The sequence below is a fragment of the Trinickia sp. genome (assembly GCF_051953955.1).
Taxonomy (GTDB): domain Bacteria; phylum Pseudomonadota; class Gammaproteobacteria; order Burkholderiales; family Burkholderiaceae; genus Trinickia.
Genome location: NZ_JBQCIF010000124.1, coordinates 1 through 57,077 on the forward strand (window position 1 = coordinate 1; position 57,077 = coordinate 57,077).

The window sequence follows — 57,077 nt, forward strand, 5'->3', positions numbered from 1 at the left end:
GACGAACACGACGATGGAGGTGCGATGGCCGTTTTCCTTGGACACCGATTCGTGATTGGTGTCCATCAGCAAGTGACGGATGCCGGCGCAAAAGTGAAACAGGAAGGCCCACGCCAGCACGAGCGTGATGAGCTTGACGAGCAGGTTCGAGAGGAAGAACTTGAACGACTCGAAGCTCAGCTCGGAAGTCAGGCTTTGGTCGAAGAGGTAAAGCAGGAACGGCAGAAAAACGAACAGAAGCGCACCGCTGACTCGATGCAGGATCGATACGCGCCCCGCTAGCGGTAGGCGGTACGCCAATAAAATCTGCCCCAGACCGATGTTCCGGAATTCCGGCCTCGGTTTCTTCGTGGCTTCTGCCATGCTAGACCCCTACTATGTAGTCACACTAATCCGCGATTTTAGCGCTTTTTCATACTGCAGCGCAGCGAAAACCAGACAACACCGTTGCACGCGATGCAACGATCGAGCCCGCGGTTCCGGCGCCGCTCAGCTCAAGTCGTTCTGATAGTAGTACCCGGTGGTGACATACCAACCGCGGCGTACTTCGACCGGCCGATCTCCGTATGTATAGGACACGCGCTCGACCGACAGCAGAGGAAATCCGGCGGACACTGCGAGCAGCTCCGCCACCCCGGGCTCGGCGGCCACGGCACGGATCTTCTCCGACGCGCGAATCATGCGCGTGCCGAACTCCGCCTCGAACATCGCGTAGAGCGGGCCCTTGTACTCGCTCAGCCGCTCGAGCGTCAGGCCGCGGAATACGGCGCCTGGCAGCCAGATCTCGTCGAGCACCGTCGTCACGCCGTCGAATCGCAGCAAGCGCTTGATCAAGACGACCGGCTCGGCAGGCTTGAGCTCGAGCTGACGCGCGATCTCCGCCGGCGCGCGAAGGCGGCGGCATTCGAGCAGTTTGCTGACATGCGGATGCTCGGCGCCGTCGTCAGCCAGCAGCCGCAAGAACCGGAACTGGGCCCGATCCTCGTTGTGGGTCGCAACGAACGTACCTTTGCCCTGGCGGCGCACGACCAGGTTCTCGGCGGCCAATTCGTCGATCGCCTTGCGCACGGTACCTTGGCTGACCTTGTAGCGCGCCGCGAGTTCGACCTCGCTCGGGATGATCTCCCCGGGCTTCCATTCGCCGGACTCGAGGCTCTGCGTGATGAGCCCCTTGATCTGCTGATACAGCGGGCTGAACGTAGGCGAAGGGGCGCCCACGGCCGTGCCGTCGCCGGACTGGTCGTTGGAATTGCCCGCGCTTGCCTGGTTCGCATTCATCCGCGCATTTCAACACAAAGGGCCCGCGCCCGTCCAGTTTTCATGCCCAATTCATATGTCTTATATAAGACATAAGATACGGTTGACTTTGGAAAGTCACGCTCCTACACTCCGTCGCGGGCGAGAGTTTAGGCCACGACATCTACACGCTGCGCGTAACGCGCATAAAATGGCGTTTTTCCTCGCGTAGACGCATCAAACGCACCATCGCATCCTTGGAGAGTTTTCAATGGCTAAGTCCGCAAAGCGCGTTGCCGTCACCGGCGCCGCAGGTCAAATCGGTTACTCGCTGCTGTTTCGCATCGCCAATGGCGATCTGCTCGGCAAGGACCAGCCCGTCATCCTGCAACTGCTCGACCTCCCGCAAGCGCAAGCCGCCGTTAAGGGCGTCGTCATGGAGTTGGAAGACTGCGCATTCCCGCTGCTCGCGGGCGTGGTCGTGACGGACGATCCCAAGGTGGCGTTCAAGGACGCCGACGTCGCATTGCTCGTGGGCGCCCGCCCGCGCTCGAAGGGCATGGAGCGCAAGGATCTGTTGTCGGCCAACGCTGAGATCTTCACGGTTCAAGGCCGTGCGCTGAACGAAGTCGCAAGCCGCGACGTCAAGGTGCTCGTCGTCGGCAATCCGGCGAACACGAATGCCTACATCGCCATGAAGTCGGCGCCCGACCTGCCGAAGAAGAACTTCACGGCCATGCTGCGCCTCGACCACAACCGCGCGCTGTCGCAACTCGCAGCGAAGTCGGGCAAGCCCGTCGCATCGATCGAGAAGCTCGCCGTGTGGGGCAACCATTCGCCGACGATGTACCCCGATTTCCGCTTCGCGACGGCCGAAGGCCAATCGCTGACGAAGCTCATCAACGACGACGAATGGAACCGCAACACGTTCATTCCGACCGTCGGCAAGCGTGGCGCGGCAATCATCGAAGCGCGCGGCCTATCGTCGGCGGCATCGGCTGCCAACGCGGCGATCGATCACGTACGTGACTGGGTGCTCGGCACGAACGGCAAGTGGGTCACGATGGGCATTCCGTCGGATGGCTCGTACGGCATTCCCGAAGACATCGTCTACGGCGTGCCCGTCACCTGCGAAAACGGCGAGTACAAGCGCGTGGAAGGTCTCGAGATCGATGCTTTCTCGCGCGAAAAAATGGACTTCACGCTGAACGAGCTGCTCGAAGAGCGCGACGGCGTGCAACACCTGCTCGGCTAAGCGCCGCGGCACCGGCGCGCCCGCACCAGCAGGCGCGCCGGCTCGAAGCTTTTTACACGCCGAAGATGCGCGCCCTCACTCCCGCGGAAGTGTTGTTCGACGGCGAAACGCCGCCCGCGCTGCTGCCCGTATGCGATCACTACGCGGGCAGCGAAAAGCTGATGCTGAAATCGCTCGCGCTTCAGGCCGAGCTCGGACCCGTTTTCGATGTGACGCTCGATTGCGAGGACGGCGCAGCGGTCGGCCATGAGGCCGAGCATGCGGAACTCGTCGCCTCGCTCATCGGCAGCGAGCACGATCGCTTCGGACGTATCGGCGTACGCATTCACGACTTCGCCCATCCGCACTGGCGCGACGACGTTCGCCTCATTCTGCGAGCGGCGAAGCGCGCGCCCGCCTATGTTACGGTGCCGAAGGTGCGCAGCGTGGCCGACGCCGCGGAGATGTGCGCCTTCATCGAAGCCACGCGGCGCGAATTCGGAATCAACGCCCCCCTTCCCACACAGTTGCTGATCGAAACGCACGGTGCACTAGCGGACGTCTTTCGCCTCGCATCGCTGCCGACCGTCGAGGCCCTCTCATTCGGCCTGATGGATTTCGTCTCGGCACACGACGGCGCGATCCCCGATTCGGCGATGCGCTCGCCCGGTCAATTCGACCACCCGCTCGTCCGGCGCGCCAAGCTCGAGATCGCCGCGGCCTGCCATGCACACGGACGCGTCGCTTCCCATAACGTGAGCACCGAAGTGCGCGACATGACGATCGTCGCGGCCGACGCAGCCCGCGCCCGCGACGAATTCGGCTACACGCGCATGTGGAGCATCCATCCGGCGCAAGTGCCCGTCATCGTCGCAGCCTTCGCGCCGCGCGACGAGGCGATCGCCACCGCCGCCGAAATCTTGCTCGCGGCGCAGGCCGCGAAGTGGGGCCCCACGCGCCACGGCGATACCCTGCACGATCGGGCGAGCTATCGCTACTACTGGTCCGTGCTGCGCCGGGCGCGCGCGACCGGGCGGCCGCTGCCGCCCGAAACGGCGCCGCTGTTCGCCACCCCCGCCCCCACGGAGAAGACATCGTGAAAGGGATTCGAAAATCTGAAGTTTGTCTCGCCAAATAGGAGAAAATAGCGACCGCCGCGCGCTGCCATGCGCGCTGGATAGCCGGCGGGCCACCCGCCGCGCGCTTCGTGTCCTATTTGTCTCACTGTCATTCAAAGGTCTTGATTCCCATGAAGAAACTGCTGATCGCCGCCGTCGCCGCCTCGCTCTCGCTCACGACGCTCGTCGGTGCGAACAACGCATTTGCGCAAGATGGCGGCAGCACGGCCACCAAGAAAAAAGCGAAAGCGCCCGCTCCGAAGCATCGGCTGGTGAAGCGCAAGGCCACGAAATCCGTCGCAAAGGCCGATCCGGTGCCGGAAGGCTCGGTGCTGTGGTCCTGCGAGGACGGCCTGTCGTTCGATCTGAAGGGTGACATGCAGCGCGACCAGATCGTCACCGTTCACTGGGCGAACAAAAACTACAATCTGCCGCGCGAAAGCACGACGACGGGCGCCGACCGCTTCCACGACTCCGCCACGGGTCTCGACCTCGTCGTGATTCCGACGAAGGCGATGCTGTTCTCGGACCACGACGGCGCCCGCCTGGCCGATGAATGCAAGACGGCCGCGATGATGCAGGGCGCACCGGCCCCGACGCGGTCGAACGCGCTCCAAAAGTCGGGCAGCTGACGTTCCAAAGCAACGGAGCCTCGACCCCATGTCCGCACCGACCTCCAACGTCCGGCCCGCGCCGGACCAGGTGCTCGTCGATATCGTCGATTACGTCCTGGATGTCCGGATCGACAGCGCGCCTGCCCTCGAGACGGCGCGCTATTGCTTGATCGACACGCTCGGCTGCGGACTCGAAGCGCTCTCCTATCCCGCCTGCACCAAGCTGCTGGGCCCCATCGTACCGGGCACCCTCGTCCCGAACGGGGCCAAGGTGCCCGGCACGCAATTTCAGCTCGACCCGGTGCAGGCGGCCTTCGACATCGGCGCGATGATCCGGTGGCTCGATTTCAACGACACCTGGCTCGCGGCGGAATGGGGGCATCCGTCCGACAATCTCGGCGCGATCCTTGCGACGGCCGATTGGCTGTCCCGCAACGCCGTGGCAGCAGGCAGAACACCGCTCGCCATGAAGGACGTCCTCGTTGCGATGGTCAAGGCGCACGAGATTCAAGGCATCATTGCGCTAGAGAATTCGTTCAACGAGGTCGGGCTCGACCACGTGCTGCTCGTCAAGGTTGCCTCGACGGCCGTTGCCGGGCAGATGCTCGGGCTGTCCCGTGACGACCTGATCAATGCCGTTTCGCTCGCGTTCGTCGACGGCCATCCGTTGCGCACGTATCGGCATGCGCCGAACACGGGCTCGCGCAAATCGTGGGCGGCCGGCGATGCCACCTCGCGCGCGGTACGCCTCGCGCTGATCGCCAAGACGGGCGAGATGGGCTATCCGTCCGTGCTGACGGCCAAGACGTGGGGCTTCTACGACGTCTTGCTCAAAGGCAACGCGCTGAAGTTCCAGCGTCCCTACGGCTCGTATGTGATGGAAAACGTGCTCTTCAAGATCTCGTTCCCCGCCGAGTTTCACGCCCAGACGGCAGCCGAAGCGGCCTTGACGCTGCATGACCGCCTGCGCGCGCAAGGCAAGCGCATAGAAGACATTTCGAAGATCACGATCCGCACGCATGAAGCCGCGATTCGGATCATCGATAAACAAGGTCCGCTCGCCAATCCGGCCGACCGCGACCACTGCATGCAGTACATGGTTGCGGTCCCGCTGATTTTCGGGCGCCTGACGGCCGCCGACTATGAGGATGCCGTCGCGGCCGATCCACGCATCGATGCGTTGCGTGCGAAGATCGTGTGCATCGAAGACCCGCGGTTCACGGCGGACTATCACGATCCGGACAAACGCTCGATCGCCAATGCGCTGACCGTCGAGTTCCGCGACGGAACGAAGCTCGACGAAGTGGCCGTCGAATACCCGATCGGACACAAGCGGCGCCGGGCCGAGGGACTCCCGCTGCTCGTCACGAAGTTCGAGACGAATCTCGCGCGCCGCTTCCCCGAGAAGCAGCGTCGGGCGATTCTCGACGTCTCGCTCGATCAAGCGAAGCTCGAGACGATGCCTGTCAACGAGTACGTCGATTTGTACGTCATATAGGTCACATAGGTCACGTAGGTCATAGCAACCCGAATTCATGCAGGCCCGAACGCTGGTTCAAGGTTCAAGAAAACGTAGCAACGTCATTTCCTCGCTCTAAACCTAGGAAAAACCATGGCCCACAATCTGCACAACACGCTCAAGGAATTCGACAGCGGTACCGGCAAAGGAAAGTTCTACTCGCTTCCGGAGCTGGGCAAGGCTCTGAACGTCAAGATCGAGCGGCTGCCCGTATCGATTCGCATCGTGCTCGAATCGGTGCTGCGCAACTTCGACGAGAAGAAGGTCTCGGAAGAGCACATCAAGCAGCTCGTCAACTGGAAACCGACGGCTGCCCGCGTGGACGAAATTCCGTTCGTGGTCGCACGGGTCGTGCTGCAAGATTTCACGGGCGTGCCGCTGCTGGCCGATATCGCCGCGATGCGCGGCGTCGCGCAGCGCGCGGGCAAGAACCCGAAGGCGATCGAGCCGCTCGTGCCGGTCGATCTCGTCGTCGATCATTCGGTGCAGATCGATTATTTCCGTCAGAGCGACGCGCTCGATCTGAACATGAAGCTCGAGTTCCAGCGCAACAACGAACGCTATCAGTTCATGAAGTGGGGCATGCAGGCGTTCGACACGTTCAAGGTCGTGCCGCCCGGCGTCGGCATCGTGCACCAAGTGAACCTCGAGTATCTCGCCCGCGGCGTGCACAAGAAGACCGAGAACGGCGAGACGGTCTACTATCCGGACACGCTCGTCGGCACGGACAGCCACACGACGATGATCAACGGCATCGGCGTCGTGGGCTGGGGCGTGGGCGGCATCGAAGCGGAAGCCGGCATGCTCGGTCAGCCGGTTTACTTCCTGACGCCGGACGTCGTGGGCGTCGAATTGAAGGGCAAGCTGCGCGAAGGCGTGACGGCAACCGACCTCGTGCTCACGATCACCGAAATGCTGCGCAAGGAGAAGGTCGTCGGCAAGTTCGTCGAGTTCTTCGGCGACGGCACGGCCTCGCTCGCACTACCGGATCGCGCGACGATCGGCAACATGGCGCCCGAGTACGGCGCGACGATGGGCTTCTTCCCTGTCGACGAAAAGACGATCGACTACTTCAAGGGCACGGGCCGCACCGATGCCGAAATCGCAGCCTTCGAAAACTACTTCAAGGCACAGCAGCTTTTCGGCATTCCGAAGGCCGGTCAAATCGACTACACGAAGGTCGTCACACTCGACCTCGCCACGGTGGCACCGTCGCTGGCCGGTCCGAAGCGTCCGCAAGACCGCATCGAAATCACGCACGTCAAGTCGACGTTCTCGGATCTGTTCAGCAAGCCCGTCAATGAAAACGGCTTTGCGAAGAAGCCGGCCGATCTGGACGCCGAGTACACGACGACGAACGGCGTGAAGCTGAAGAACGGCGACATCCTGATCGCGGCCATCACGTCGTGCACGAACACGTCGAACCCGAGCGTGCTGCTGGCCGCGGGCCTGCTCGCGAAGAAGGCCGTCGAGGCCGGGCTGACGGTGGCGCCGCACATCAAGACGTCGCTGGCGCCGGGATCGCGCATCGTCACCGAATATCTGACGAAGACGGGCCTGCTGCCGTACCTGTCGAAGCTCGGTTTCGAACTGGCTGCTTATGGCTGCACGACCTGCATCGGCAATGCCGGCGATCTGACGCCGGAGCTGAACGAAGCCATCACGAAGAACGACGTCGTGGCGGCTGCCGTGCTGTCGGGCAACCGCAACTTCGAAGCGCGGATCCATCCGAACATCCGCGCCAACTTCCTGGCCTCGCCCCCGCTCGTCGTCGCCTATGCGATCGCCGGCACGATCACGCGTGATCTGATGACCGAGCCTGTTGGCAAGGGCGCGGGCGGCAAGGACATCTACCTCGGCGACATTTGGCCGTCGAGCGAAGAAGTGAACGCGCTGCTCAAGTTCGCGCTGGATGCCGATGCGTTCCGCAGCAACTACTCGCAGCTCACGAAGAGCGGCGATCTGTGGAGCAAGATCGAGGGAGAGGAAGGCCAGGTGTACGATTGGCCCAAGTCGACGTATATCGCCGAGCCGCCGTTCTTTGGCAACGATTTCTCGATGACGCCGTCCGACGAAGTTCCGGAGATCCAAGGGGCGCGCGCGCTCGGCGTTTTCGGCGACTCGGTGACGACCGACCACATCAGCCCGGCCGGCTCGATCAAGGAAGATTCGCCCGCCGGCAAATGGCTGAAGGCGAACGGCGTGCAAAAGGCCGACTTCAACAGCTACGGCTCGCGCCGCGGCAACCATGACGTGATGATGCGCGGGACGTTCGCGAACGTGCGCATCAAGAACCTCATGATTCCGCCGAAGGCGGACGGCACGCGCGTCGAAGGCGGCCTGACGATCCACCAGCCGAGCGGCGAACAACTGTCGATCTACGACGCCGCGATGAAGTACATCGACGAAGGCACGCCGACGATGATCTTCGCCGGCGAAGAGTACGGCACGGGTTCGTCGCGCGATTGGGCGGCCAAGGGCACGCAGTTGCTCGGCGTGAAGGCCGTCGTGGCGCGCAGCTTCGAGCGGATCCACCGTTCGAACCTCGTGGGCATGGGCGTGCTGCCGCTGCAATTCAAGGGCACGGACAGCGTCCAATCGCTCGGTATCACGGGCGAGGAAACGTACGACATCGAAGGCCTCGGCGAGGACATCAAGCCGCAACAAGAATTGACGCTCGTGATTCACGGCAAGGACGGCAACACGCAACGCGTGCCCGTGCTGCTGCGGATCGATACGCCGATCGAGGTGGACTACTACAAGCACGGCGGGATCCTGCCGTTCGTGCTGCGCTCGCTGTTGGCGGCGTAACCTCCCCTGCGGTTTTGCAGGTGCCGCGCTTCATACGAAGCGCGGTGCATTCGATGCCCGGCTTTGGCCGGGCTTTTTTTACAGCATCTTTTTCATCGATGGGGCGGGGTGCCGCACATAATCCCGGCGTTCGTAGAACGAAACGGCTGTTGGTTTGGCATCGAGAAACACCGTGCTCATTTCGCGGCTACGAGCATCGGCTTCCGCGTAGTCCATCATTGCGTCCCCTATCCCGCTACCCCGCGCTCGCTCCGCGACGATCAAGTCGTCAACGTGTAAAAAGGCGCCGCGCGCGAGCGTGTGGACCGGCCGCATGCCCAACACGCCTACGAGCTCGCCTTCAACGAACGCACCGACGAGTTCATAACCGGAATACGATTGCCTCGTTGCACGCCGGAGAAACTCTGCTTCGTCGAGCGAACGCAACTGAGCGATAACCGGAAAAGCGTTGGGCCATTCGGCGGGAGATAAACGCCGGACATCGATCGCAAAACGGTTGGTAGCGGTCATGGGCTGACTCTCCTTCGAGTGACTATGGATTATCGGATTATCGCGCGGGCGGCATCAGCAGTGTGGCTGGAGCGCCTCCGCCGACGTCCCCTTTCCGACTCGCTTCAAAATCCACGATAATGACGCCCGCAATACCAAACGAGCAGATGCCGGCCGTCGAAATCGACGGCCATTGAAGGTATCGCTTTCACAACGACCAACTACACGAGGGGTCCTCCAATCCAATGAAACGCCTTCTTTTGCTGGCCCTGTGCCTGACTTCTTCCGCCGTCCTTGCGGGCGAGCGCAGGCACGTTCTACTCGAAACGCCCGTCACTTACGCTGCAGGTGCCAACGTCGTCGAACAAGTCAAAGACGAATGCCATATCGACGATATGTTGACCCATCACGTTGGGGATGCCCTTCGCCGGCTCAATCGGAGCGACAGCGGGACGATCGATGCGAACAGCGCCCCCGGCGACGCCGAGGTCCTGAAACTACAGATCACCTATGTCATGGGCGTAGGCGGCGGCGCATGGACGGGACCCAAAGCCATCTCCCTGTCGGCTGATCTGATCGACAACGGCAAGGTCGTGCGCCATACGAAGTTCAAGCGGTGGTCCGTCGGAGGCATGTGGGGTGCATTCAAAGGCACCTGCTCGATTCTCGATCGCACCAGTTTGATCATCAGCAAGGATTTGAGCCGCTGGGTGCACAACCCGCGCTATGAAATCAAGGATGAGGATGTGCCGCCACCGGCTTCCGCGACGAATGCGGCAAATGCCGCAACCGCGGCGCCTGCGGCAGCTTCCTCCGACACGACGGCCGAAGATGGCGGAAAGAAAGAGGATTGAACGTCTTCCCGTCGTCAAGCAGTATTCGCCCCTCCCCATCGGGCGCGCGCGATGAAGGCTAAAACGTTACGCGACGTTAGGGTCAAGCGGTAGAGCGTGGGAGGCGGTTTCCACGACGTTGCGCCACCATCGCTCTCCGCGATGCGGCACGGCCAAGTTGAGCCGCTCCCCCATGCGAGGTGTCGAGATCGCGACGTTGTGCGCAGCGCACAGCGAAGCCACGCGCTCGAACGGATCCTGCCAGCGATGCATCGCCAAATCGAACGTCCCGTTGTGAATCGGCATCAGCCAACGGCCACGCAGATCGATATGCGCTTGCACAGTGTGCTCGGGCTGCATGTGAACGTAGGGCCATTGAGCATCGTATGCGCCCGTTTCGAGCAGCGTGACGTCGAACGGACCTAAGCGTTCGCCGATGGTTTTGAAGCCATCGAAGTAGCCGGTATCGCCGCTGAAAAATACGCGAAGATCGGCGTCGACGATCACCCACGACGCCCACAAGGTACTGTTGCCGTCGAACAAACTTCGGCCGGAGAAATGCTGAGCCGGCGCGGCCGTGAATTCGAGGCCGTCGACCACCGTACCTTGCCACCAGTCGAACTGGCGAACCTTTGCCGCATCGATGCCCCATTCGATCAGACGGTCGCCCACGCCCAGGGGCGTGAGGAACACGTTCGTCACCTCGGCCAATGCGAGCACCGTCTCTTTGTCGAGATGATCGTAGTGATCGTGCGACAAGATGACCCCGCGCAACGGCGGGAGATCGGCAAGTGCGATCGGCGGCGCATGAAAACGCTTCGGACCGAAGCGGCGAAACGGCGACGCACGCTCGGCGAACACCGGGTCGGTCAACCAAAACTGGCCGCGCAGCTTCAGCAGCATCGTCGAATGTCCGAGACGGTACAGGCTACGATCGGGCGCGGCATCGAGCGCTTCACGCGTCAACGAATCGACCGGCAACGCGCCCGCCGGGACCGTGCCGCCCGGCTTGTTGAAGAGCAAATTCCATGCGATGCGCAACGTCTTGCCGAACCGCTCAACGGGGCGAGGCTTCACGTTGTTGAAACGCTTGCCGTCGTGTTGTGGGGATGTGCTCGATAATTCACGGCCGCGCTTCGCCGCCGTAAGGCCGAGCGTTGCGCTGACAGAATCGATGATCGACGGCATGCGAAGTGGCCCGAGATTGAAAGTACACCGAACAGTGTAGTTTATTGTCGAGAAAAGTAAACTGATTGGTGTAATATTTTGTGAATGAACGCGAGTCCTCTCCCTCAACGTCTGACCGATCGGAAGCGCGCCGCCATCATCGACGCGGCCATCGAGGAATTTCGCGCCGCCGGGTTCGAAGCCACCAGCATGGATCGGATCGCGGCGCGGGCCGATGTTTCGAAGCGGACGGTTTATAACCACTTTCCGAGCAAGGAAGCGCTATTCGCGGCCATATTGCGGCAACTCTGGGATGAAAGCGAGGCGGGCAATGCGCCGGGGTATCGGGCCGATGAGCCGCTGCGGCCGCAGTTGCTGGACTTGCTCATGCGCAAGCTGCGATTGCTCAATGACGAGGCGTTTTTGTCGCTGGCTAGGGTGGCCATTGCCGCGGGCATTCATTCGCCCGAGCGCGCGCGAGATATGGTGGCGCGGATGGGCGAACGGGAGGAGGATCTCACGGTTTGGATTCGGGCTGCGGCGGCGGATGGAAGGCTGAAGACGCGCGATCCGTTATTCGCCGCGCAGCAATTGCAAGGGCTCGTGAAGGCGTTCGCGTTGTGGCCGCAGGTCACGATGGGACAGGCTCCGCTTACGAAGAGCGAGCAGAAGAAGGTTGCGGAGTCGTCCGCGGATATGTTTCTCGCGCAATATGGGCAGGCAGCGCGAAGTGCTAGCTTGGACAGAGGAAAACTCGAATAGGACCGCCCACGCATGAAAAAGATCCAGACCTTGAGCACCACCCCCGCTTGGTTCGAATATGAGGGTTCGCTTACGACAGGCTTTAGCTTCGTTATCGGAGAAACTCGGACCCGCGACTCCGTATCCGCCGAGTTGCTACAGCGACTGATCGCTCATTTCAGTCGCCAACCAGAACCCGTGCAAATTGGCGCGTCACATGACAAACCGCCCGCTGGCTCGATCGGTGCATGGCTCATCGACGAACGTGGCGGCAGGCAGTTGGCATCCTATGTGGCGGCCGTTCTCGTTGCGGAGGGCCATGCGGAGCTGTCGGGCACACGGCTAATCGTCGCCGGCATGGCTCTTTAAAGCACGATGGCGGGCCATGTGCTACCGGAGACTATGTCGATGTCGATCAACGTAAGCGGCACCGAAGGTTACGCCGAGAATGCACCGGCCCTCATCGAGCAATGGAAGAGCATTGCCTTCGCCGAACATCATGCCCCCGTTCTGCACTTGATCCCGGCCGGCCCTTCCGATGTTCTCGACATTGGAGCCGGAATTGGGACCGATGCCGCTGCTTTCGCGGCGATGGGGCATCGCGTGGTCGCCGTGGAGCCAGTGGATCGATTGCGGGCCGCTGCACTCGCACTTCATTCATCGCCTAGCATCGAATGGGTCGATGACGGCCTTCCGGAGTTGGACGTGCTTCGCTCAAGGCAACGAACGTTTGATCTCGTCATGCTGACGGCCGTTTGGATGCACCTCGATGAAGATCAACGACAACGAGCAATGCCGAACGTGACTTCGCTCCTCCGCGATGAGGGCTTGATGATCGTGTCGTTGCGACATGGCCCCATTCCTTCCGGCCGTCGAATGTTCGACGTTTCCGCGGAAGAGACCATCGAACTGGCGAAGCGTCAGGGTTTCCGGAGGCTGCTGAATATCCAGACCCAATCCATCCAGGCAGCGAACCTGCACCTGGGCGTGACATGGAGTCGGCTCGCGTTTATCAAGGAACGTCAGGCACATGCGACAGTGGGCGCTTCCTTGGCGTTTGCCTAGTCGCGCACGCGGCGGTTCGTCCGCGCCCTAACCTCTTAGGAAATGCAGCGCCGAGGTAGAGCGGGAGATCGCCGCATGTCGAGTGCGATATGGCGAGTGCGCCGCGAATCTCTCCATGCTTCTTTAACTTCACTCCCGGCGGCCTATACTTTCATTTCGCCTGCCGCAAGGAGGGTCCCGCGTGGTCCACGTCCATCGCGCGGCATCGCGCGCGTTCGTCCACGCGAAGTCCCTGATTACTTTCATGTGAGGAAACGATCATGGCGCGCAAATACATCGATTGCCGGGAATTTCCCAGCGAAATGAACTGCTCGGTCGCGCTGTCCGCCGATTCGGAAAACGAACTGCTGGAGGCAGCCGTGCAGCATGCGGTAACGGTCCATAAGCATGCCGACTCAAAGGAACTGCGTTCACAGTTGAAGACGCTGTTTCACGACGGCACGCCACCCGTGGAGTCGCCGCGTCGCGCGTGAAGACAGCGCCGATGATCGAAGCGCAGCTATGTCGCGGCGCCCTGCCACGCGGGTAGTGCATCGCACATCGGCTTCTACCACGATGGCGCATTGCGATCGCGATACGAAGTCTTGCCATTGAGTTAGGGCGCAGATCCGTCGATTGCAGCGAACGTTGCCTGCACTCGTCGTCGGTATGTCAGGAGGTATCTCATGGTCACGTTATCCGGAGATGCAATCGAAGGACTCAAAGCCGCGACGAGAGGGCAAGTGCTGCTGCCTGCCGATCCCGGCTTCGACGACGCACGCTGCGTATGGAACGCCATGATCGACCGCCGCCCGGCGCTGATCGTGCGCTGCGCGGGCGTAGCCGATGTCCGTCACGCGGTGAACTTCGCGCGCGAGCACGACCTGCTGCTGGCCGTGCGCGGCGGTGCGCACAATATCGCCGGCAGTGCCGTGTGCGACGAAGGGTTGATGATCGACTTGTCGCCGATGAAATCCGTGCGGATCGATCCCGCCGCGCGGCGCGCCTACGTCGAACCTGGCTGCACGCTGCGCGACTTCGACCACGAGGCACAGGCGTTCGGCCTCGCAACGCCGCTCGGCATCAATTCCACGACAGGCGTCGCGGGCCTTACGCTTGGCGGCGGATTCGGCTGGTTGAGCCGTAGGTTCGGCATGTCCGTCGATAACCTAATATCGGCAGATATCGTCACTGCTGACGGCGAACTCGTGCATTGCAGCCCCGATTCCCACGGCGATTTGTTCTGGGCCATCCGCGGTGGCGGCGGCAATTTCGGCGTCGTCACGATGTTCGAATTTCAGTTGCATCGAGTCGGCCCGGAGATCTATGGCGGTCTCGTCGTCTTCCCGATCGAGCAGGCTCGCGATGCGCTCGTCAAGTACCGCACTGCCCTCGACTCTTGGCCTGACGAACTGACCGTATGGTCCGTCGCGCGCTTCGCGCCACCGCTGCCATTCCTTCCGTCGGACGTCCACGGCAAGCCCATCATCGCGTTCGCGATCTGCTACACAGGGCCGATCGAAAACGGACCCGATGTGGTCGAGGAGATACGAAAGTTCGGTACGCCCTACGGCGAACATCTTGGACCGATGCCGTACACCGCATGGCAGCAAGCGTTCGATCCGCTGCTTACGCCGGGAGCGCGCAACTACTGGAAGTCGCACAATCTCGCCACGCTGGAAGACGGTTTGATCGACGCGTTCATCGACGCGATCGGCACGCTGCCATCGCCCCAATGCGAGATTTTTTTCGGTGCCATCGGCGCGCAAACGACGCGCGTCGCGCCCGACGCCATGGCTTATTCGAATCGCGACGCGAAGTACGTGATGAACGTCCACGGCCGTTGGACGGAAGCCGCCGACGATGAACGCTGCGTTGACTGGGCTCGAGCGTTCTTCGACGCATCGGCTCCGTTTGCACTCGGCAGCGTGTACGTGAATTTCTTGACCGGAGACGAAGCTGGGCGCATCGGCGCGGCGTACGGCGTCAACTATGAAAGGCTCGTCGCGGTGAAAGACCGTTACGATCCCCACAATCTCTTTCGCCATAACCAGAACATCAAGCCTTCTGCGCAGGTATAAGCGGGCCGCGTGTGGCGGTGGGGGAGCGCATGCGGGGGAGCGGCGTCCCCGCATGCTTTGCTTGGCCGTCGTCAACGCACCGTCAGCTCGCAGCCGCGAGCCACCGAGCGTCGCGCAATCCCACCTTCAGCGTAAAGATTTAAGCGAAAACGAAGTACTTGCGCACCGTTTCCACGACTTCCCACGTTCCCTTCATACCGGGTTCGATCACGAACACATCCCCGGCCTTCAGATGCACCGGCTGTTCGCCTTCCGGCGTGATGATGCAGTAGCCATCGAGGAAGTGGCAGTACTCCCACTTCTCGTAATTCACCTCGAACTTGCCCGGCGTACAGATCCACGTGCCCATGATCTTGCTGCCGTCCTTCGAGAGGTAGGCATTGAGGTTCACGGTGTGCGGATCGCCGCCGATGCGCTTCCACTTGGTGGCATCGACGACCGGAGTCGGGCAGGTTTCGCGTAGAACGGTGATGAAATCGGACATGTCGGCCCCAAACTATCTGATTGACTAAGGTGGGTCACGTTAACACGCACGACATGTCGAGTCGCGTCTGGATCCGACAAGGAGTTTGTCTGGATCCGACATGCGGAAACCGCGCAGCGGCGACCCAGCGAGCAGCGCGGCTATATTTCGCGCTGATCAGCGGAGGACGGGTCACGCTTCCTTATGCTTGCCGAAATCCACGCTCATATCGGTCTCTCCTTCGCATCCGAAAAATCGCGCGCCGGGAGAAAGCGAGCCCATGACCCTAACTGAGGAGCCGTGACGCCGTCTGAACGATCTCGTCGACGAACACTTTGACCATGGGATGGTTGCGCTCGCCGCGGCGATAAGCCACGTAGATTTTGCGGCGCAGCTCGGGCCTCAGCTTGACCCATGCCACGCCGGGCGGCGAACGTAGCATTCTGAGGCCCGGCGCGACCGACACCGAGCAGCCGGACGCCACCATCGCTTCGACCATCTCCGAGCCACGGCATTTGGCGTTGGTGCGAGGCTCGAACCCGGCGCGGCGGCATAGATCGGCGACAAGGCTGCCGTAGGGCCCCGCTCTCGATTCCATCGCCCAAGTTTCATCCTTCAGATCGGCAAGGCTGAGCGACGGTTTTTTGCTCAACGGATGATTCGTCGAAAGCGTTGCGTACCACACGTCTTCGGCCAGCGGCACCACCGTGACGTGTTCCCGGTTGTCGCCCGCCACGATCGACAGGTCGTCGATCAAGGCGATGTCCGTTCTCCAAGACCGCAGCGCCGCGACGCCGTCAATCGCCTCCAACTCCTCGATGACGATTTCGAGGCGCGGAAACGCACGCCGCAACGCGTTGACGGTCTCGGGAAGCACGACCGACGCAATCGACGGAAATGCAGCGACGCGCAACTCACCCGCGATCTCGCGCCGAAGCTCGGCCATTTCCGAGCGCGCCTCGTCCATCACGACCATGAGCCGCTCGGCGTGCGCAACCAATGCATGACCCGCTGGCGTCAGCCTCACGCCACGGCCGATACGCTCCGTCAGCTTTACGCCGGCCTCCTCTTCCAGTTGTGCAATCTGCTGTGACACCGCCGAAGGCGTCAGGAAGAGCGCCTCGGCGGCGGCAGCCATCGTGCCGGATCGCGCCAGCTCCAAGAGCGCCCGCAGGCGACCGATTTCCAAGGTGCGTGCCTCTCGACGACAGGTTGATTCAACAATTCTACTAATGTATTGCCTAAGAAACGATAAGTATACGTGAGCGTAGTTAGAACCTACGATTGAATCGTCCGACAACGTTAGCGGCCAGCCGAGCGACGCACGAATGGCGCCGGGTTCCGCGAACTGCGTCACTGGTCAGCAACTTCTTGGGAGATCATCATGATTGCCTTCCTTCTCGCACGGATCTGCCGCTGGTTCGACCGTGCCGAACAACGCCGCAACGATGCGTACCTTGCTGGAGCACGGGATGTTGCGGAGCTCGAACGGCGCATGCGCTCGCTGGAAAGCTGCTGGTGACCGGGTGCAGTTGCTGCTATTTCGCGCTGACGAGCAACCGGTGGTGACGAGCTTCGGTTTCGTCGTCGGCGGGAAACATGCACTCCAAGCGAAACTCCTGCGCCATCACGTTCCGAGGCGCGCCAAGCGTCGTGATCATCGAGAAATAACGAAGTACGACGCCTTCGTGGATAAACCCTATCGGAATGAACGGCATAGCGGGTGCAGCAGACGGTCCGCTATGCGTCTTCCAGTCGCTTGGCACGTCGGGATAGGCGAGCAATTCGTCCAGCAGGCGCTTGGTGCCCGGGTCCACGACGTGACCGACCGATTCCCGGTGCACGCGTTGTAGCAAGCTGCGCGAGACGTCGTCCCAATCGGCCACGAACGGACGCATTCCCTGTGGATCGAAAATCAGATGCAGCATATTGCGCGGACCTGTGCGCGACGCCATGTCGATGAAGCGATCGAAGAAGCGCGGTGCGGCGCTGTTGGTCATCAGAACGTTCCAGTGGCGGTCCATCACGATCGCCGGAAATGGCTCGTGCTGACGAACGACGCGTTCGAGCGCGCGGATGACGGCATGCATTTCCTGTGCATTCCACGGCGCCTCTGAATACATAGGCGCATAGCCCGCGGCGAGCAGCAAAGCATTGCGCTCGCGCAGCGGCACGTCGAGCGTCTGGGCGAGCGCCAGCAGCGTGTCCCGACCGGGCACGCTGCGCCCGCTTTCGATGAAGCTGATCTGGCGCTGCGAGATGCCGGCCTCGAGCGAGAGATCGAGCTGGCTGATACCTCGCACGTCGCGCCAATAGCGCAGCAAATCACCCAATTCGCTCTGCGACGTTTTTGGATTAGTACGGGCAGCGGTCACCATATTTCTCTCGCAAGGCGGGCCAACCAAAAGGACTCAATGTGCGGGGGCATGCCAGGCAAATGCCTCGAACTGTGCTTCGAGCCGGGGCCGGGTCACGCTGCTCGTGTAGTTCGTGATCGTCGATGCGGCAACCACCGCGATGACCTCGAGCGTCTGCTCTATGCTAAACCCTGCTTCAAGGAAGCGGCTCTGATCCGATGAGATCAGGCGGCCGCGCTTTTCTATCAGCGTGCGCGCCAATGCCGACAGCGCCGCCAGTCCAGCATCATCGGGCAACGCGCCGCGGCGGATTGCGTCGACATCGGCGGGAGCTACACCTTCCTTTAGCGCGAGTGCCGTGTGAAACGCGACCGGCCATTCGCTGGCATTCACGACCGCATTGGTCAGCAACAGCGTTTGTATTTGCGGCTCAGTCAAACTGCTGGCATGGACGCGCTCGAACAGGCCGATGAAACCGGCGATCAACGTGGGCGACGTCGCCATCTTGGCCGCGATGTTGGGGATTTGGCCGAAGAGGTTTTCCAGTTGCTCGAGCACGGGTTTGGCTTGCGCGGGAGCCGATTCGATCGTGTGAACGGGATAGTCGGACATGGTAGCTCCTTGGGATGAGCGCCACCGGGACGGCGGCGCGACAACCGGAGAGTAGAGGCGCCCCTGCCTTGCGCCAATTACATCCCATGTAATAGCCAATGTGCGATGTCGATTTCGACGAGGTAGTCGTCGTTCGCACGGACGTAACGTGCGCCGTACCGTCGCCGTCGGTCTGGGATGGGCCGGTGTCGTTCGCTCGACAAAGACGCAGCGATCGAACAGTAGGACAGTGGCCGCGCGTTGCCCTACGAAGGGTGACGGACTCGCTCGCTAACCCGACGTTTGCAGTCCCCGGAGCCATCGTGCATACTCGCGCGCGGAGACCAAAATAATGAAACCTTCTAGAAACGTTTCAGAAGTTCATCGCGTGCGCGTGCGATCGAGGGAAATCGAGCGCTGGTTCGGGGTCGATTTTTCGGGCACCGCTATCCGGCGTTCTGCGCTGCCGTCTCGCTTGGGCATGTGGGGCTTGGCGGCCGGGCGAAATGTGCTACTCGCGCACGATGCGCCTTCCGTCGCGACGCGCGAGGGCCTGCGGCTTCTGGCGCACGAACTCGCGCACACTCTCCAGCACCGAACCCTTGCCGCGCCACCTGAGCGGGATGTCCTGCTCGAAGATCCCGAACTGGAAGCCGAGGCCGATCGTTTTGCGGACGCGGTCGTCGCAACGCTTTGCGATGGCCTCGCCCCCGATCTTTCCGCCGTGCCGTCGGCACCCGGACCGGCCCCGTCGTCGAAGGGCTCGTTTCTGCAGGCCGCTTTCCGACACAAGTTCGAGTTCATCCCGGCGACGCACGTGCCGCCCAAGTGGGCGTTTCTAGTCGCGAAGATTGCCAGCTTCTTTGACGCATACGAGCGCGAGAAGCACGCGCAAGCCGCTCGCGACTACGACGCGATGCAGAACCAACTGACCGCGGGCGGGGACGCGCATCCCATTCTTCACGCGTACGAAAAGGCCCACCTCACGCACGGCAAGGACTGGCACGACCTCGCCGACAAACTACTCAAGCGGTGCGCAGGACAAATCCAATTCAGCAAAGATCCTTGGTCCGTCGATTTGATGCGTGACGATTCCATCCAGATCTTCGCGCGCCACTCTACGGAACGCGGCGTCCAAAACACGCTCGTCGTGCTCGGCTCAGTCGCATTCGGAAATTTCCGGTTCCGGTCGATTACCGCTCAACCTGCCGGCGCCCGGTCGGTCGTCGTCGAGCGCATCGCCAAACCGGGAAAGCACTATATCTACGTTCCGAACACGGACACCTACGTTAGGCGCTTTGTCGCTCGCGGCCTCAACCAGTCGGACGCCCTCAACCTCGACCTTGGCCAAGACCTTCAGGCGCCCCATGCAGGCGACGCCCAGAAGCGGGAAATTTACTCGTCCGCCCAGCGATCGCGCCATGACGTGCATGAAGGAGCCGCCCTACTCGCGTCGCAGCAACTTCTGAGTCATACGCGCGGTTGGCAAAAGCGCTACATTTCCACGGGCGTGTCGAACCGGCCGGCGTTGTCGACCCGAGGGCTTCCATTTTCCAGTGTGTTCGGCGCCGTCACCATCGATCTTGCGAAGGTCGACCCGCGAACGATCTTCCCACTGAATTCCCATCTCGCTGCGGAACGACTGTTGGGCGGCAGCGTGACGGCGCTCAATGTCGTCAACTCGCCTGTGGCGCAGCCTATTGGCGATCGAACGTTGCTGGACGAAGAGTTCCTGGCGATGCGGGACGTTCTGCGCACGCGGGAGCTCGTCATCCACGGCACCGTCCCGCATGCTGCGATTTGCGCCCAGCGCCAACCGGGTGTAGTGCTGGGAATCGCGGGCAGAGGGGGCCCTACGGGCGGGCATCCGGCGGATTACGTTCCCGCCCACCTATGGTCGCTGAGCACCGAACGGCTCGCCTATCCGTGGGATGGCCCCGGCGGCCGGGGTGCCAGGTGGTGGTGGTTCGCCGCCTACGCCAACCGTGGCCTCGCCAATGCAGCGGCCAGGAGCCTTCGTCGCGGCACCGAATTGCATATCTTCGGTACGTACGCGCCTGTTTGTCCGCCGGGGACTAATTGATGTATGGCTGTAAGGGAGGTGTCCCTGACAGGCGGTACAAGGGAACACGGTCAAAATCGGACTGCGCATTGTCAAGCCAAATGACTACTTCTTAGCAGGCAGCGTGACTTCGCTCTGCGCTTACCACCGGTCGTAAGCGGCCATCTGCGGACGTTCGCCGACATTTCGATGCTGACGCTCGAACGACTGCTGCTCCTTGGCATGGGACGCTCAAATCTCGATGGCGCGCGTTCGGACGTCAAGCTGGACCACACGCGGCGACGAGTCGAATCAGACGCAGGCACAACGCCTGCGGACCCGCTTGACCCGAGTGCAATCAATCGCACGAACGTCCTGTTATGATCGACAGCATGACCGACATCAGCGGGGCCGCGCATGAGCGACAGCGATAGCCGCAGCATCAGCGATAGCGACGAGAAACGAGCCTTTGAAGTTGGCCAGTTTAAGGACAGCGTGGCAGGGTCGCCGGTCAAGCTGATAACCGTGACGGCAGCTAACGGCGAAGACATGACGGCCATGGTAGAGGGGTTTGCCCGCTTCATCGGGCTTGAGCAGGCCGCACCGGGGCGATACAGCATGCTACTGGTACTGGCATTGTTCGGTGGCGCTCAATCGGGCATGCTGAACCCCGCAAAGGTCGTGCATGAGATATGCGCGCTGGAAGGCATCGGCCCGCCAAGCAAGCTGAAGTCACCCGTACAAAATAAGCATCCGCCGCTGAAAGGGCTATGGCATAAGCACTACCTGGAAGACGGGCCGCGAGCGATGGCGCTTAATATCTTAAAAGGGCTGAAAAAGTACAGCATTCCGGTGTTTCAGCAACGTATCGAAGAGGCGAAAGCGGCAGGTGAGGAGCGCTATGTCTCAGTGGAGGATATTGAAGCAATTGCTACCGATGCGGTGCACGGCAACTGGATGCGCTTGGCGGCGGCGGAAGCGCTAACTGGCGAGTGGATCGTATACGCCCGCCACGAAGGCCAGAATTACTACCTAGCACTCGCGACGCACGACAGGAGTACCCATAACCAAGTGCGCCAGCAGATCGACGCGCTCTGCTGTCAGGAATTTCCTTTCCTCACCGGTCTTCTTGCAGACACATAGTCAGTGCCCCGCATTGGACGTCCGAAGGCGCAACGCCTGCTATTCCAAATCGGCCTTCATTAACCTAACGCAGATTCCGCGTCGCCCAGTTTCCATACTGACTGTGACCGACGTACAAACAATCCAGCGACAGAAAGAGTCTTCATGCGCTCAATCGATTTTCTTGATATTCCCGCTGAACAATCCACGCATTCGTTGACCATGGTCGAAGAATCATTTGGATTGGACTGGTTAGCGGCGTCGAATGGCACGCACAAATTGCAACGCGTTTGGCAGCGATCGGACTCCCTAGCGACCATCGAACTGATCACGTTGGGTGACGCTATCGCGCTTGTCAAAGCGATTGACTCAGCATGGGTTACTGACAGGATCACGGACATCAAGACGAGTAACGCCACTAGCCACGGCCATCTGTTTGAGGTGTTGGGAATTGCGATGCTGGCGCGTGCCGGTATGCAAGTCCGGCCGACGCGTGGCAATCTTCCAGGTGTCGATGCTCTAGTGTCGTTTGCGGATGGATTTGAAGTGAGACTGTCTATGAAGAATCACGACATCTCGGATCATGAACGTTTTTTCCGCGAGCGGAGCCTGAAAACGCGTATGTCCGTTCGGAAATCGTTACGGGAAAAAGGCAGTTCGGCGCAGGTCTTAATCGACGCCTTGGAATGCCTGACAGAGCCGGACTGGGCAAGGGTTGAGAACTTTATTAGCGCGATACCTACTGTGACATCACAGCCTTACAAGGGGGAGGCGATTCCAAAGAAAGTCGTGGTCGGAATCAGCACGCTTGCTCCGCAGGCGGGAGCGCAAGCGCTCGCGGCAACGCATTTTTCGGACACGTTTATTGCGATTTCTCCGCACCACAAGAATGAGCAGAAAAATTTCCTCGATAAAGTCTACAAAGCCACGGTGAACCTGCGAAAGCATGCGACGCGATCAGAGCACACGGCTAACGCCGTGTTCATGAGGCTGCACCCTACAGCCTCGCTAAACGACATCGAAACGTACGCAAGGGAACTGTTGAATGATAACGAGTCCGACCCAGGCGTCGACGCGGTTCTCTTGTATCAGCCCTCGGTCACCCGTCGCGACGGCCAGTCATCTGTTACTCATCACTTTCGGTTTATCACTTCATCACGGTATCTCACTCCCGGCCATCAGTTCAATTTGGCAGCTCTGATTGGCCTCGTATCGAGCGAATCGTCTCATAACGAACTGCATTCTTCAAACGGCTCCAAGCTTGTACTCGAGGGGAAATATATGTACCAGAGCGGCGATCACTACTACCTGGCTCAGGAAACCGCAGATGGGTTTTCCGCGAACTTGGCAGCGATTGCGCCTGGCATTTTGACTCACGCAGTATTCACGCAGCCACCTCCCGGCTGCGTTATCAAAGGCCGGTTCCCCCCCGACGAAGAACTCGCAATTCTTTGAGTCGATATGCAGGGTTAACATTCGACGGAGCAGGTATCAAAACGCGCAGTGAGCATAGACGATCTGTGATGGTGCGTGTATGGGACCGCTGAGTTGCAGCTCGAAAGGCCGCTGTTAGCCGAAGTGCAGTCTCTGAGTCGCCGAGGGGGAACGGCTGTAGTGGGTCGACTTCGGCCTCCGCAACCCCTGCACTATCAGACGCCCGCCCCAAAGACACGGCCAAGAGTCCGCTACCCTCAGCCCTTCACCCCCAAGCATTCCCCGCTAAAATCGCACCTTTACCCCGGAATACACCGATGTCTTTCGCTTCGCTTGGCCTGATCGATCCCTTGCTGCGCAATCTGCAGGACCTCAACTACCGGACCCCTACACCGGTGCAGGTCAAGGCGATTCCCGCGGTACTCAGCGGCAAGGACGTCATGGCTGCGGCACAGACGGGCACCGGCAAAACAGCGGGCTTCGCGCTCCCGTTGCTGCAGCGGCTAGTGCAATACGGCCCGGCGGTGTCCAGCAACCGCGCGCGTGTTCTGGTGCTCGTGCCCACACGTGAGTTGGCTGAACAAGTGCTGCAAAGCTTCATCGATTACGGCAAGGGCCTCGACTTGCGATTTCTGGCCGCCTATGGCGGTGTGAGCATCAACCCGCAGATGATGAAGCTGCGCAAAGGCGTCGATGTGCTCGTCGCCACGCCCGGCCGTTTGCTGGATCTCAATCGCCAGAACGCAGTGCAGTTCGATCAAATACAAACACTGGTGCTCGATGAAGCCGACCGCATGCTCGATCTGGGCTTTGCGCGCGAACTCGATGCCGTCTTTGCTGCCTTGCCCGCTCGGCGCCAGACCCTCCTCTTCTCCGCCACATTTCCCGATGATATCCGCGCCATGGCGGCGAACATTCTTCGCGGCCCGGTCAACATCAGCGTCAGCCCGCCCAATGCCACCGCCAGCAACATCAAGCAGTGGGTCGTGCCGGTGGATAAAAGGAACAAGCCGGAACTCTTCATGCATCTTGTCGCCGAGAACCGCTGGGAGCACGCGCTGGTGTTCGTCAAAACCCGCAATGGCGTGGACTATCTGGCAGCCTTGCTCGATGAAGCGGGCTATGCGGTGGATACCATCCACGGCGATAAGCCGCAACCCGCACGCCTTCGCGCGCTGGAGCGCTTCAAGAACGGCGAAGTCAATATGCTGGTAGCCACGGATGTCGCCGCGCGCGGCCTCGATATCGACGACCTGCCGCTGGTGATCAACGTCGACTTGCCGATCGTGGCGCAAGACTACGTGCACCGCATCGGCCGTACCGGCCGCGCGGGCGCCAGCGGCGTGGCGGTGTCTCTCGTGTGTGCCGATGAAGCGCCGCAACTCGCCGCGATCGAAGCGCTGATCCGGCAAACGCTGCGCCGCGAAGAAGAGCCGGGTTTCGAAGCCGAACACCGCGTGCCGGAAACGAGCGCGACGGGCCAGATCATCAAGAAACCCAAGAAGCCGAAGAAGCCCAAAGTGCCGCAAGCTGCCGCCGGTGCTGCGCCAGTGCTCGGCAAAACACCGCCCCCGCGAAGTGGCGCAAACAAACACACGTCTGCGGCGCAACGCGTTAGGACCGCGGGTAAAGGTGCAAACGTCTCGAGCGGTAATCCGTTCAGCGCGCAAAAGCCACGCAGCAAACCGGCGGGCAAGCCATCTGCGGGTGCGCGGACGCCGGCTGGAAAACCCGCCGGTGGCCGCGGCAAACGCCACCCCTGATCCGCAAAAGCATCGTCGAAAAACGCCGCGACTGCTCCGAGGACTGATGAAGGAATCGCGCTGATCTGGTGCACCGCCACCAGATATCGGGGCGGTTTACCGGCGAAGCCAGCCGAGGATTAAGCCAGAGATTCAACAATACTCACCGATCGGGCTATGGCGTTGACTTGCGTCGTCACGCTGACCTACTGTTGCGCAGTTCAAAGACAACAGAGGAAACGAAGGTGTCGAAAAAAATCGTGGAGCACGCCAGCCTCGAGGAGGCGCCGAACCCTACGCGTCGAGCATTGTCATTGGGCCTGGGCCTGTTCCCCATGCTGCCGCTGCTGCCGGGAGTCGGAGTCCAGGCGGCGCGGGCCGCGCTGGCACCTACGGCGCTCACGCCGGCTTCGGCGAGCGGCGTCTTCCGCCACCCGGGACTGCTGGTCACCGAAGACGACTTCACCCGCATCCGCGCGTACATCAAGGCCGGCCAGCAGCCGTGGACGAACTGGTGGAACACGCTGTGCGCCGATCGCTTCTCCACCCTCGATACCAGGCCCTTCCCGCTGCCGGCCGTTTACCGCGCCGACAACAGCAAGAACGCGATGTACGTCGACATCTGGCGCGCCTGGCGCTTAGTACTGCGCTGGAAGCTGTCCGACCCTCAGGACAACCGCTATGCGGATAAGGCGGTGGAGTTCCTCGATGCCTGGTCGCTCACGCTGAAGGAGATCGGGACGGTTCCGCCCGGATCGACGGCCCATGACGACCACACCTTCATCATCCTGGCCGGCATTCAAGGGCACCAATGGGCGCAGATCGGCGAAGTGCTGCGCAGCTACCCCGGCTGGGCGCCCGCGAACCTGAAGCGCTTTCAGGACATGCTGCTCACCGTGTTCGCCCCGACCTGCTCGTGGATGCTCGGCAGAGCCCCCATCGGATCGCATGCCAACTGGGACATGGCCTCGCTGTGCGGCGCGCTGGCCATCGGCGTGTTCTGCGACCGGCCCGACTTGTACCGGCAAGCCTGCGACTACTTCGCCGGCAACAACCGCGGCAAGCTCATGAGCTTCGGCAACGCCTCGCTCGTGCACGGTGTGTACTTCATGCACCCGGGCCACATGGGGCAGTGGGAGGAAAGCGGCCGCGACCAAGGCCACTCCACGCTGGGCATGTCGCTGGGCGGGGACTTGATGGAGATGGCGTGGAACCAGGGCGACGATCTCTACGGTTTGAAAAACAACCGCTTTCTGGCGGCGGCCGAGTACGTCGCGCGTTCCAACCTGCTCGACGAGAACGGCAAGCCGTATCCGATGCCGTACGTGCCTGAACACAATCCGTCGCAGCCCCACACGTCGTTGTGGACGCAGGTGAATCAGTCATTCCAGCATCGCCGCAACGCCTGGGAGCCGATCTATAACCACTACGTCAACCGCATGGGTCTCGCGGCGCCCAACGTCGCGCGCATGGTGCAATGGTGCGAGCCGAACTACGGCGGCAGCAGCGACGACGTCCCGTACCCGACGCTCGCCCTGCGTCGTCCCGCCTATGCCGGTCCGATGAAGCCGCCCTCGGGCCTCACGGGCAACCTACACGATGGCCGTGTCCTGCTGTCCTGGTGGGGCAGCGTCGGGGCGATGGCGTATACGGTCAAGCGCGGCCCCCGGGCCAACGGTCCCTTCACGGATCTGACCACGGTGGCGGCAACCGAGCTGCTCACCTACACCGATGCGCCGCCCGACGGCATCTGGTTCTACCAAATCACGGCACAGGGCCCCGGCGCCCCGAGGACAGGCTCCAACGTGGTTCGCGTCGCCGTTCCCGGAGAGTACCGCCTGTCGATGCCGCTGCACGACCCGAACGGCACCGGCACGGTCGGCGCGCTGATGACCCCCGCCGGCACCTGGACCGCGGTGGAGGGCAAGCTGCTGGGCGGCGCCACCTGGGGCGAGGGACGCCTGGGCGACAAGGCCATCGTCTTCGATGGCAAGGATTCGGGCTTGCAGTTGCCCGCAGGCGTGTTCAGCGACTTAGATGACTTCACCGTCTCGCTCTGGGCCTTCGCGAATCCGCCTCTGCCCTGGAATACCTGCCTGCTCTTCGTTGGGAACGACGCCTACTCGTTCCTGCGCATTACGCCGAAGGCGGGCGGCGGAATGCGCTTCGGGATCTGCGGCGCAACCTCACCCAACGACGAGCAGCCCATCGAAGCCCCCTGGTTCATGCCCATTCGCCGCTGGGTCCACGTGGCGGTCACGTTGCGCGGCAATACCGGGCGCTTGTACGTCGACGGCACCGAGGTGGCCAAGTCCGACGGCATCCGGTTGTCGCCGCGCCAAGTGGGCGATCAGGTAGCGTTTCTCGGGCGCGGCTGGGGGCTTCCGTCGTTCAACGGCCGCATCCAGGACTTCCGCGTTCGCGTGGGCGCATCGAGTGCCGCGGAGATTGCGACGCTGGCTCGCTGATGTGCCTCTCACCCGCGGCGGCACGAACCGCAGCCCTACCCGAACCGTGAAGCACGTATAGCCATGAGCGATTTCGAACCGTTGTATTGTTCCGAGTCTTGCGCCGCCCGCCCCCTCCAACGATCGTTCTGGGCCTGCCCCGAGTGCAACGAAACGTGGAACGGAAAATCCGATGGCCCGGACGCGCACTATCGAAACACCGCATGGACGATCTGCAATACCTGCTCCCGCACCCAGAATAGATGCGCTGTATGCGGGCGGAGCGTCGAGCCGCCTTGCGGTTAGTTAGGCGCGCTCAAGCCACCGCTCGCCGCTATCGGCCACGGCGACGAACGTGCGGATCCGATCGAGATCGAGGTTTCGGTTCATCGACGCGTTGGCTTTGCTGATGCGCCGTCGCCGCGTAGAGTGTCAGATTCGACTCGAGGGCATACCCGCCGACGATTTACCTTACGGCGCGCTTACCCCTCACCGCATCCACTGTCCCTATCCGGAGATCAACATGCCGTCCCATCCATTTGCCGAATCGTTCGATATCGAACGCGCGTTCGCCGATGTGTCGGAATACTGGTCGCCGAAAATCGTCGCGCAAGTCAACGACCAATACGTGAAAGTCGCGAAACTGCGCGGGCAGTTCGTCTGGCACGACCATGCGAACGAGGACGAGCTGTTCTTCGTCGTGCGTGGCCGTCTGAAGATCGAATACGAAGGCGGACGCTTCGTCGATCTACCCGCCGGCTCGATGCACGTCGTGCCGCGCGGGACGCGGCACAATCCGCTGGCCGAGGAGGAGTGCTGGGTCATGCTGATCCAACCCGTGCAGACGAAGCACACTGGTGACGTCGATTCGCCGATGACCAAGTCGGTCGAGGAACAACTGCGTTGAACGCGATTGAGACGCGTGCTGGAGACGATCGGTAAGTCGCGGCGAGCCTAATGTCATAGTTGATCGACGAGTACGCTGGGTGCGTTTGCTAGTAGCTCCGCCGTTGCGTGGGGCTCACTCGTCAGATTCGTTCGATGTTCAAGTCCACTACAGGTCAATGCGGCGTCTTTAATTCTGTGGCCAAAGTATTTTTCGAAGTCCCCCCAATCAGCATACTCATCGGGGGCGACCGAAAACGCAGCTAACCGGCCGACGAGGCCACATATCCAGTCAGCGCACTGCAGCGTCTGAAAGAGGTGGCTCTCCCCTTGTATGGGCGGTTCGATCAACGTTCTGCATTTCTCTGCAGGATCCTCGAACATCGCTAACGTGCAGGCTTCGACGTTGCGCTCTCGCCATCTGTCGCCAGCGTTTTGCTCGTCGATAAGCAGCATGAATGTGTGATTTTTTTCCGCGCAAAAGCGATCTATTTTTCGAATCGCCTGCACAAGCTGCCGCTTGAATGTGTCAGCAGAGCTATGCGTTCTGGGTTCTGCCGCCTTGTGCTCGCCGGTATAGAAAACATGGCCCCCAACCTTTTTGATCTGATTGATCAATCGGAAAGTAGCTTGTCGAAGTTCCCGGTACTTGTTGATGTTGATAACTGTGTATAGGGCAGAGCCCTTCTTCTCCCACCGATATGGTGGCCGATTTCCCAGGTTGTCATTCACCAGCTCCCATCTGAGCAAATTGCATTTCAGCTTGTAGAAGAAGATAGCGAACTCACGAACTTGCTCCACTGGAAGTACGAAGCCTGCGAATCCGAACACAGGGCTGTCGTTGTACTGAGGATGGTCTTTTGAGACGTACGGACCGATGTGTCCAAATTCATCCAAATACGTGACGTAGTGCACTGATGGCCTTGCTCAAGTCTATAAACACGAAAGCCCGCAAACGATTTCTCGCTGCGGGCCTCGGAAGCTGGGCACCTAGCCTGAACCAGATGCGTTATCGAAATGTTATCGCTAAGGATAGTTTTACGCAAGCGCAACCAACGAGACCTAACTATAGCGCCCTCGGATGACCTGTCCTGCTTAATGTTATCTCGAAATAGCGATGGCAATCATCGTCCATTCAATCGGCGCGATGCTCGTGGGTGCCGAGAACGTAAGGATAGAGGAGGCGACCCGCCGCCGCTTTCCGTAGCATCGGCGATCCTCTATCCTCACGGTGTTGGCGGGCTTCCGGCCGCCTGCGCTCGTTTCGAGGATAACGAACACATGCTGATCAACTGCGTCGCCTACCAAGACGGCAAAAAGCTCGCGGACGTCGCGGTCGACGACATCAGCGATTACATCGCCAAGCCGGACTGCTTCGTCTGGGTCGCGCTGAAGGACCCGGAGCCCGACGAGCTCCAAAAGATGAAAGAAGAGTTCGGCCTGCACGAGCTCGCCATCGAAGACGTCCAGCACGGCCACCAGCATCCGAAGATCGAGGAGTACGGCGAATCGCTCTTCGCGGTGCTTCATACGATCGAGACGGGCGACGACGACGAACTGCTGATCGGCGAGGTCGACATCTTCGTGGGCAGCAACTTCGTGCTGTCCGTCCGCAACCGAACGCGTCACGGCTTTCAAGAAGTTCGCACGCGCTGCGAGCGGCAACCGGAACTGCTGAAGCAGGGCTCCGGCTTCGTGCTCTATGCACTCATCGACAGCGTCGTCGATCGCTATTTCCCCGTTCTGCAAGCGCTCGGATCGAAGCTCGAGGAGATCGAAGACCGCATCTTCGAAAAACACAGCCTCGCGGAATCGCGCACGATCATCGAGGATCTCTATTTACTCAAGCGCAAGCTCGTGGCGCTCCAACACCATATCGCGCCGTTGGTCGAGAGCGTCGCCAAGCTCACGGGCGGCCGCATCCCGCACGTCTGTTCGGGCATGGCGGCGTACTTCCGCGACGTCTACGACCACCTCGAACGGATCGTGAGAACGATCGAAGGCCGCCGCGAAATGACCGTGACGGCCATTCAAGTGAACCTCGGCATGATCTCGCTCGCCGAAAACGAGGTGACGAAGCGCCTCGGCGCATTCGCGGCGCTATTCGCCGTGCCGACGATGATCGCCGGCATCTACGGCATGAATTTCCAGAGCATCCCCGAACTGCACTACGCATACGGATATCCGGTCTGCCTCGCAGCGATGCTCGGCATCGACATCGTCCTATGGTGGCGCTTCAGGGCGGCCGGGTGGCTTTAGGAGGCTAGTCGCCCGTGTCGTGCGCTCGGCATGCGCCTCGCACGGGCTAGGCACATGAATCGTTGCCAACCGACGACGTCTGCGCGCCGAGCTTCAATCCCAACGACATCACGACACCCGTAATCAACACCACCAGCACGAGCGTGGCCGGCGGCAAAAGCGCCGAGACGTTGGTGGGAAGGCTGAAGAACAGCGTCGCCGTGATGAGCCCGCGCGGCGCGATCCAAAGCGCTTGGCGCTTGCCGGGGCCGGTCGTCAGACGCAGCGCGGGCCATCTCAATGCAAACACCAGCGCGACGATGGCGATCGCGTAGAGCCACGCATGCGGATCGACGAGCGTCGTGATGTCGGTGCTATAGCCGAGCAATAAAAAGAAGAAAGTCCGCACGAAGAACGTCAGCTCCGCCGTGAGATGCTTGAGGCGTTCGAGTTCGCCCTCGAGCGCATCGTTGTGAAGCCATCGCAGCCAGCCAACGCCGTGAAGCAGTTGGGAATTGTTCAACGTCAAACCGAGAATGAGCACGATCAACAGCGGCGATAGATGGATCGCATCGGCCATCGCATAAACGAGGATCAGTGCCGACAACACGGGAATGAATTTGACGTTGCCTTCGAGGTTGCCGACGAGCCAATAAACGCCCAATGCGACGACCAAACCCAGCGCGACCACCGCGAAGCCGCCGCCGATCAAGTGCAGCGCTACGGCCCCGCCTGTCGATGCGACGAGCAGCGCATTGAACAGCATGACGCCAAGGATGTCCGACCACGAACTCTCGTAGATGACGAACTCGCGCTCCTCCCGGTCGAGCATCTCCGCGGTGGGGATCGCGACCGCGCTGCTGATGACGCCGAACGGCGCTCCGGCCAGCAGCGCCAACGTGATCGGCAGACCGAACAGTATGGCCATCATCGCACCGAGCGCAACCGTGGTGAGCACCACACCGAGTGCCGCGGCGCCGAACGTGGATAGAAGAAACCGGCGGCGCCGCAAATCCAGACGCAGATCCAACGCCCCTTCGAGCACGATCAGGACCAGTCCCGCGGTGCCAAGCGTCGAGATGAGCGCATGCGGCAACGCCACGGTGGCGTGGTAGGCCTGGGTGACGACCCGTGCCAACACCCCCGACAACAACAGCAGCATCACCGACGGCACGCGATAGCTGCGCGACAGATGATTGAACCAATACGACAGCAATACCGCTGCCGCCGAGCCGATCATTAAGGCGTTTGGCGCCATGTACGCTTTTTCCTCTATGCAATGTTCGAAGGCGTGATTGCCGCGGCGCACCGTTCCGGCGCACCCGCGGCACGTTACCGGCCTCTCATCCGGTACGTTCGCTCATCTGCGCTTCGCCGGCTTCGTTCCCGAGAGCTTCGGAAGCGACTGTTGTTCCCGAATGATGTTGACCAACGTGAGCAGCGCGGGGTGATTGTAGCGGCGCCCGCTGTAGTAAATGTGAAACGGGTCCTCCACGTACGCATTCTTTTTCAGCACGATCTGCAGTTCGCCGCGCGCCAGTTCGTCGGCAATCCGGGCCTCGAGCAAATACGCAATGCCCAGGCCGGCCTTGCATGCGCTGATCGTGGTCGCCGTATCGTTGATCGTGAGCAGGCCTGGAACGCCGAGACGCCGTGGCTGGCCCCCATCATTGATTTCCCAACGGTAGCTCGAATTGTCGCCGAGCAGCAGCTGCAGGCAGGTGTGGTCCGCAAGCTCATCGAGCCTGCGCGGCACGCCGTGCCGTTTCAGATAAGCCGGCGACGCCGCCATCACCCACCGCTGCGGCCCCGTCAACGGCACCGCCACCATGTCTTCCGGAACGTAGTGCCCATAGCGAATCCCCGCGTCGTAACCCTCGGCTACGATGTCGATCGGCCTGTTCTCGACAACCACGGTAAGCCGCACATCCGGACACCGCCGCACGAACTCGGGGAGGGCAGGCGCAATCAGCAAATGGGCCGCATCGGCGAAAACGTTCAGCCGAATTTCCCCGAGCCGCGCCGTGCCGGGCGCCTCGAACGTCTCGAGCGCCGAGCCGATCTGGTTGAAGCCCTCTTCCAACCGCTCGGCCAGGTCACGTCCTACCGCCGTAGCCGAAACAGCCCTGCTCGACCGGTTCAGCAGTTTTGCGCCGAGGCGATCTTCCAATCGGCGCATCGCATGGCTGACCGCCGACGGCGTCTGCTTCAGTTCGATCGCGGCAAGCCGGAAACTCCCGCATCGGACAATCGTGAGGAAGGATTTCAAATCGGCGAAGTCGACCCGGTCTGTCTTTGTCATAATGAATGTCGCTCATCTTCTCAGTGAATCCCATTCATTCTACAGCGTGCAATCATTCCTACCCGGCTGACGTCGCGCCGGCGCGAGGCGCACCGGCCGGCGCTTCGATCATTCTTGGGGAAATCTATGCCGAGCTTGGAGCACATGCGGATCAGCGATTTGAACGGTACCAAAGTTCTCGTCACCGGCGCATCGACGGGAATCGGAGCGGCGATCGTTCGTGCATTCGCCGCACAGGGCGCGCAGGTGGTTGCGCACTACAACCAAAGCGAACCGGCGGCGCAAGCGTTGCGTGCGGAATCACCGGAGAAGATTCAGTTGATTCAAGCCGATCTGAGCGAACCCGGCAGCGCATCGCGCGTCGTGGAGGCCGCGGCGCGGATGCTCGGCGGGCTCGATGGGCTGATCAACAATGCGGGCGGCATGCTGGGGCGTATCAGGACCACCGAGATGCCCGAGGCGCATTTCGATCGGGTCGTCAACCTGAACGCCCGCTCGGTATGGGATGCGACCGTGGCTGCCCATCCGCTGCTGAAGGAAAGCAAGGGCTACATCATCAACACGTCGTCCATCGCCGCGCGCAACGGCGGCGGTGCGGGAGCCGTTCTTTACGCTGCCACGAAGAGCTTCGTCAGCAGCTTGACCCGTGGCCACGCGAAGGAATTCGTCGGCGACGGCATCCGTGTGAACGCAGTGGCCCCTGGGCTTATCCAGACGCCGTTCCACGACAAGTACACGCCGTCCGATGTCTTCGCATTGCAAGCGGCTTCGGTGCCGATGGGCCGGGAAGGCTCGCCTGAGGAATGCGTCGGCGCATTCCTTTTCTTGGCGTCTCCAACCATGTCGGGCTATATCACCGGCCAGGTGATCGAAGTCAACGGCGGACAACTGATGCCTTGAGGAGGAAAGCGAAAAATGAATCAACGTCCATTTGGGCAAACGGGACAGGCGGTTTCCGAAATCGGATTCGGCGCTTGGGCAATCGGTGGCTCGTGGGGCGACGTTTCGGAGAGCGATGCCAAGGCCGCATTGCATGCGGCGCTCGATAGCGGGACGACGTTCATCGACACGGCCGACGTCTACGGCGACGGCCGCTCGGAGCGCATCATCGCGGCCGTGCTCAAGGAGCGCGGCGGAGCTCGCCCGTTCATAGCGACCAAGGCGGGGCGACGCCTCAACCCGCATGTGGCACAGGATTATACGGCTGCCAACTTGAATGCGTTCGTCGATCGCTCGCTCGAGAATCTGGAGACTGACTGTCTGGATCTCGTGCAACTTCACTGCCCGCCCACGGAGGTCTACTACCGTCCGGAGGTTTTCGATGTAATGGACAGGATGGTCGCCGCAGGGAAAATCCGAAACTATGGCGTGTCCGTGGAGAAAGTCGAGGAAGGTCTCAAGGCAATCGAGTACCCGGGCGTGAAGTCGGTGCAGATCATCTACAACGTGTTCAGGCAGCGGCCGGCCGATCTCTTCATGCGCGAGGCGCGCGCCAGGAATATCGCCGTGATCGTTCGCGTGCCGCTGGCCTCCGGGCTGCTGACGGGGAAGATGACTGCCCATACGACGTTCGCGTCGGACGATCATCGCCATTTCAACCGCGAAGGCCAAGCCTTCGACAAGGGAGAAACGTTCGCTGGCGTGCCATATGACGTGGCGCTCGAAGCGGTGAACGAGATTCGCCCGTGGGTGCCGGAGGGCGTCACGATGGCGCAGTTTGCGTTACGTTGGATTCTGATGAATCAGGGCGTCACGACTGTCATTCCCGGTGCGAAGAACCGCGAGCAAGCGAAGGCCAATTGCGCGGCGAGCGACCTGCCACCGCTTACCGATGCAGCGATGACAGCGTTGCATGCGCTGTATCGGGAGAAGATTGCTCCGTTCGTTCATCACCAGTGGTAAGCATCGCACGCGCTCCCGTGCGCCCGCAAATCCCTGCGGGCGCGAGACGAAGCCGCTAACGCCAGGCGAGCACCCCGCCCGCCGCTTCTCCTACTTCGCAAACAACATCTCGAGGTTCGCGAACGCCTTGAATTCGAGCGCATTGCCGCTCGGATCGAGGAAGAACATCGTGGCTTGCTCGCCCGGCTCTCCCTTGAAGCGAATGTACGGTTCGATCACGAACTGCGTGCCAGCCGCCTTGAGCTTATCGGCAAGCGCCGTCCATTGCTCCATCGTCAAGATCGCACCGAAATGGCGCACCGGAACGCCGTGTCCGTCCACGGCGTTGGTCGTGGCGACACCCGTTTCGTCGGGCGCAAGATGCGCAACGATCTGATGACCATAAAGATTGAAGTCGACCCAGTCGGGTGCGCTGCGGCCTTCAGGACAGCCCAATAGGCCACCGTAAAAGGCCCGCGCTTCCTCGATGCTGTTGACCGGAAACGCGATATGGAAAGGCAGAAGCGGAGTGTTCATGAGAAGAAGGGCCCACGAGTTAGGGAACGATGCGCTTCATCGAGCACATGAACAGCATCTTATCCGAGCAGCCGCCGCAAACGTTCCGCCGCGTCCGCGCTCTCGCCTTGCTCAGCCGGATTATGAACGGATCTGCAATGATGATTTATCAAACTAGGTATTAACCCTAGACCCTCCGGTCACTACACTGCAGTCATCGGTTCACGCAACGAACACGATGAAACAAGCAGGTACGACAAACAACTTTGGAGGTCATCATCATGAAATCGCTCATTCAAGCCGTCGCCATCGCCGCCGCTTTTGCCGCTCCCGTCGCCGCTTTCGCTCAATCGAACGCACCCGTCACGCGTGCGCAAGTGAAGGCCGAGCTCGTCCAGTTCGAACAAGCGGGTGGCCGCACGAACTTCAGCAACGACCCGTACTATCCGGCCGATGCTCAAGCCGCGCAAGCTCGCGTTAATGCGCAAAACGGCAACAATCAAGGATACGGCGGTGTGCAAGCCGGTTCGTCGGCGTCGGGCGCTCCGGCGCGAGCCGACGGCCTGCAGCCGCTGTACTTCGGCAAGTAATCCCGCAGCTCATCTGCGGCCGGCCAGCAGCGCCCCGGGTGGGCGCGCCGGCCAGCATCGAATCAGGTCTCATCGCCGATTCGCATTGAAGGCAGCTCGCCTCGTGAAGAGCGCCGCAACGAACGCGATGAAACAAAGCAAGCACGACAAACAATTTTGGAGGTCATCATGAAATCGCTCATTCAAGCCGTCGCAATCGCCGCAGCGTTCGCCGCTCCCGTCGCCGCTTTCGCTCAATCGAACGCGCCTGTGACGCGCGCTCAAGTCAAGGCCGAACTCGTTCAGTTCGAGCAAGCAGGTGGCCGCACGAACGTGGGCGCCGACCCGTACTACCCGCAAGACGCCCAAGTCGCGCAAGCTCGCGTCGATGCGCAAAGCGGCAGCAACCAAGGGTACGGCGGCGTGCAAGCCGGATCCTCGGCGTCGGCTGCGCCCGTGCAGTCCGACGGCCGCAAGCCGGTGTACTTCGGCAACGGCAACTGATTCGTCGATCGTAGCTTCAGTACCTAAGCCTTCCGGTCGCGCCCGAGCCGGCGCACCGGGTTGGCATCAACATCCTCGCTGATTCGTATGGAATGCGGCTTGCGTCGGAATGAAGACCGCAAGCCGCATTTGCATCGATACCTCCGCCGCCGGTCACCGGCGGTTTCCGCCTAGCCCCCGATCGGCTAGGCGCTTTTTCCTGGCAAGAGACCTAACGCTTCGGACGCAGCCGCGTGCACGGCGCGCCGGCGCGATCGCGCACGGCACTCGCCGTTGGGAGTCTCATTTCGAACGCCACGAGATCGGCCGACATGAGCGACCGGTGCAGGCGCGATTGTGAACGAAACTGCAACGATGATTTCTCAAACTCGGCGTTAACCCCAAGGCCTCCAGTCACTACACTGTAGTCATCGGTTCACGCAACGAACACGATGCAACTCGCAGCAAGACATACAACTTCGGAGGTAGTCATCATGAAATCGCTCATTCAAACCATCGCCATCGCCGCCGCCTTTGCCGCTCCCGTCGCCGCTTTCGCTCAATCGAACGCGCCCGTGACGCGCGCTCAAGTCCAGACCGATCTCGTTCAATTCCAACAAGCCGGCGGGCGGACGAGCATCGGCGCCGATCCGTTCTATCCGCAAGATGCCCAGGTCGCACAAGCTCGCGTTGGTGAGCAAAACGGCAACAATCAAGCGGTCGGCGGTGTGCAAGCCGGTTCGTCGGCTTCGGGTTCCCCGGCAAAGGCCGATGCCCTGAAATCGTTGTACTCGGGTGTCTGATCGGGTCGTGATCGAAGGCCGGCAGCGCGCTCGTTGCCGCACCGGTCGATACGCAAGATTGCTCGCTGATTCAAATTCAAAACGGCTTGCTTCATCGTAACGATGGCAAGCCGTTTTTGCGTCTACTTGCTGCCGCCCGCACTCCGGCGTGCTTCGACGCGGCAATCGGCACGACGGGCACCCTGCCCCGGGAAAATTCGTCTTCGCGTGGAACCTACCGGTGCGCGGGTTTGTCGAAGCTGCGCCGCAGATACCCGATTCCATTGCCCGCATGACACGTTTTCCGCTGCTTCCCGTTCAGGCCGACAAGCTCGCCCTCGCTTGCTTGGTCTGCTTGTTGATCATTGCCGCTGCCATGCTGATCAGCCGCTCCCCCGCTACCGCCGACAACGATCCGTCCGATACGACGCCCGCCAAAGACACGGTCGCGGCTGCGCCGCAGCCGGCCAGCGCGGCGAGCAGCACGGAGCCCGCGCAAGCGCCGCGATATACGGTCAAAACGGTCACCGGGCAGTCCACGTTCATCGATGCAGCGCATCTAGCGGGGTTGACCGGCGACGTCGCGCATCGGGTCGTCGAGGCCTTGCGCAGCAAGATCGATTTTCGGCACGCGTGGAAATCGGATAACGAGGTTTCGTTCGTATTCGACAAGAAAAACGCCACCGAGCCCGCCGCACCGCCGCATCCGCCCCTGCCTGCCGCAGTGCGCGTCGTCACGGACGCCGGCCCGCAAGACATCTTTCTCTATAAGAGCCTGAACGGCAAAGCGTTCTACTACACGAAGGACGGCGGTCGCGCACGCGGCAGCGGCTTCATGCGCTATCCGCTGCGTTTCCGTCGCGTGTCGTCGCCGTTCGCGCAACGCCGATTCGACCCGGTGCTGAAGCGCTGGCAGCCCCACGATGGTGTGGATCTTGCCGCGCCGGCCGGCACGCCCGTGCACGCAACGGCCAATGGCGTCGTCACCTTCGCCGGCAAACAGACGGGATACGGCAACGTCATCGAAATCCGGAATCAGCCGCCTTATTCGACGCTGTTCGCGCATCTGTCGCGATTCGCGAAAGGCGTGCGCGTCGGCACCCACGTGCGCCGCGATCAAGTGATCGGCTACGTGGGTTCAACCGGTTGGGCGACGGGACCGCACCTACACTACGAAGTCCACGTCGACGACGTCCCCAAGAATCCGCTTACCGTTTCGCTGCCGCCCGCTGAACCTTTGCACGGCCGGGAGCTTTCGCGCTTCGCGAGCCGCTCCGCAGAACTCGAGGGATTGCTGTAACACGCGCCGCAACGCAGTAGATGACGGGTTCGAATTGGCAGACCGAACGCGCTTTCAACGAGATGCAAAGCTTTCCGCCAGCCAGTCGTGCATCATTCGATAGGATCGAGCCGCGGCTTTCGCGTCGTAGCGGCACACACCCGTTTTCGCCGTGGCCTCCGTCTCCGTGAAGCAATGCACGACATGGCCGATTTCGACGAACTGCCAGTCCGACGGATCTTGTTGCATGTCCTTCGTGAACTCAGGCGCCTGCGGCATCGTGAGCATGTCGTCGGACCCGTTCATCGCCAACACGCGCGCCTTGATCTTCGTCGTCAAGGTGGGATCGTCCGTGCTCAAATCGCCGTGAAACGCGACCACGGCCTTCACGTCGGAACCCGTGCGCGCGAGATCGAGCACCACCGCGCCGCCGAAGCAGAAGCCGATCGCGGCGAGACGTGAAGGATCGATCGGCGCCTTCCCAACTTGCGCCTTCAGTTGTTCGAACGCCTTGCTGATGCGCGCGCGCATCAAGCCGCGATCGTGATAGAGCGGCGCAACCGCGATTTTTGCCTCTGGGTCGTTTTTCGGGCGCACCCCATCGCCGTACATGTCGGTCAGCAAGATGACATAGTCCTTGCCGGCGATCATTTTGGCTTTGGCGACGGCCGTGTCGTTGATGCCGTACCAATTCGGCACCATGACGAGCCCGGGCCGTTTCCCGGTCACGGCGTCGTCATAAACGAGCACGCTTTTGAACGTCGTGCCGTCGAGTTGCCAATCGACGGGTTTGGCCACCATCTTCGCGAACACGGGCGAGGTAATGCAAATGCCAAGCAGGATGAAAGCGAAGCGCACAAGTCGCATGACGATGTTCTCTCAGTGGTTTGAACGGATGTTCGAGCGGGACATCGGTGCACCGGCCTGGCGAACGGGCCATTGACTGAACCAGATGCTGCCGATGACGCACACGATACCGATGATTTGGATCGGTGTCAGCGGCACCCCGTGCCCGATTCACTAGGGCCGGATGACCGTCATCCTGAACGGCCCTCCATTCGCGGCTGCATGAGCGACGGCCTCATTCGCCTCGTCGAGCGCGAACGCGGCAACGTCGAAGTGCCCGAGGTCGAGCAAGCCCGAGCGGATCAATCCCGTCATGCGCGTCGCAGCCACAGGCGGATACATCCATTTCCCGCGCACCGTGATGTCGTTGCGCATGATCCACGGATAAGGCAAATCCAGCCCGTCGCCGCCGAGCATGCCGACGCCCCCCATCAAGACTACACGGCCATACGGGCGCACCGTCATGAGTGCCGCGCGCACCGCCGTGGTCGGCGCCGAGGGAGGCAGCAAATCGATGACGCAGTCGATCGGCGCCGGGGCGGCACATCGCATCCGTTCCCGGTCGCGCTCTTCGTCGCCCGAGAGCGGGACGGTTTGCACGCGATTGCCGAATCGACGGCGCAAATCGTCGAGTGCCCGTTCGTTGCGGCCGGGTGCGATCACGCAGCGTGCGCCCATCGCGATGGCGACCGCCACGCAAGCGCTGCCGAAATTGCCCGTCGCGCCGCTGACCAACAGTGTCTCGCCGGCCTCGAACGACGCGGCAAGCAGCCCTCCGTACGGCACGAGCATGACATTGAGCGCACACCAACGGGCGGCCTCCTCCGGATCGATATTGCCGATGCCAATCGCATTTTCGGTCGGCACCCGGATCATTTCGGCAAACGGCCCATCGTGGAAGTACCGCTGCAGCCGCAAGCCGCCCTCGCTTCGTGCGCTCCAACCCTGCAACGTGATGTCGGGCATCAAGGCGTCGTCGCGCGAGCGCACGGTGGGGTCGCAGAACACCCAGTCGCCGTTCTTCAAATGCGTTGCATCCGGCCCACTGGCCCTCACTCGCCCGATCGCACCGCAGCCCGGCACGATCGGCAATTCCATCGAATAGCGGCGTTCGCCGCTGAACACTTCGTTTGCGTAGGACAGCACCGGTGCGGCGATCACATCCACGATCACTTCGCCCGTGCCGATTTCCGGGGCCGGGATTCGTTCGATGGCAAGCGGCTGCCCGAGCGACTTCAAGATAGCGGCTTTCAACTCTTCCTCCATGACGGCAGTGGGTCGAGACGATTGTGGCAGGCTCAGAATCGGCAACAAGGCCTGGTACTATCCTAGGATTCACCGATACCACCGCCAGGCACGGGGCATGTTATGCCGACATCGAGACGAAGCGAGTTTGGGGAATTCCTGCGCTCGCGCAGGGAGAAGTTGTCGCCGGACGCACGCATGGTCAAAAACGGCCGGCGCCGCCGCACGCCAGGCTTGCGCCGAGAGGAAGTGGCGGAACTCGCCGGCATAGGCGTGGATTGGTATGTCCGGCTCGAGCAGGGCAGGACAGTCAGCCCGTCCGACGCTACGCTGGACGCGCTCGCTCGCGCGCTACGGCTGAACAAAGCGGAAGCCGCACACTTGAGAATGCTCGCGCAGGGCGATCAAGATCGGCCGTTTGGCCCCGAGTGCGTGCCGCCCGCGATCGAGCGCATGGTGTCTCGGTTGTCTCTGCCGGCCTACGTCACCGGCCGGCGGTGGGACATCCTCGCTTGGAACCGAGCGGCTCATGATCTGTTCGGCTTCGGTCGCATCGCACAGGCGAACCGCAACATTCTCGTCTTCATGTTCATCGAAGAAAGCGCGCGCGCACTGTTCGGCGCAACGTGGTCCGATGAAGCACGGCGCATGATCGCGCTCTTTCGCGCGACGCATGATCTCCACGCGAGCGATCCGGCGTTCGTCGAACTGGTGACACGGTTGCGCTCCGCCAGCCCCCAGTTCGCGAAATGGTGGAACGCGCACGACGTGCGAAGCGGCGCATCGGGACAGAAAGTGCTAGCGCATCCCAAACGGGGCGCGCAACGCTACGAATACGCGACATTCCAAGCGAACGACGATCCGGCGCTGAAGCTCGCGATCTACACGCCGGTCGCATGACCTCCCGATCTTTCAGGAGGCCGTCGCACGAGCCGCATTGCGCCCGCGCAGCCATTCGAGTGCCAGCAGCAACGCGGTCGAGAACACAATGAGAATCGTCGCCAGCGCAGCGATCGTCGGCGTGATGTTCTCGCGAATGCCCGTGAACATCTGCCGCGGCAGCGTCGTTTGATCCGCACCGGCAAGAAACAACGTCACCACGACTTCATCGAACGAGGTCGCGAACGCGAACAACGCCCCTGAAATGACGCCCGGCGCGATCACGGGCAGCGTGATGCGGAAGAACGTACGCGTCGGATCCGCACCGAGCGAGAGGCTCGCGCGAACGAGATTGCCGTCGAATCCCTGCAACGTCGCCCCAACCGTCGTCACGACGAACGGCACGCCGAGCGCGGCATGGGCCATGATGAGCCCGATGTAGGTATTCGCCAGCCCGAGCGGCGCAAAGAACAAATACATGCCGACACCCACGACGATCACGGGCACGATCATCGGCGAGATGAGCACGGCCATGACGATCGCCTTGCCTCGGAAATTCGCCTTCGCCAAGCCGAGCGCTGCCAGCGTGCCGAGCACCGTCGCCAAGATGGTCGCGGACGGCGCGACGATGAAACTGTTCTTGGCCGCCATCCGCCACGCGTCGGACATGACGAGGTTCTGATACCAGCGCAGAGACCAGCTCGGAATCGGATAGACGAGGAACGTGCTCGACGAGAACGACAACGGCACGATCGCGAGCACGGGCAGGATCAGATAGAGCAGCGTCAGCACGGCCAGGCCGCGCAACAGGAAATACCACGCGCGTTCGACGAGCGACGTATGCGGCGCGAACAGCGGTTTCGAAAGTTTCATCGTCGGCTCCGGCGCGGGTGCGTTACAGCGTGGGCTGTGCTTTCGTGAAGCGGCCGTACACGGCGTACAGCACGAGCGTGGCCGCGAGCAGCAGGCCGCCCAGCGCACAGGCCATGCCCCAGTTGATCGTCACGTTCGTGAAGTACGCAACGTAGTAGCTGACCATTTGATCGTTCGGACCCCCGAGCAATGCCGGGGTGATGTAGTAGCCGATCGCGAGAATGAAGACGAGCAGCGCGCCGGCTCCGATGCCCGGATAGGTCTGCGGCACGTAGACTCGCCAAAACGCGGCGAACGGGTGACTGCCCAGCGATACGGCCGCGCGCTGATAGGTCGGCGGGATCGACTTCATCACGCTGTAGAGCGGCAAAATCATGAACGGCAGCAGAATGTGCGTCATCGAAATGTAGACGCCCGTGCGATTGAACAGCAGCTCGAGCGGCGCATCGATCAGCCCGAGGCCGCGCAACGTCCGATTGACGAGCCCCTCCGTTTGCAAGATGACGATCCATGCGGCCACGCGCACGAGAATCGACGTCCAGAACGGGATCAGCACGAGGATCATGACGAGGTTCGCGCGCCGCTCGCTCAGCGTCGAGATCCAATAGGCCAGCGGATAGCCAAGCAGTAGCGCCGCAAGCGTGACCACGGCGCCGATCACGAACGTGCGGCTGAAGACGTTCAAATAGATGCGCTGGTCGGGATCGGTCTGCTCGATATGGCCGAACGCATCTTCTCGATGGTCGAGCGCGGCCAGCAAATAGAACGGCGAATAACGCGAGCCGTTCTTCGCGATCGCGCGCCAATACCGCGCATCGCCCCATCGCGCATCGAGATCGATCAGCTTGGAGCGCATCTGCTCCGCGGTGAGTTTCAGCGGGTGGCTGTCGTCGTCCGTGAACGGCAGCGCGTTCGCCGTCTTGGACACGAGCGAATGGAAGCCCGGTACCTCCACGTTGAGCCGCCGCTCCAAGCTGCCCATCACCTGGCCATCCTGCGTCGCGGACAAATCCGCGGCAAGCGCCGGATAGGCAGCAACCGGCGGCTCGCTTTTGCGGTCCCATTGGCTCAATGCCGCCGCGGTCTTCGGCAGCGCGTTGGCTACTTCTGGATTTTGCACCGCGCGCGTGAGCAGCGCCGCGATCGGCACGACGAAAATCAGCAGCAGGAAGATCGCAAGCGGTGCGATCAAGAGCAGCGCCGTCAGCCGCTTGCGCGCCTGCGCGGCCTTCAATTCGCGCTTCAATGTGGCGCTCGACGCGCCGCTCGGCTCGCCCGGAATCGTCATCGTTTGCACGCTCATCTCCTGCGTTGCCCCTCTTGCATCATGCTCATGCAGCGCGCCGCCCCGCGTTGGCAGGCAGCGGCGCGGCACGAGCGGCGCGGCGACGCCGCGTTGGCGATGTCGCCGTCGCCGCTCAAACCACCGCCACCGGTGCGACGGCTTCCATTACTTCGATGCCCACGACGCGAAACGCTGCTCGAGCTCGTCGCCGTAATCGGTCCAGAATGCCGCATCTTGCAGCACCGCGTGTTGCCCATTGGCCGGCGAATTCGGCAGGTTCGACAGCGTCTTCGCATCGAGCGATTTGATGGCGTCGCGGTTCGCCGGACCGTACGCGATATGCTGCGCATAGGCCTGCTGCGGTTTGGACGAGATCGAATAGGCGATGAATTGCTCGGCCAGCGCCTTGTTCGGCGAGCCCTTCGGAATCACCCAATAGTCGAGGTCATAGATGCTGCCGTTCCACACGACCTTCAGATTCTTCCCTTCGCGCTGTGCCGCATCGATGCGGCCATTGAACGCGGAGGACATGACGACGTCGCCGGCAACGAGGAATTGCGGCGGCTGCGCGCCCGCCTCCCACCATTGGATGTTCGGCTTGAGCTCGTCGAGCTTCTTGAACGCGCGATCCTGGCCCGCCTTCGTCGCCAGCACCTTGTAGACGTCCTTCGGCGCGACGCCGTCGGCCATCAGCGCAAATTCGAGGTTGCCTCGCGCACCCTTGCGCAGCGCCCGCTTGCCGGGGAATTTCTTGACGTTCCAGAAATCGGCCCAGCCCGTCGGCGCCGTCTTCAGTTTGTCGGCGTTATAGGCGATCGCCGTCGACCAGACGAAAAAACCCACGCCGCACGCGCTCGGCGATTCGGGAATCAGATCGGACTTCTTGGCGATCTTCGCCCAGTCGAGCTTTTCGTACAGGCCTTCGTCGCAGCCGCGGCCAAGGTCGCCCGATTCGACTTCGACGACGTCCCAGTTCACGTGCTTGGCTTCCACCATCGCCTTGATCTTGGCGGTCTCGCCGTTGTATTCGACAGCGGTGATCTTAGTGCCCGTTTTCTGCTCGAACGGCTGATAGTAGGCGAGCTTCTGCGCATCGGCGTTCGCACCGCCGAAGTTGACGACGGTAAGCTCCGCCGCCGCGGCTCCTGCCATGCCGAGCAGCGCCGCCGCACATGCGACGGCAAGCGTCGCGGCCGTGCGGCGCATCGTGGTGGTGTTCGTTTTCATCTGGGCTCTCCTCTACGTGATATGCGTGGATGCGTCCGCCGCAACAGGGGTCACTGCAATGACAGGGGCGTCAAGCGAAGCCGGACGCCGGTTTGCGCGAGTTCGTCCGCTCGCGCGCGGGTCATGCGAAAACGCGCAAATGCTCGGGGGCGAATTCGAGCGCGACACTCGCACCCGGGACGAACGTATCGAGCGCTTCGGTGCCGAGCGGTACTTTGACGAAACATTCGTCTTGCTCGGGCACCGCGCAACGCATGCGCACGTGATCGCCGAAATAGATGAGGCCACGCACTTCGCTCGCGAGCGCGTTCGCGCCCGGCCGCTCGGGGACGCGCTCGGCCCGCGCGGTCAAGCGCAGGCGCTCGGGGCGAATGCAGGCGGTGGCAGGCGTACCCGCGCTCGCGCCCGCCACGTTGCGGCCCACGACATGCGTGCCGTCGGGCAAGCGCAGGCGGCAGAACTCGCCGTCGACTTCGGCGATCGTGCCTTGCAAGCGGTTGCTGTCGCCGATGAAGTTCGCGACGAACGCGTTGCAGGGCGACTCGTACAAACGATCGACGGTATCGAGCTGCTGCACGATGCCTTTATCGAAGACGGCGACGCGATCGGACATCGTCAGCGCCTCGCCCTGATCGTGCGTGACATAGACGAACGTCAAGCCGAGCTTTTCGTGCAGCGCCTTCAGTTCGTACTGCATGTGTTCGCGCAGTTGCTTGTCGAGTGCGCCGAGCGGCTCGTCCATGAGCACGAGCCGCGGCTCGAACACGAGCGCCCGCGCGAGTGCGATCCGTTGCTGCTGGCCGCCCGAAAGCTGCGCCGGATAGCGCTTGGCGAACCCCTCCATGCGCACCATCTTCAACGCTTCGGAAACGCGATGGGCCCGCTCGGCCGCAGGCATCTTGCGCACGGAAAGCGGATAAGCGACGTTCTGCTCCACCGTCATGTGCGGAAACAATGCGTAGTTCTGGAACACCATGCCGATGTTGCGCTGATGCGGCGGCACGGTATTGAGCAACTGCCCGTCGAGCCGAATCTCGCCGCCGGTCGGAAATTCGAAGCCGGCCAGCATCATCAGACAGGTGGTCTTGCCCGATCCAGACGGCCCGAGCAGCGTCAGGAATTCGCCCTGGTAGATGTCGAGGTCGAGCGACTTGACGACGAGGGTTTCGCCGTCATACGTCTTGCGCACGCCGCGAAAGCTCACGATCACCTGATCCGTCTTCATCGTCCGTCTCCACCGCTGGTTCAATTGGCTCCATCGACTAGCGAGCACCGCACTTCCTTTGCGATCCAATATAATCGGTCACGGTTCCACGCAACGGAGCCATTTCATTATTCTGAAGGGAACCACTTTGGATACGATCATTCTGTCGGACTGGCTTTCGGCCCGGCTCGAGCGCGGTGCGGCCGAGCCCATGTATCGCCAGGTGCTGCGGCTCGTGCAGCATGCCATCTTGACGGGGCAACTGGCCCCCGGCACGAAGCTGCCGAGCTCTCGCACCCTGGCGGATGATCTCGAGATCGCGCGCAACACCGTGCTGCGCGTGTATGACCAATTGACGGCCGAGGGCTACGTGCTGTCGACGACGGGCAGCGGCACCTACGTGGCCGACACGCGCCCCGATGCCAATGCGGTCCGGCCGCGCGCGGCGCCCCGCGCCAGCGAGCCCGGTGCGACGCGCGACGTACGGGTTCAGCAAAGCCTGTCCGCGCGAGGCCGGCGCCTGATCGGCCGCGCGGGCGTGGCGCCGAAGCAATGGGGCGCTTTCATGCCGGGCGTGCCCGACGTCACCGAGTTTCCGTCGCGCACGTGGAGCCGGCTGCAGGCGCGGCTTTGGAAATCGCCCAATCCCGAGCTGCTGACCTACGCGCCCGGCGGCGGCTATCGTCCGCTGCGGCGGGCGCTGTCGGATTATCTGCGCGTGGCCCGCTCGGTGAAGTGCTCGCCCGATCAAATCATCATCACGACCGGCATTCATCAGTCGATGGATCTGGCCGTGCGGCTGCTGGCCGACGTGGGCGACCGCGCCTGGGTCGAGGAGCCTTGCTATTGGGGCGCGCGCAGCGTGCTGCAGTCGGCGGGGCTGGAAATCGAGCCGATTCCCGTCGACAGCGAAGGGTTGAATCCGCGCGAACTTTCGCCGGCCGCGCCGCCGCGCCTCGCGGTGGTGACGCCTTCGCATCAATACCCCCTCGGCATGGTGATGAGCCTCGCCCGCCGGCGGACGCTGCTCGAGTACGCCCGGCAACACGGCGTCTGGATCCTCGAAGACGATTACGACAGCGAGTTTCGCTACGGCAGCCGCCCGCTCGCCTCGCTGCAAGGACTCGACGAAGCCGGCCACGTCATTTACGTCGGTAGTCTGGGCAAGATCCTCTATCCGGGGCTGCGGATCGGCTATATGGTCGCCCCCGAGCATTTGGTGGACACGTTTCGCACGGGCATGGCCGAACTCTATCGCGAGGGCCAGCTCATGCATCAAGCCGTGCTGGCCGAGTTCATCATGGACGGGTACCTGACCTCGCACGTGCGCCGCATGCGCGCGTTGTACGGGGAGCGCCGGCAGATCCTCATCGATGCCATCACCTCGCGCTTCGGCGATGCTTTGCCTGTCATGGGCGACGAGGCCGGGCTGCACCTCGTCCTCGCCATGCCGGACGGCACGGACGATCGCGCCGTCACCTCCGCAGCCTTCGAGGCCGGCGTGATCGTTCGGCCGCTTTCCACCTACTATAGTCAGGAAAGCGCCGCGCGGCCCGGGCTGCTGCTCGGCTACGCCTGCGTGCCGCATGAGCGGATCGCGCCGGCGTTCGGCGCGCTGGCCGGCGTCATCGAGCAGCACATGGCGACGCCCGCGGCGCGCACAGCGTAAGCGGCTGCTCGACCGCTCCGGCCGCTCGACACCTGCGGAGCGGGGCTTCGCCTTCCGATCAGCGTGCTCGGCTGCAAGCAAGCGGGTGCAAGGTGCCCTGCATCGTGCCTCTACTGCCGTGGGCCTTGCCCTTGCCCTTGATCGAGCGCTGCAGCGCGCAGCGCCTGCGCGGGATCGGTGAAGATGCGCTGTCGCAGTTGCGCGATCTGCGCATGACGATCAGCAGTCGACAACCCCATCGCATCGATGCGCCCGCGTTGTGCCGCGTAGTCGGCGTATTTCGTGTGCCAAGCTTCATTGTCCTGTTGCATCTTCACGATCCGTTCGGCTGCCTGCGGTCCAAGCTCCTGCGTCGCCTCGGCTCGCAAGCGATCGAGCGTCATCGCCTGCTGCTGGAGTTGGGCCACCGCTTCGACCTGTGCCTGTGCGCGGCGATCCCGGTCGAGTGCGGCGCGCTCAAAGAGCGGCAGGCTTTCCGCAAGCGCTTCGAGGCGGGCTGTCCTTTGCGCGTCGGTCAAAGCCCCATCGCGCTGAATGCGCCAACGCTCGATCATGTAGTGCGCGTGCCGCCAATCGGGGCCGAAGAACGCCTCGCTCCAATCCGCACCGAGCGTTCGGCTCGCCAACGATGCACGCTCGTCGAGCAACGACTGCATCGCGTCGAGATCGGTCGCGCGGCTGGTGCCGGTAGTGCCGGGGGTGCCCACAGTGCTGTTGGATCGGCCCGTGCCGCTGGTGCCACGGACGTTGCCGGTCGGCGCCGAGACGGCAAGCGCCCTCAGGCTATTCAACGCCTTCAGATATGCCTCGTAACGCCGCCAGACATCGAGCGCTTCCGGCTGTGCCGCCATACCGTCGAGTTGAGCGGCGATTTGCTTGCGCACGAGGGCATCGACCGCATCGGGCCGCATCTCGCTTTGCGCCGTGAGGAAGTAGTCGAAGAAATCGCGCACGCCGCGCGCCTTGCGCAAATGACCGCGTGCGTCGAGCGGCAGTCGCGGCGGCGTAGAACCCGCGAGCGAAACCGGCAGTGACGGCTCGACCGGGGGCGAGAAGGCCCGGATCGACCGGTCCTGCGCCGCCGGAACCGCCGCCGCGGCGGCGACGGTGTGCACGAGCACAGGCGGCGCCCCAGCCGGCGCTTCGACATACCAGACGGCGGCCGCCGCGGCAGCGCCGGCGAGACCGAACAGCGCGAGCGTGCTCGCCGTCCTCTTTGCATCGGCAGGGCGCCTCATCGCGGTCATAGCCCCTGAAGTTTCAAGCGATTGGCGTGCGCACGAATGGCGGCCACCGGATCTTCGGCGTTCTGGCCGAGCACGCCGAACACTTGATTGATCTCGTCAACGTGATTCCAGTGGTAGCTCGTGCTCAACACTTGGCCGAACAGCGCGCTGCACACCGATACGAGGCCATCGTTCGGGCCGGCGTTCCGATTGATCATGAGCGTTCCCGAACCGAGTAGCGTCAGCGTCGATGGGTCCAGCGCATTGGCCGGATCCAAGAATCCCGACACGCTCGTATCGGTTGCGCCCTGCACGCCGAGCGCGGACCCACTGGGCCTGATCGCATTGCCGGCCCAAGAGTAGAGGTAGTGCAGGTTGCCGTTGATCGTTTCCGTCGGCGCGCCGGTTCGACACGAGCCTGCGTCCCCGAGGCCGGCGCTCGGCACCGCCGCATTGAATTGCGTTGCGCCCGAAGTCGTCAGCGCCGTCAAGGCGGAGATCGCGTCCTGGTTCGTGTTGAAATTGCTGCTGAACAATGTGCCGAGCAGATTGGCGAACTGACCGATCAACGGCTCGGCCAAGCCCGTCGGATCTTTCGCGAGCACGCGGGCGACGTAGTCCGCGAATTCCGAGCCGCGATGCGGCGTGCCGATCGTCGTGACCGATGCAACGAGTTGCGGCGCCACGGCGGCCACGTACCGCGCGTCGAGCCCGCCTTGACTGTGGCCGATCAGATTGACCTTGCCGGCACCCGTGGCGGCTAGCACCTGCTGAACGTAGGCGAGCAGTTGTTCGCCGCGGCCGTTCGGCCCAAGATCGCCTTGAAATCCCGACAAGTTCGCGACGTAGACGTTCGCACCGTGCGATTCGAGATCGGATGCGATGCCGTACCAGTAGTCGATCACGTTCGCGTATCGGTCCGTGCCCGATAGACCATGCACGAGCACGATCGGATATTGCGTCGCCGCGTATCGATCCGCGGCGGGGGCCGTATCGGCCATTGCGGCGCTCGGAGCGGCTAACGCAAGAAACGCCGTCAGCCCTGTGAATCCGGCAAGCGAAGCGCTGCCGATCGCAAGCGCAGTCAAACCGGTCAACATCTTTTTCTTGAAAGACCTGGCCATACCCCTTCCTCCAATTGATCTCGGTGAAACACCGATTGACGTTCAAATCGTGTTTTAAACGGCGCTGCGCGGGAACCCGCTGTCGCATGGTCGTGCGGCGCATTGGAGTGAAGCAGCAAACGAGGGGCGATGTAAGCGGAATTATCCGATTAGACAGGTATCACTAATCGGATTTTGATTTCACGTATGATTATTTTTCGTTTTCATTACGAAATGCAGAAACCATCCTATTAACACGTAATTGACCACTTATCCATTGATTAAAAGCTCGAATAATAAATTTTTCGGGCTTTCTTTCAGCGTGATTCGATACGTCCATCGGATCGATCGTCGTTTGTCGCGTATGGCCCGAACGAAAACGGCCGGCATGAAGCCGGCCGTCCCATGCGATCGTCTCGTTGCTCGAGCGATGGCTACCGTCGCCGCCCCGTCAGCTGGCCGGCGCGAGGTCGACGCGCGTCGCCGGGCCGTTGTCCTTCATCCCTTCCGTCCCAAAATGCGGCGCGACGATCGTGAGTCTGCTCGGATCGATTTTCTGGCTCAGATACTGGCGGACGTTCTGCGCGCGCTGCTCGGCGAGCGCATGCAGGCTCGTATCGTTCACGGGCGCATGGAAAGCGAGCGCTCGCTTCATGTCGTCGTCGGGAAGCGTCTTCGTCAAGCCTACGAAATTCCGTGGCTTCTTGAAGTCGGCGTTCTTGTACGCCTCCGTCAGATAGCGATGATATTCGTCGGCGCTGACGGTGACCGTCGCCGGATCGGCCTGCTGTCCGCCGCTTCCCGTCGCTTTCGCTTTTTCGCGTTTGACGAGATCGTCGACGTAGGCCATCCGCAAGCCCGGCATATCGACGTTCTCGTCGGCACGCCCGCTCAAGTCGAGCTTCACCTCGGGCTTCTCGGCGAGCAGCTTCACGAGCGTATCGAGCTTCGTGCGCGCCGAATCGCTGAGCGCGGCCGAGCCCGGCGCGAATGCGATGTATTGAAGGTGCTCCGCACTTGCGGAACCGTCCCCGCCGCCGCCGAGTGCATTGGCGAGCAGCGAGAACGGCGCCGTAACGGCTCGCTCGATCAAATGCCTCACCGCCCCCCAGATCAGGGATCCCAAGCTGAACTGCGGGTTCGACAGCGATCCCGAAACGGGGATGCGAACGTCGATCTTGCCGTGCGAATCCTTGAGCAACGCAATCGCCAAGCGGACGGGCAGGTGCGTTTCGGTGCCGTTCTCGACGTGGTCGCCGAACGTCAGCTGATCGATGATCAAATGATTTTCGGCGGTGAGCTGGTCGTTCTCGAGCTTGTAGTGCAGATCGACGTCCAGCCTGCCCTTCTCGATCGGATAGCCCGCATACTTCAGCGAGTAAGGCGTCAAGTTCTTCAGTTCGATATCGTGCGCGCTGGCGCCCAAATCGAGCGACGGCTTGGGCGCCAACGGGTTCGCCGTGCCGCGAATCGCGATCGGGCCGTTGTTCGCCAAGCTCGCGCTGATATCCACGGGCGCCGGCGCCGCGACGTCGGTTCCGATCGTACCGATCGTACCCGTGATGTCTTCGAGATCCGCCTTGTAGTTCGGCTTGACGAAGTCGTCCGTGTAATTGACGTGGCCCTGCTGCAAGACGATCTGGCCGATGCGAGCGTGCAGCGGTGTCGACGATGACGTGCCCGGCGCCGAGGTTTGAACCTGTGCCGTGGTCGTCGACGATTTCTGCTCTTTGCTTGCCGGCTGGTTCGAAGCCTCTCTCTGCCGGGCCAATACGTCGTTCAGATTGAGCTTGCCTTGCGCATCGAGCAGCACCTGCCCGAAAAATCGCGCGAACGTAACGCGCGCGATATCGAGGTTGATGCCGTGCGAATCGTAGCGCGCATTGATGCCGCCGATGCCGAGCGTGCCCCAGCCGGCGAGCGGCGCCGAGTTCGTGCGGTCGAGCAAGCGGACGTCGACGAGCGATGCGAAGCCGCGGTAGCTGTAGGACGGCCCGCCGCTCTTGGGCATCGCGGCCTTGACCTGGCCGCGCGCATTCAACTCGGCCTTGGCGATCTTCGCATTGAGGTTGTCGCCGAAATACGGCTCGAACGGCGAGAGGTCGAGACGGTTCGCCTCCACCGTCAGCAAGGCGTCGAGCGGGCTCGGCACGATGTCGCCGTTCGCGTTAAAGCTGCCCTTGCCGTTCAGCGACGCTTCGAGCTTGATCGCAAGCGGCCGGCTCATGTCCTCGGTGATGTCGCGCACGTCGAGTTGCACCGGCGCAAGATGCAGCTTCGCCGGGTGCGGCGCCGCTTCGTCGGTGAGATCCACGGCGCCATCCTTCAGCACGAGTTCGCCGATCCGGTAGCGCCAGCCCGATTGCGCCGGTTTGTCCGCGCTCGCGGCTTTCGTTCCCTTCGACGATTGGAACGATTTGGACGATGTCGTCGACTGTGGCGCGGCTTCCTTCGGCTCGTGCGTGCCATGTGCTTGCGCGTGCGTCTGCGTGCCGGATGGTGCCGCGGGCCGAGCCGCCCCTTCTTCTCGCGTCGGCCACGGCGGCTGCGCGAGATCGGCGAAACTGATGCGGCCGTCCTTTGCGCGCGAGCCCGACACCGCGAGCCCCGTCGCTTCGACGCGCTCGATTTCAGCCGACTGCGCTGCAACGTCGACGCGCTTGATCACGATCTTGCCTTGCGCCAGCGCGATCGCCGGCGCCGACTCTTTCGCTGTGTCGGGACCCATCACTTTCAGCGATTTGAGCATCACGTCGCCGGCGCCGACCTGCACGCGGGTGGCCGGCTTCGACCAGTCCGCATCGAGCGCGAGCGTCGCGCCGAGCGTGCCCTCGACCACACGCGCCCCGGTGAGGCTGTCCAAGTAAGGCTGCGCCGGCGGCAACGCTAGGCTATCGATCGTCACTCGGGCATCGGCCTGCTTCGCAGCCAAACCGAGCGCACCCGTGGCGGCAATGGTGCCGCCTTGCGCGAGCAGCGTGCGGATGGCGTAGTGCGCCTTGTCCTTGCCCTCGGTCGAAAAATCGTCGAGCGTGGCCGTGAGCTTTTTCAAATCGAGCGAGACGGCCCGGTCGGGCACGCGGTCTTCCAGCGCGAGGCTGCCGTCGTTCAATGCGAAATGCTTGATCGATACGTCGAGGGTGGCCGGCTGGCCCGGGTTCGCCATCGCCGAGGCCGACGCTGGCGTCGGTGCGGAAACCGCGGGAGCCCCCGATGCTGCGGATGCGGAAACAGGCGTCGAGGCGGCGTGTGTCGCCGATGCCGATGCCGATGCCGCCGCCGACGACGACGCTGCCGATGCCGTCGATGCAGGAGCGACGCTCGATGCGCCCTCGGCCCCATGGGCTTCGTCGCTAGCGGGACGAGGCTGCGCAGCGAACGCGCGCGCGATGCTCAATGCACCCGAGCGCTCGCGCGTCAAATGCAGCGCCGGCTGATCGAGAAGGATCTCGTCGAAACGATAGACGCCCGCGAACGGCTGCAGCCCCGCCGCGGCAACATGCAGCGCATGGGCCGCGAAAAACGGCGCCTTCGATGCATCGACGATCCGGGCATCGGTCAAATCGGCCGTGCCCGTGACGGTGAGCGACGGCTTGTCGGCCGTCATTTCGAAGCGAAGCTCGAGATTGCCGGCGAGCTTGCCGCTTTGCACTTCCAGCGGCAGCTTCGCCGGCACATAGGAGAGCAGGCGCGGGACGTCGAGGTCGCTGAACGTCAATGCCACGTCCGATTCGCGCGATTTCGCGAACGGCTTGGTCTTGCCGCCGATCGCGATCGGGCTGCCGTCGATGCGCGCCGAAAAACGCGGATCGACGAAGATGTTGGTCTGCGACGGCAGGGTCGCAATGAACGGCACGCCGAGCGAGAGCCGATCGACGACGTGCTTCGCGCCGAGCAGGCGATCGTCGAACGCAACGTGACCGTTTTCGACGGCGATATTGGACACCGAGAACAGCGTCGGGCCGCTGCTCGGCTGTTGCGACGGCTTTGCGAATTTCTCGGCGATGTCGCTGAAATTGAAACGCTGCGCGTCGTAGCGCACGACGTTGACGCTCGGCGAATCGACGCGCAACTCCGTCACGATCGGCGCGAAACGCAGCAGCGTCATCCACGAGACCCGCACGACGAGCCGTTCGATCGATGCGAATCCACCGGCGCCGCCGCGTTCGGCTAGGCGAACACCATCGGCTTCTAGCCGCAGCGTGTAGGGATTGAACGAGACTTTGCCGATCGTCGTGGGCCGGTCGAGTGCCTTGGCGATTTGCTGCTCGGCAACGTGCCGGATGAGCGGCGGCGCCACGAAAAACCCGAGCAGCCCATACAACGCCACGGCGATCACTACGCCGATCGCCGTGCGGCGAGCGCCGCGCGACCGCACCTTGTTCCTCAGGCCGCTCAGCAGGCCGCCCTTCGGTTCACTCGTCATCGCACGGCTCCACTCACGCTCGCTCGCTCCACTGCATTCGCTTCAACGCTCCAATGTTATCGACGCACGATCGCCGGCGGCGCCCAGCTGCCGTCCGTGGCGGTCCCCTGCGGCGCATAGAGCCGCATCACGAGCTGGAACGGTCCTTCCGGAGCCGGCAGCCAATTGCCCGCACGCGCCCTGCCCGCCGGCTTCGACGACACGTAGATGTCGAAGGAGCCGTCGCGGTTGCGCCGCAAGCGATCGTGCGAATCGATCGAATAGTGCGGCACACGCCCCGGCACGAGCGAGCCGTCCAACGAATAGGCCGTGATCGTCCAGTAAGCTCGGGCGGGCGGCATCGTCTTGCGCGTGAAATGCAGCACATAGTCGTTGCTGCCGTCGAGGGGCTTGCCGTCGCCGTCCACGAGCGCCGTCGGGAACACTTCGTCTCGCGAAGTCGCGGCGCCGGCATGCGCGAACGTCGCATAGGCGCGCAACGCATAATCGTCGCGATAAAGCCCAGTGCCGTCGCCCGCCCAGCTCCAGCCGTTGCCCGCGACGGCATTGACGGGCGGCTGCTGCACCCGCTTGGCGCCCTCGATCACGCCGGCCGCGATCGCGCCGGCCGAGCCGGCGGGAAAACGGACCGCCGCGCCCGGCTTCACGCCGATGTCGGCCAGCTCCTTCAACGCGTTGCCGTCGTCGTCCGATGGCGGATTGTCGCGCATCGCGTCGGCCAGCTTTCCAAAGAATCCATTCGCGTCGAGTTGCATGACCGCGGCCGCCGTGGCGGCAAGACCCGTCGACGCCGCGGCGACGCTTTCCTGCGCATCGTCGTCGCGCCGCTCGCGGGCGGCGACGCGCTCGCGCTTGCCATGCTTGCCGCGCGCGGCGTGGCGGTCATGCGCTTCGCTCGCATACGCCGAAAGCGGCTCGACGCGAACCTCGCCCAGCAGCCGACGTGCCCCCGGCACCTCGCGTGCGTCCAGTGCGGCGATGCGCACGCCGAGCCACAAATTCGGGCTCGGCGCATCGACGCGTGCCACGCCCGACGGCAATTGCCCGTCCCAACCCGGCGGAACGAGCGCGATCGTCTGCGGTTTAGGCGCGCCCGTATGCGCATTGGCACCGGCACCCGTCGACCAGACGACGTTCGTCCACATGTCGAGTACGCGCGCATCGAGAAAACGCCCGCGCGTATTGGGCACGGAGATCAGTACGGGCCCTTGCGATAGATCGAGCCACGCGTTCGCCGATAAAGTGTCGACGTCGGCCAGCGGCGGCAGTTCGTCGGCCGCCGTCTCGGCCATCGGCAACGGACGCAGCGTGTTGAGCATCGTCCCGGCATCGGTGCCGGCGGCCGCCAACGCCTGCGCCCGCGCGGTCGCCATGACGACGAGCGGGTAGCCGAAAACATACGAATCGACGACTTCGTCCTGGGTCCAGCCGCTCGCGTTCGGCGGCGGCGGCGCCTTCGGCGGCGCGGCGCAACCTGCAAAGACGATGGCGGCGACACAGGCCAGCCAAGGACGAGCCCCCAGGGGCAGCAGTGGTTTTCGAGTTTTAATTGTCATTTGTATGATCTATTGACTCGGCGTCAAGCGGAAGGACCTCCGCTTTTTCTGCCGTCGTACGGCGCTCGATCCGGCCGGGACCTCGCGCTGCGTCGATTCCGCTTCGACCTTCGAATCGCTAATCGCGAAAGCGTTTTATCGTATCCTCGGCCGCGAAGCAAGAAGCCGCCCGCCCCCGAGCATAAAACGTCATTGCGACAGTCGATCCGTCGCGCGCCTGCCACCCCGGCACGCATCCCACTATCTAGCCCGAGTTCCGACCCGAGCCGCCATGCGGTTCGAACCAAGGGGCCAGCATACGCCCCCCTCTACACTACACAAACATGAGCTTGACCTTCCCATCATGGGAAGGCTGATAGTTTGAAACATCATGAGCCAGTCATTCTCCTCCACCGGCGTCGACGTGCCGACGACCGAACTCGATATCGAAGGCATGACCTGCGCTTCATGCGCCGCGCGTGTCGAAAAAGCACTCGCACGCGTGCCCGGCGTGACCGCGGCATCGGTCAATCTCGCCACCGAGCGCGCCACGGTGCGCGCGGCCGCGCCGTTTGCACCGAGCGACGTGCAGCGGCTCGTCGACGCGGTCGTCGATGCCGGCTATCAAGCGCGGGCTAGCGCCAGCGAGCAGGATCGGAGCGACGCGGACGGGCACGCGGCCGCCGGCACCGGCGGCACCCGCGCCCGTCACGCGCGGCGCGAACTGGCGGCCGTCGCCGCATCGGCGCTCCTCGCCGCTCCGTTGATGCTGCCGATGCTGACCGCGCCGTTCGGCATGGAAGCGGCGCTGCCGGCATGGCTACAGCTCGTGCTGGCCAGCATCGTCCAATTCGTCTGCGGTGCCCGGTTTTACGTCAGCGCCTATCGCGCCGTGCGGGCGCGCGCGGGCAACATGGATCTGCTCGTCGCGCTCGGCACGTCGGCCGCCTACGGCCTGAGTGTCTGGCAGACGATCGTCCATCCCGGCGATGCCATGCATTTGTATTTCGAAGCCTCCGCCGTCGTCATCACGCTCGTGCGGCTCGGCAAGTGGCTGGAAGCGCGCGCCAAGCGCGAGACGACCGATGCGATTCGCGCATTGGCCGCGTTGCGGCCCGACCGCGCGCAGGTCAAGGACGCGCTCGGCAACGTGCGCGAGGTGCCGCTCGCGCAGGTGCGCGTCGGAATGGCCGTGGTCGTGCGGGCCGGCGAGCGGGTGCCTGTCGATGGGCTCGTCGCCGCCGGGCAAACCCACATCGACGAATCGCTGATCACAGGAGAAAGCCTGCCCGTCGCCAAGGGGCCCGGCGAGCGCGTGACGGCCGGCTCGGTCAACGGCGAAGGCACGCTCGAAGTGACGACGACTGCCACCGGCGCCGAAACGACGCTCGCGCGCATCATCCGGCTCGTCGAAAGCGCACAAGCGGAGAAGGCGCCGATTCAGCGGCTCGTGGATCGCGTCAGCGCCGTGTTCGTGCCGGCGATCCTCGTGCTCGCGGCGGCAACTTTCGCGGGATGGCTGCTGGCCGGGGCACCGGTG

General features: G+C 62.5%; 50 protein-coding genes (1 of these 50 running past the window's edge). 28 read left to right on the forward strand and 22 right to left on the reverse strand.

Features of this window, described 5'->3' with window-relative positions; translation table 11 throughout:
- The coding region (gene sdhC / locus ACTHNZ_RS22600; RefSeq protein ID WP_440544815.1) for a succinate dehydrogenase, cytochrome b556 subunit at window positions 1-363 on the reverse strand (363 nt) is incomplete at its 3' end.
- A gap of 126 nt (window positions 364-489) precedes the next feature.
- On the reverse strand, window positions 490-1,278 hold the full coding sequence (locus ACTHNZ_RS22605) for a GntR family transcriptional regulator (protein WP_440544816.1): 789 nt from the start codon (window positions 1,276-1,278) through the stop codon (window positions 490-492).
- A 229-nt stretch (window positions 1,279-1,507) separates the two neighbouring features.
- On the opposite strand from ACTHNZ_RS22605, the gene ACTHNZ_RS22610 reads away from it, so the two are divergent.
- The 5 genes from ACTHNZ_RS22610 (at window position 1,508) to acnA (ending at window position 8,532) form a co-directional block, all read left to right on the forward strand.
- Window positions 1,508-2,491 (forward strand): malate dehydrogenase, encoded by a 984-nt coding sequence (locus ACTHNZ_RS22610; RefSeq protein ID WP_440544817.1) that lies wholly within the window; start codon window positions 1,508-1,510, stop codon window positions 2,489-2,491.
- A gap of 65 nt (window positions 2,492-2,556) precedes the next feature.
- Window positions 2,557-3,570, forward strand: a complete 1,014-nt coding sequence (locus tag ACTHNZ_RS22615; RefSeq protein ID WP_440544818.1) for an HpcH/HpaI aldolase/citrate lyase family protein — start codon at window positions 2,557-2,559, stop codon at window positions 3,568-3,570.
- A 149-nt stretch (window positions 3,571-3,719) separates the two neighbouring features.
- Window positions 3,720-4,220: a hypothetical protein gene (locus tag ACTHNZ_RS22620; RefSeq protein WP_440544819.1), complete on the forward strand. Its 501-nt coding sequence runs from the start codon at window positions 3,720-3,722 to the stop codon at window positions 4,218-4,220.
- A gap of 28 nt (window positions 4,221-4,248) precedes the next feature.
- Window positions 4,249-5,700 carry a bifunctional 2-methylcitrate dehydratase/aconitate hydratase gene (locus ACTHNZ_RS22625; protein WP_440544820.1) on the forward strand — a complete coding sequence of 484 codons (1,452 nt, stop codon included), beginning with the start codon at window positions 4,249-4,251 and terminating at the stop codon, window positions 5,698-5,700.
- A gap of 114 nt (window positions 5,701-5,814) precedes the next feature.
- Window positions 5,815-8,532 (forward strand): aconitate hydratase AcnA, encoded by a 2,718-nt coding sequence (gene acnA, locus ACTHNZ_RS22630; protein WP_440544821.1) that lies wholly within the window; start codon window positions 5,815-5,817, stop codon window positions 8,530-8,532.
- 78 nt (window positions 8,533-8,610) lie between these two features.
- Here the strand turns inward: acnA and ACTHNZ_RS22635 are convergent, their stop codons facing one another.
- Window positions 8,611-9,042 carry a GNAT family N-acetyltransferase gene (locus ACTHNZ_RS22635; protein ID WP_440544822.1) on the reverse strand — a complete coding sequence of 144 codons (432 nt, stop codon included), beginning with the start codon at window positions 9,040-9,042 and terminating at the stop codon, window positions 8,611-8,613.
- A 224-nt stretch (window positions 9,043-9,266) separates the two neighbouring features.
- Here ACTHNZ_RS22635 and ACTHNZ_RS22640 point away from each other — a divergent pair, with 224 nt between their 5' ends.
- A complete protein-coding gene (locus tag ACTHNZ_RS22640) occupies window positions 9,267-9,875 on the forward strand; it encodes a hypothetical protein (RefSeq protein WP_440544823.1) in 609 nt (202 codons plus the stop codon).
- Window positions 9,876-9,941: 66 nt separating this feature from the next.
- Here the strand turns inward: ACTHNZ_RS22640 and ACTHNZ_RS22645 are convergent, their stop codons facing one another.
- Window positions 9,942-11,042, reverse strand: a complete 1,101-nt coding sequence (locus ACTHNZ_RS22645; RefSeq protein WP_440544824.1) for an MBL fold metallo-hydrolase — start codon at window positions 11,040-11,042, stop codon at window positions 9,942-9,944.
- Between the two features lie 84 nt (window positions 11,043-11,126).
- On the opposite strand from ACTHNZ_RS22645, the gene ACTHNZ_RS22650 reads away from it, so the two are divergent.
- From ACTHNZ_RS22650 to ACTHNZ_RS22670, 5 genes are all read left to right on the forward strand, one after another.
- A complete protein-coding gene (locus tag ACTHNZ_RS22650) occupies window positions 11,127-11,783 on the forward strand; it encodes a TetR/AcrR family transcriptional regulator (RefSeq protein ID WP_440544825.1) in 657 nt (218 codons plus the stop codon).
- Between the two features lie 12 nt (window positions 11,784-11,795).
- A complete protein-coding gene (locus ACTHNZ_RS22655) occupies window positions 11,796-12,131 on the forward strand; it encodes a hypothetical protein (protein WP_440544826.1) in 336 nt (111 codons plus the stop codon).
- 39 nt (window positions 12,132-12,170) lie between these two features.
- The gene (locus tag ACTHNZ_RS22660; protein WP_440544827.1) at window positions 12,171-12,827 is read left to right on the forward strand and encodes a class I SAM-dependent methyltransferase; all 657 of its coding nucleotides are present in this window, start codon (window positions 12,171-12,173) and stop codon (window positions 12,825-12,827) included.
- A 260-nt stretch (window positions 12,828-13,087) separates the two neighbouring features.
- On the forward strand, window positions 13,088-13,300 hold the full coding sequence (locus ACTHNZ_RS22665; protein WP_440544828.1) for a DUF1059 domain-containing protein: 213 nt from the start codon (window positions 13,088-13,090) through the stop codon (window positions 13,298-13,300).
- 192 nt (window positions 13,301-13,492) lie between these two features.
- Window positions 13,493-14,887 carry an FAD-binding oxidoreductase gene (locus ACTHNZ_RS22670; RefSeq protein ID WP_440544829.1) on the forward strand — a complete coding sequence of 465 codons (1,395 nt, stop codon included), beginning with the start codon at window positions 13,493-13,495 and terminating at the stop codon, window positions 14,885-14,887.
- A gap of 139 nt (window positions 14,888-15,026) precedes the next feature.
- Here ACTHNZ_RS22670 and ACTHNZ_RS22675 read toward each other — a convergent pair whose 3' ends face one another.
- Together ACTHNZ_RS22675 and ACTHNZ_RS22680 are read right to left on the reverse strand one after the other, a co-directional pair.
- Window positions 15,027-15,371, reverse strand: coding sequence for a cupin domain-containing protein (locus ACTHNZ_RS22675; protein WP_008954152.1), 345 nt, complete (start codon window positions 15,369-15,371; stop codon window positions 15,027-15,029).
- Window positions 15,372-15,636: 265 nt separating this feature from the next.
- Complete coding sequence (locus ACTHNZ_RS22680; RefSeq protein WP_440544830.1) at window positions 15,637-16,539, reverse strand: LysR family transcriptional regulator; 903 nt, start codon at window positions 16,537-16,539, stop codon at window positions 15,637-15,639.
- 195 nt (window positions 16,540-16,734) lie between these two features.
- Between ACTHNZ_RS22680 and ACTHNZ_RS22685 the strand changes: the two genes are divergently transcribed.
- Window positions 16,735-16,872: a DUF3563 family protein gene (locus tag ACTHNZ_RS22685; RefSeq protein ID WP_440544831.1), complete on the forward strand. Its 138-nt coding sequence runs from the start codon at window positions 16,735-16,737 to the stop codon at window positions 16,870-16,872.
- A 16-nt stretch (window positions 16,873-16,888) separates the two neighbouring features.
- On the opposite strand, the gene ACTHNZ_RS22690 is transcribed toward ACTHNZ_RS22685, so the two are convergent.
- Window positions 16,889-17,728 (reverse strand): helix-turn-helix domain-containing protein, encoded by an 840-nt coding sequence (locus ACTHNZ_RS22690; RefSeq protein WP_440544832.1) that lies wholly within the window; start codon window positions 17,726-17,728, stop codon window positions 16,889-16,891.
- A gap of 33 nt (window positions 17,729-17,761) precedes the next feature.
- Entirely contained in the window at window positions 17,762-18,319 is a 558-nt protein-coding gene (locus tag ACTHNZ_RS22695; RefSeq protein ID WP_440544833.1) for a carboxymuconolactone decarboxylase family protein, read from the reverse strand.
- A gap of 367 nt (window positions 18,320-18,686) precedes the next feature.
- Here ACTHNZ_RS22695 and ACTHNZ_RS22700 point away from each other — a divergent pair, with 367 nt between their 5' ends.
- From ACTHNZ_RS22700 to ACTHNZ_RS22725, 6 genes are all read left to right on the forward strand, one after another.
- Window positions 18,687-20,381 (forward strand): eCIS core domain-containing protein, encoded by a 1,695-nt coding sequence (locus ACTHNZ_RS22700; RefSeq protein ID WP_440544834.1) that lies wholly within the window; start codon window positions 18,687-18,689, stop codon window positions 20,379-20,381.
- Window positions 20,382-20,756: 375 nt separating this feature from the next.
- Window positions 20,757-21,482, forward strand: coding sequence for a hypothetical protein (locus ACTHNZ_RS22705; RefSeq protein ID WP_440544835.1), 726 nt, complete (start codon window positions 20,757-20,759; stop codon window positions 21,480-21,482).
- Between the two features lie 144 nt (window positions 21,483-21,626).
- A complete protein-coding gene (locus ACTHNZ_RS22710) occupies window positions 21,627-22,916 on the forward strand; it encodes a hypothetical protein (RefSeq protein ID WP_440544836.1) in 1,290 nt (429 codons plus the stop codon).
- 296 nt (window positions 22,917-23,212) lie between these two features.
- On the forward strand, window positions 23,213-24,658 hold the full coding sequence (locus ACTHNZ_RS22715) for a DEAD/DEAH box helicase (protein ID WP_440544837.1): 1,446 nt from the start codon (window positions 23,213-23,215) through the stop codon (window positions 24,656-24,658).
- A 224-nt stretch (window positions 24,659-24,882) separates the two neighbouring features.
- A complete protein-coding gene (locus ACTHNZ_RS22720) occupies window positions 24,883-27,105 on the forward strand; it encodes a LamG-like jellyroll fold domain-containing protein (protein WP_440544838.1) in 2,223 nt (740 codons plus the stop codon).
- A gap of 502 nt (window positions 27,106-27,607) precedes the next feature.
- Window positions 27,608-27,991, forward strand: coding sequence for a cupin domain-containing protein (locus ACTHNZ_RS22725; protein ID WP_440544839.1), 384 nt, complete (start codon window positions 27,608-27,610; stop codon window positions 27,989-27,991).
- A 53-nt stretch (window positions 27,992-28,044) separates the two neighbouring features.
- Here ACTHNZ_RS22725 and ACTHNZ_RS22730 read toward each other — a convergent pair whose 3' ends face one another.
- Window positions 28,045-28,884 carry a DUF3800 domain-containing protein gene (locus tag ACTHNZ_RS22730; RefSeq protein ID WP_440544840.1) on the reverse strand — a complete coding sequence of 280 codons (840 nt, stop codon included), beginning with the start codon at window positions 28,882-28,884 and terminating at the stop codon, window positions 28,045-28,047.
- A gap of 366 nt (window positions 28,885-29,250) precedes the next feature.
- Here ACTHNZ_RS22730 and corA point away from each other — a divergent pair, with 366 nt between their 5' ends.
- Window positions 29,251-30,228, forward strand: coding sequence for a magnesium/cobalt transporter CorA (gene corA / locus ACTHNZ_RS22735; RefSeq protein ID WP_440544841.1), 978 nt, complete (start codon window positions 29,251-29,253; stop codon window positions 30,226-30,228).
- Between the two features lie 46 nt (window positions 30,229-30,274).
- Here corA and ACTHNZ_RS22740 read toward each other — a convergent pair whose 3' ends face one another.
- Both ACTHNZ_RS22740 and ACTHNZ_RS22745 read right to left on the reverse strand, forming a co-directional pair.
- Window positions 30,275-31,465 carry a cation:proton antiporter domain-containing protein gene (locus ACTHNZ_RS22740; protein ID WP_440544842.1) on the reverse strand — a complete coding sequence of 397 codons (1,191 nt, stop codon included), beginning with the start codon at window positions 31,463-31,465 and terminating at the stop codon, window positions 30,275-30,277.
- Window positions 31,466-31,567: 102 nt separating this feature from the next.
- Window positions 31,568-32,509, reverse strand: coding sequence for a LysR family transcriptional regulator (locus tag ACTHNZ_RS22745; RefSeq protein ID WP_440544843.1), 942 nt, complete (start codon window positions 32,507-32,509; stop codon window positions 31,568-31,570).
- A gap of 126 nt (window positions 32,510-32,635) precedes the next feature.
- Here ACTHNZ_RS22745 and ACTHNZ_RS22750 point away from each other — a divergent pair, with 126 nt between their 5' ends.
- Window positions 32,636-33,409, forward strand: a complete 774-nt coding sequence (locus tag ACTHNZ_RS22750) for an SDR family NAD(P)-dependent oxidoreductase (protein WP_440544844.1) — start codon at window positions 32,636-32,638, stop codon at window positions 33,407-33,409.
- A gap of 15 nt (window positions 33,410-33,424) precedes the next feature.
- Window positions 33,425-34,411: an aldo/keto reductase gene (locus ACTHNZ_RS22755; RefSeq protein WP_440544845.1), complete on the forward strand. Its 987-nt coding sequence runs from the start codon at window positions 33,425-33,427 to the stop codon at window positions 34,409-34,411.
- A 90-nt stretch (window positions 34,412-34,501) separates the two neighbouring features.
- On the opposite strand, the gene ACTHNZ_RS22760 is transcribed toward ACTHNZ_RS22755, so the two are convergent.
- Window positions 34,502-34,927, reverse strand: a complete 426-nt coding sequence (locus ACTHNZ_RS22760) for a VOC family protein (RefSeq protein ID WP_440544846.1) — start codon at window positions 34,925-34,927, stop codon at window positions 34,502-34,504.
- A 260-nt stretch (window positions 34,928-35,187) separates the two neighbouring features.
- Between ACTHNZ_RS22760 and ACTHNZ_RS22765 the strand changes: the two genes are divergently transcribed.
- From ACTHNZ_RS22765 to ACTHNZ_RS22780, 4 genes are all read left to right on the forward strand, one after another.
- Window positions 35,188-35,496: a DUF4148 domain-containing protein gene (locus ACTHNZ_RS22765; protein ID WP_440544847.1), complete on the forward strand. Its 309-nt coding sequence runs from the start codon at window positions 35,188-35,190 to the stop codon at window positions 35,494-35,496.
- A 168-nt stretch (window positions 35,497-35,664) separates the two neighbouring features.
- A complete protein-coding gene (locus ACTHNZ_RS22770; RefSeq protein WP_440544848.1) occupies window positions 35,665-35,979 on the forward strand; it encodes a DUF4148 domain-containing protein in 315 nt (104 codons plus the stop codon).
- A 473-nt stretch (window positions 35,980-36,452) separates the two neighbouring features.
- On the forward strand, window positions 36,453-36,761 hold the full coding sequence (locus ACTHNZ_RS22775; protein ID WP_440544849.1) for a DUF4148 domain-containing protein: 309 nt from the start codon (window positions 36,453-36,455) through the stop codon (window positions 36,759-36,761).
- 271 nt (window positions 36,762-37,032) lie between these two features.
- Window positions 37,033-38,040 (forward strand): peptidoglycan DD-metalloendopeptidase family protein, encoded by a 1,008-nt coding sequence (locus ACTHNZ_RS22780; RefSeq protein ID WP_440544850.1) that lies wholly within the window; start codon window positions 37,033-37,035, stop codon window positions 38,038-38,040.
- Between the two features lie 54 nt (window positions 38,041-38,094).
- Here the strand turns inward: ACTHNZ_RS22780 and ACTHNZ_RS22785 are convergent, their stop codons facing one another.
- On the reverse strand, window positions 38,095-38,886 hold the full coding sequence (locus ACTHNZ_RS22785; RefSeq protein WP_440544851.1) for a dienelactone hydrolase family protein: 792 nt from the start codon (window positions 38,884-38,886) through the stop codon (window positions 38,095-38,097).
- Window positions 38,887-39,039: 153 nt separating this feature from the next.
- Window positions 39,040-40,119, reverse strand: coding sequence for an alcohol dehydrogenase catalytic domain-containing protein (locus ACTHNZ_RS22790; RefSeq protein ID WP_440544852.1), 1,080 nt, complete (start codon window positions 40,117-40,119; stop codon window positions 39,040-39,042).
- 114 nt (window positions 40,120-40,233) lie between these two features.
- Between ACTHNZ_RS22790 and ACTHNZ_RS22795 the strand changes: the two genes are divergently transcribed.
- On the forward strand, window positions 40,234-41,010 hold the full coding sequence (locus ACTHNZ_RS22795) for a helix-turn-helix transcriptional regulator (protein WP_440544853.1): 777 nt from the start codon (window positions 40,234-40,236) through the stop codon (window positions 41,008-41,010).
- Window positions 41,011-41,022: 12 nt separating this feature from the next.
- Here the strand turns inward: ACTHNZ_RS22795 and ACTHNZ_RS22800 are convergent, their stop codons facing one another.
- From ACTHNZ_RS22800 to ACTHNZ_RS22815, 4 genes are all read right to left on the reverse strand, one after another.
- The gene (locus ACTHNZ_RS22800) at window positions 41,023-41,862 is read right to left on the reverse strand and encodes an ABC transporter permease (protein ID WP_440544854.1); all 840 of its coding nucleotides are present in this window, start codon (window positions 41,860-41,862) and stop codon (window positions 41,023-41,025) included.
- A 22-nt stretch (window positions 41,863-41,884) separates the two neighbouring features.
- The gene (locus ACTHNZ_RS22805) at window positions 41,885-43,165 is read right to left on the reverse strand and encodes an ABC transporter permease (protein ID WP_440544855.1); all 1,281 of its coding nucleotides are present in this window, start codon (window positions 43,163-43,165) and stop codon (window positions 41,885-41,887) included.
- A 147-nt stretch (window positions 43,166-43,312) separates the two neighbouring features.
- Window positions 43,313-44,374: an ABC transporter substrate-binding protein gene (locus tag ACTHNZ_RS22810; RefSeq protein ID WP_440544856.1), complete on the reverse strand. Its 1,062-nt coding sequence runs from the start codon at window positions 44,372-44,374 to the stop codon at window positions 43,313-43,315.
- Between the two features lie 121 nt (window positions 44,375-44,495).
- A complete protein-coding gene (locus ACTHNZ_RS22815; protein WP_440544857.1) occupies window positions 44,496-45,599 on the reverse strand; it encodes an ABC transporter ATP-binding protein in 1,104 nt (367 codons plus the stop codon).
- Between the two features lie 127 nt (window positions 45,600-45,726).
- Between ACTHNZ_RS22815 and pdxR the strand changes: the two genes are divergently transcribed.
- A complete protein-coding gene (gene pdxR, locus ACTHNZ_RS22820) occupies window positions 45,727-47,247 on the forward strand; it encodes a MocR-like pyridoxine biosynthesis transcription factor PdxR (protein ID WP_440544858.1) in 1,521 nt (506 codons plus the stop codon).
- 110 nt (window positions 47,248-47,357) lie between these two features.
- Here the strand turns inward: pdxR and ACTHNZ_RS22825 are convergent, their stop codons facing one another.
- From ACTHNZ_RS22825 to ACTHNZ_RS22840, 4 genes are all read right to left on the reverse strand, one after another.
- Entirely contained in the window at window positions 47,358-48,494 is a 1,137-nt protein-coding gene (locus tag ACTHNZ_RS22825; protein WP_440544859.1) for a lipase secretion chaperone, read from the reverse strand.
- Entirely contained in the window at window positions 48,491-49,597 is a 1,107-nt protein-coding gene (locus ACTHNZ_RS22830; RefSeq protein ID WP_440544860.1) for a triacylglycerol lipase, read from the reverse strand. Before ACTHNZ_RS22830 ends, ACTHNZ_RS22825 begins: the two co-directional genes overlap by 4 nt.
- A gap of 430 nt (window positions 49,598-50,027) precedes the next feature.
- Entirely contained in the window at window positions 50,028-54,002 is a 3,975-nt protein-coding gene (locus ACTHNZ_RS22835; protein WP_440544861.1) for a DUF748 domain-containing protein, read from the reverse strand.
- A 56-nt stretch (window positions 54,003-54,058) separates the two neighbouring features.
- Entirely contained in the window at window positions 54,059-55,558 is a 1,500-nt protein-coding gene (locus ACTHNZ_RS22840) for a DUF1254 domain-containing protein (protein ID WP_440544862.1), read from the reverse strand.
- A 367-nt stretch (window positions 55,559-55,925) separates the two neighbouring features.
- Here ACTHNZ_RS22840 and ACTHNZ_RS22845 point away from each other — a divergent pair, with 367 nt between their 5' ends.
- On the forward strand, window positions 55,926-57,077 hold the 5' end (the start) of the coding sequence (locus ACTHNZ_RS22845; protein ID WP_440544904.1) for a heavy metal translocating P-type ATPase. The gene runs 1,167 nt beyond the window's last position; 1,152 of the gene's 2,319 nt are visible here — the first part of the coding sequence; it begins with the start codon at window positions 55,926-55,928; its stop codon lies beyond the right edge, outside the window.

Excerpts from the sequence above, each read along its gene's own strand:
- ACTHNZ_RS22605 (WP_440544816.1), bottom strand. The coding sequence starts at position 1,278 with ATGAATGCGAACCAGGCAAGCGCGGGCAATTCCAACGACCAGTCCGGC.
- ACTHNZ_RS22610 (WP_440544817.1), top strand. The coding sequence starts at position 1,508 with ATGGCTAAGTCCGCAAAGCGCGTTGCCGTCACCGGCGCCGCAGGTCAA.
- ACTHNZ_RS22615 (WP_440544818.1), top strand. The coding sequence starts at position 2,557 with ATGCGCGCCCTCACTCCCGCGGAAGTGTTGTTCGACGGCGAAACGCCG.
- ACTHNZ_RS22620 (WP_440544819.1), top strand. The coding sequence starts at position 3,720 with ATGAAGAAACTGCTGATCGCCGCCGTCGCCGCCTCGCTCTCGCTCACG.
- ACTHNZ_RS22625 (WP_440544820.1), top strand. The coding sequence starts at position 4,249 with ATGTCCGCACCGACCTCCAACGTCCGGCCCGCGCCGGACCAGGTGCTC.
- acnA (WP_440544821.1), top strand. The coding sequence starts at position 5,815 with ATGGCCCACAATCTGCACAACACGCTCAAGGAATTCGACAGCGGTACC.
- ACTHNZ_RS22635 (WP_440544822.1), bottom strand. The coding sequence starts at position 9,042 with ATGACCGCTACCAACCGTTTTGCGATCGATGTCCGGCGTTTATCTCCC.
- ACTHNZ_RS22640 (WP_440544823.1), top strand. The coding sequence starts at position 9,267 with ATGAAACGCCTTCTTTTGCTGGCCCTGTGCCTGACTTCTTCCGCCGTC.
- ACTHNZ_RS22645 (WP_440544824.1), bottom strand. The coding sequence starts at position 11,042 with ATGCCGTCGATCATCGATTCTGTCAGCGCAACGCTCGGCCTTACGGCG.
- ACTHNZ_RS22650 (WP_440544825.1), top strand. The coding sequence starts at position 11,127 with ATGAACGCGAGTCCTCTCCCTCAACGTCTGACCGATCGGAAGCGCGCC.
- ACTHNZ_RS22655 (WP_440544826.1), top strand. The coding sequence starts at position 11,796 with ATGAAAAAGATCCAGACCTTGAGCACCACCCCCGCTTGGTTCGAATAT.
- ACTHNZ_RS22660 (WP_440544827.1), top strand. The coding sequence starts at position 12,171 with ATGTCGATCAACGTAAGCGGCACCGAAGGTTACGCCGAGAATGCACCG.
- ACTHNZ_RS22665 (WP_440544828.1), top strand. The coding sequence starts at position 13,088 with ATGGCGCGCAAATACATCGATTGCCGGGAATTTCCCAGCGAAATGAAC.
- ACTHNZ_RS22670 (WP_440544829.1), top strand. The coding sequence starts at position 13,493 with ATGGTCACGTTATCCGGAGATGCAATCGAAGGACTCAAAGCCGCGACG.
- ACTHNZ_RS22675 (WP_008954152.1), bottom strand. The coding sequence starts at position 15,371 with ATGTCCGATTTCATCACCGTTCTACGCGAAACCTGCCCGACTCCGGTC.
- ACTHNZ_RS22685 (WP_440544831.1), top strand. The coding sequence starts at position 16,735 with ATGATTGCCTTCCTTCTCGCACGGATCTGCCGCTGGTTCGACCGTGCC.
- ACTHNZ_RS22690 (WP_440544832.1), bottom strand. The coding sequence starts at position 17,728 with ATGGTGACCGCTGCCCGTACTAATCCAAAAACGTCGCAGAGCGAATTG.
- ACTHNZ_RS22695 (WP_440544833.1), bottom strand. The coding sequence starts at position 18,319 with ATGTCCGACTATCCCGTTCACACGATCGAATCGGCTCCCGCGCAAGCC.
- ACTHNZ_RS22705 (WP_440544835.1), top strand. The coding sequence starts at position 20,757 with ATGAGCGACAGCGATAGCCGCAGCATCAGCGATAGCGACGAGAAACGA.
- ACTHNZ_RS22710 (WP_440544836.1), top strand. The coding sequence starts at position 21,627 with ATGCGCTCAATCGATTTTCTTGATATTCCCGCTGAACAATCCACGCAT.
- ACTHNZ_RS22715 (WP_440544837.1), top strand. The coding sequence starts at position 23,213 with ATGTCTTTCGCTTCGCTTGGCCTGATCGATCCCTTGCTGCGCAATCTG.
- ACTHNZ_RS22725 (WP_440544839.1), top strand. The coding sequence starts at position 27,608 with ATGCCGTCCCATCCATTTGCCGAATCGTTCGATATCGAACGCGCGTTC.
- corA (WP_440544841.1), top strand. The coding sequence starts at position 29,251 with ATGCTGATCAACTGCGTCGCCTACCAAGACGGCAAAAAGCTCGCGGAC.
- ACTHNZ_RS22740 (WP_440544842.1), bottom strand. The coding sequence starts at position 31,465 with ATGGCGCCAAACGCCTTAATGATCGGCTCGGCGGCAGCGGTATTGCTG.
- ACTHNZ_RS22745 (WP_440544843.1), bottom strand. The coding sequence starts at position 32,509 with ATGACAAAGACAGACCGGGTCGACTTCGCCGATTTGAAATCCTTCCTC.
- ACTHNZ_RS22750 (WP_440544844.1), top strand. The coding sequence starts at position 32,636 with ATGCCGAGCTTGGAGCACATGCGGATCAGCGATTTGAACGGTACCAAA.
- ACTHNZ_RS22755 (WP_440544845.1), top strand. The coding sequence starts at position 33,425 with ATGAATCAACGTCCATTTGGGCAAACGGGACAGGCGGTTTCCGAAATC.
- ACTHNZ_RS22760 (WP_440544846.1), bottom strand. The coding sequence starts at position 34,927 with ATGAACACTCCGCTTCTGCCTTTCCATATCGCGTTTCCGGTCAACAGC.
- ACTHNZ_RS22765 (WP_440544847.1), top strand. The coding sequence starts at position 35,188 with ATGAAATCGCTCATTCAAGCCGTCGCCATCGCCGCCGCTTTTGCCGCT.
- ACTHNZ_RS22770 (WP_440544848.1), top strand. The coding sequence starts at position 35,665 with ATGAAATCGCTCATTCAAGCCGTCGCAATCGCCGCAGCGTTCGCCGCT.
- ACTHNZ_RS22775 (WP_440544849.1), top strand. The coding sequence starts at position 36,453 with ATGAAATCGCTCATTCAAACCATCGCCATCGCCGCCGCCTTTGCCGCT.
- ACTHNZ_RS22780 (WP_440544850.1), top strand. The coding sequence starts at position 37,033 with ATGACACGTTTTCCGCTGCTTCCCGTTCAGGCCGACAAGCTCGCCCTC.
- ACTHNZ_RS22785 (WP_440544851.1), bottom strand. The coding sequence starts at position 38,886 with ATGCGACTTGTGCGCTTCGCTTTCATCCTGCTTGGCATTTGCATTACC.
- ACTHNZ_RS22795 (WP_440544853.1), top strand. The coding sequence starts at position 40,234 with ATGCCGACATCGAGACGAAGCGAGTTTGGGGAATTCCTGCGCTCGCGC.
- ACTHNZ_RS22800 (WP_440544854.1), bottom strand. The coding sequence starts at position 41,862 with ATGAAACTTTCGAAACCGCTGTTCGCGCCGCATACGTCGCTCGTCGAA.
- ACTHNZ_RS22805 (WP_440544855.1), bottom strand. The coding sequence starts at position 43,165 with ATGAGCGTGCAAACGATGACGATTCCGGGCGAGCCGAGCGGCGCGTCG.
- ACTHNZ_RS22810 (WP_440544856.1), bottom strand. The coding sequence starts at position 44,374 with ATGAAAACGAACACCACCACGATGCGCCGCACGGCCGCGACGCTTGCC.
- ACTHNZ_RS22815 (WP_440544857.1), bottom strand. The coding sequence starts at position 45,599 with ATGAAGACGGATCAGGTGATCGTGAGCTTTCGCGGCGTGCGCAAGACG.
- ACTHNZ_RS22825 (WP_440544859.1), bottom strand. The coding sequence starts at position 48,494 with ATGACCGCGATGAGGCGCCCTGCCGATGCAAAGAGGACGGCGAGCACG.
- ACTHNZ_RS22830 (WP_440544860.1), bottom strand. The coding sequence starts at position 49,597 with ATGGCCAGGTCTTTCAAGAAAAAGATGTTGACCGGTTTGACTGCGCTT.
- ACTHNZ_RS22835 (WP_440544861.1), bottom strand. The coding sequence starts at position 54,002 with ATGACGAGTGAACCGAAGGGCGGCCTGCTGAGCGGCCTGAGGAACAAG.
- ACTHNZ_RS22840 (WP_440544862.1), bottom strand. The coding sequence starts at position 55,558 with ATGACAATTAAAACTCGAAAACCACTGCTGCCCCTGGGGGCTCGTCCT.